This is a genomic window from Thalassospira sp. TSL5-1, from assembly GCF_001907695.1.
GTDB lineage: Bacteria > Pseudomonadota > Alphaproteobacteria > Rhodospirillales > Thalassospiraceae > Thalassospira.
In genome coordinates this window covers 57,672-115,342 of sequence record NZ_KV880640.1, presented here as the reverse complement: position 1 = coordinate 115,342, position 57,671 = coordinate 57,672, and the positions used below count along the sequence as shown (strand labels likewise).

Below are 57,671 nucleotides of genomic sequence, written 5' to 3'. Positions count from 1 at the left end.
CAACATGGCACTGGAACAACGCTCCATCCGCGACTTTGCCCGCGAGGTCGCCTATTTACCACAAAACCCCACAGTACCGCCGCACCTTACCGTGCGCGAACTTGTTGGGTTTGGCCGCTATCCCTGGCGCGGGGCGTTCGGGCGTTACCGCACTGCCGATTATGAAAAAATCGAACAGGCAATGACGCTCACCCATGTCGATGATATTGCAAACCGCCTTGTCGCCAGCCTTTCGGGTGGCGAACGCCAGCGCGTCTGGCTTGCCATGCTGCTGGCACAGGATGCGCCCATTTTGCTGCTTGATGAACCAACAAGCGCGCTTGATGTCGGCCATCAGCGCGACATTCTGCATCTTGTCTCAGACCTGAAAAACACCATTGGCCTGACCGTTATTGCAGTTTTGCACGATATCGACATGGTGGGGCGATTTGCCGACCATATTCTCGCCCTGCGAAACGGCAAAACCTGCTGGCAGGGAACGGCGCAACATTTCATGCAGGCCGAGACCCTGCAAAAAATTTACGATGCCGAAATCGGCGTTATAACCCTGCCGCAATCCAACATTTCCGTAAGTTACATCGCATAGAGGCAACAAATGCGCCGTTTGTTCTTTATCGCCATTTCTGCCATTTGCATTATTACGGCACCGGCCATTCCGGCCCTAGCCCAAAGCAAAACCTATCAACATGAAATGGGCAGCGTCAGTTTCGTAACCCCACCCACCCGCATCGCCGTAACCAACTGGTCACTGACAGAAACAGTTATTGCGCTGGGCATCGACCCGGTCGCCGTTGCCGACCCTGACGATTATTACAAATGGGTCGTCACACCCGATTTACCCCAGGATTTTGTCGATATCGGGCAGCGCCAATCCCCCAATATGGAAGCCCTGCGCAAGGCAAAACCGGACCTGATCCTGATCAGCGGGCAATTATCCATGGCCTATGATGCCTTTTCGGAAATTGCCCCGACAATGGTCATATCGACCTACAATAATGACCTGCCCGCCCTTGAAAGCCTGCGCAAAGCCACCCTGCAAATTGCAGACGTCACCGGGCGACAGAAACGTGCAAAGCAAATCCTGCAACAGGCAGATGATACCTTTGCCAGGGATGGTGCGCGTATTCGGGCGGTTTTGGGGGATGAGCGAAAAATTGCTGTCATTCGCATCAATTCGGATGCCCAAATCAATGTTTTTGGTCCGCCATCCCTGCCCAATACCGTATTGGCGGCGATGAATATTCCCACCGCCTATAACGGGGATACCAATGGCTGGGGTTTTGCGCGCGGCGGGCTGGAGCTTCTTGCCCCCTTTGCCAATGATTTGGTGGCCTTTATCGAACCAACACCCGACCCGGTACGACAGCGCATCATTCATTCGCCGCTTTGGAAAATGCAGGGCTTTGCCCGGCAAAACAGGGTTTATCAGGTTCCGCCGGTCTGGACCTATGGCGGGCTTTATTCGGCCATGCGCTTTGCCGACCTGCTGGCGACACAAATTGAAAACGGCCCCTATAAATGACCCTGCGTCCGGCAAGTGCCGCCACCCTGATACCGGCGTTTTTCATCCTTCTGGCAATCATCAGCCTGTTGGTCGATTTGGTGCCCTTTGCCCAAAATGGCACCACCTGGCAGGCGCTGTTTGCGCCCGATGAAACCCGCTTTGACCAAATATTTTATCATTTCAGCACCCTGCCCCGCACTGTAATGGCATTTATGTGCGGTGCCGGGCTTGCCGTTGCCGGTGCCGCCATTCAAACCATTTTTCGGAACCCGTTGGCATCCCCGGTAACGCTGGGTGTGGGGGCGGGCGTCGAACTGGCCCTGACGATGTTTCTGGTTCTGGCCCCGGCATCCTATGCAGCCTGGCAAGATATGTTCACGCTGGCCGGAGGCATGGGAGCCCTTGGCATTGTTTACCTGATCGCATCAGGGCGCAGCAACGCATCCCTTTGGCTGATCCTTGCTGGCATGATTGTGAACCTGCTTTTGCATTCTGCAACGCAGATTTTCATTCTGTTTAACCAGCAATTTCTTGATTCCGTTTTTATGTGGGGCGCTGGCGACCTTGCCCAAAATGGCTGGGACAGTACCCTTTATCTTGCACCACGGCTGGTGATCGCCATTCTGGCCGTCCTTGCCCTGGTTCGCCCGCTCGATATTCTGGCACTGGGCGATGACACGGCCAATTCCCTGGGCGCACCGGTCAAATGGTTGCGGCTGGGTATCCTGACCATTGCGGTTTTCATCACCGCCAGCATCATTTCCACCGTCGGCATGATCGGCTTTATCGGCCTTGCCGTGCCCGCAACCCTGCGGTTTGTTGGTTATAACCGTTCACGTCCACTATTGGCGATGTCGTTTCTGGTCGGTGGCTGCGGACTGATGATTATCGATTATGTCATGCGCCAATTTGCCGGCACAGGCGGCGATATTTTCCCGACCGGCGCGGCCACAGCACTTATTGGCGCGCCCTTTGTCATCCTCATTTTGCGCAAGGCGCGCATCATGCCCGATGGCAATGCCAACCGGCAGGACCACCCGGTCGATTATAAAATCACCTCGCGTCACATCCTGCTTACGGTATTGTTTGCGGTCTTGGTAGTCGGCCTCTTCACATCGCTTTTGTTCTCGCTTGATAGCAACAGTCACCCGGTTTTAGCGCCGCTTAACGATCTGTTCGCCTTTACCAGCACCATTAATGACCGCGCCCAGCGCACCCTTGCCGCCATTGTTTGTGGCGCGGCCCTTGCGGTATCGGGAACCCTGATCCAACGCGTCGGCCATAACCCGATGGCAAGCCCGGAAATCACCGGAGTTAGTTCGGCAACCGCGCTTACCATGATTGTCGCAATGGTATATTTTGGTTTTGAGGGACGCACCGAACTGATGCTGATCGGCTCGCTCGGCGGGATCATTGCTTTGTTTGTATTGCTGGCCCTGTGCCGCAATTTCAACCATGCCCCCCATTATCTGTTGTTAAACGGCCTCGCCCTGACGGCTATTCTGGGATCGGTCGTGCGCATTGCGCTCACCCATAGCGGCACCAAGGCCACCATGCTGATTTCCTGGCTGGCCGGAACGACGTATTTCACCCGGCTTGATGAAGTCATTACGGTTGCCATCATTACCGCCATCCTATCCGCCCTTATCTTACTGGCACGCCGCCCGCTGGAACTGGCATCAATGGGGGCAGATCAAGCGGTTTCGCTGGGTCTTGGTATTTCGGCCTTCCGCCTTGCCATGATGACGGGGGCCGCCATTTTGGCCGCCGTTTCCACCCTGCTTGTCGGGCCGCTCAGTTTTGTCGGTTTGATGGCACCGCATCTGGCGCGGATTGCCGGGTTTCGGCTTGCCGGGGCGCATTTTCTGGGGGCTATCCTGATCGGGGCCAATGTGATGATGGTCGCCGAATGGCTGGCACGCAACATCCTTTATCCGCAACAATTGCCCACCGGGCTGATCGCAGCTCTCATCGGCACCGCCTACTTTCTGATCCTGTCTGCAAGGCGGTCCTGACCCTCAGGATCGCCAACCGATGGCAAATCAGGCGTGATGCTGCCCCAAAACCACCAACCCGGCAGCATCGCTGACCACAATATGTTTGCGGCGGCTCTTCACCAGCCCCTTCTTTTCCCACGCACTTAACAGGCGGCTGATCGTGTGCAGGGTGGTTGCCGTCATTTCTGAAAGATCCTGCCGGGTGATGGAAAAATCCACCTCGATCCCGTCCTTGACCTTGCGCCCGGTTTGCTCCACCAGGCGCAACAGGGTGTTGGCAACGCGCTGTTCAACCTGCTGGGTGGCCATTTCCACCACCCGCATATTGATTTCGCCCATCCGCTGACCCACGACCTTATAGGTCTCCGATGAAAACCCGTCGTAATCCTGCACAAAATGGTCCCACAAGGTGGTCGGCCAGCTTAGAATGATCGCTTCCGATGCTGTAACGGCCGTCGCCGGGTAGGTATCACGGCCAAGTGCCCTGGCAATGCCAAATAACTGCCCGCTTGGAATATGCAGGGATATGACCTGTTCGCCTGCCGGGGTAATGCGCAACACCCGAATATACCCATCCAGCAGCATATAAAACCGTTCTGCAGGGTCACCCTCGGTAAACACGGTCACACCTTCAGCACAGCGCCGGGTAGTTGCATGATCCAGTATTTCCCGGATCTGAAAATCCTTTAACCGTGAAAAAGGCGGAATATGCGTTAACAGGCTTTCATCAAGCCTTGCCAGTGACTTGTGTTCGCTCTGGTTTTCCATCCCCGTCTTCGTCCCCTTGCCCTTTTGTACACATTCCCATGCACACCGTCGCACGAATAATAATCAACCTCATTCCCGGATTCATCGAGAAGGTTGCGCTATCGCAAAGTTTACATCGGCCAGTCGCGTATTTTCACCCAGACAAATCAAAAATTGAAGGGGATTTGAAAATGTTCCGGACAATCGCATCGGCACTGGTTCTTGCCACCCTGTTTGGCACAACCGCAATGGCTGAAACATTTGAAGTCAAAATGCTCAATAAAAGCGGTGATCAGGTCATGGTTTTTGAACCGGACCACCTGCGCCTTGCACCAGGTGACAGCGTCAAATTTGTCCCCACAAGCAAGGGCCACAATGCCGAAACGGTCAAGGACCGCATTCCCGAGGGGGCCAAACCATTTGCTGGCAAAATCAGCAAGGAAATCGAAGTTACCTTCGATACCGAGGGCTTTTATGCCGTTGAATGCAAACCGCATTACGCAATGGGCATGGTCATGACCATTGTGGTTGGCGACAGTGCCAAAGCCCCGGAAAGTTTCCTTGAAGGCCGCATCCCGCCCAAGGCCAAGGCCCGTTTTGAAGAACAGCTTTCAAAGCTTTGATCCTTCCGCAATTCCCGAACTGAACCGACCTTCAGAACAAATCCAAAAACGCGAAACGCGAGGCGAAAATGCGTAACAAGTTCGATATCGACGGCCTGAAACTCAACCGGCGCAACATCCTGCGCGGCAGTTTTCTTGCCGGTGCTGCCGCAGCAACCCTGGGTGTTGCCACCGCACAAGCCCAGCCCATTGCCGCCCGTCCCAAGGTCGTTACTCCCCGCAAACTGCCAATCACGCATGCCAGCGCACAGGCCAGTGACAAACCCAAGGCCAAACCAGCAGACCTGACCGGCTATACCCGTGTCAAACAGGAACTGGTTATGCCACCCTTTGTGCCCAAACACGACCAGGTTGCCAAAGGCGGGCCAAAAATCATCGAAGTCACGATGGAAATTGAAGAAAAACTTCTGACCGTCGATGAAGATACCGGTGCCAGTATCTGGGCGCTAACCTATAACGGGTCTGTCCCCGGCCCGATGATTATTGCCCATGAAGGCGACTATATTGAACTGACCCTGCGGAATCCGGCCAGCAATGCGATGGAACATAATATTGACTTCCACGCATCAACCGGTGCCCTGGGTGGTGGCGGCCTGACCCATATTTACCCGGGTGAAGAAACCGTTCTGCGCTTCAAGGCGATCAAACCGGGTGTCTTTACCTATCACTGTGCGCCGGGTGGCGCGATGATCCCCTATCATGTCACGCATGGCATGAATGGTGCTGTCATGATCCTGCCGCGTGACGGCCTGAAGGACCGCGACGGCAAGGCCTTGCGATATGACAGTGTTGCCTATATCGGCGAACAGGATTTCTATCTGCCGCGCGATGAAAAGGGCGATTACAAGACCTATGATGCCGCTGGCGACGACTATGCCGACAGCGTGGATGCCATGCGCACCCTGATCCCGACCCATTCGGTGTTTAACGGTTCGGTCGGCGCACTTACCGGCGACCATGCGCTGAAGGCCAAAGTTGGTGAAACCGTCCTGATGATCCATAACCAGGCCAATCGCGACACCCGCCCGCACCTGATTGGCGGTCATGGCGACTTTGTCTGGGAAACCGGATCGTTTGGGGATGCCCCGCAAACCGGCCTGGAAACCTGGTTCATTCGTGGCGGCAGTGCCGGTGCGGCCATGTATACCTTCAAACAACCCGGCGTTTACGCCTATGTGAACCACAATCTGATCGAGGCCGCGCTTTTGGGTGCAACCGCCCATTTTGTGGTGGAAGGTGAATGGAATAACAGCCTGATGGAACAGGTTGCCGCCCCGCGCCCGATTGCAAAATAACGGGAGAACGATGATGATCGCCGCCTGTCAGACTGGTTATCGCACGAAGACTTTCGTCATTGCCGGGCTGCTGGCGGCGTCATTATGGGGCCTTGGGGCCTGCAACAAACCGCATGCCGATTTTGCCTATATCCCCGAACTGGCAGAACATGCCATAACGCTACCTGATGGCCATCAAATTTACGTCCAGAAATTTGAAGTCACCATCGCCCAATGGAATGCCTGCCATAATGATGGCGCCTGCACCGAAGAATTGCGCCCACCCGCAGGCCACGATGCTGCACGCACCCCGGCAACCGGGCTTAATTTTTCTGACGTGTCGCAATATCTGGCCTGGATCAACCATAAATCCCGCCATAGCTTTCGCCTGCCGACATCGCAGGAATGGACCTTCATGGCAAAACCGGTACTCCCGGAAAAAGCCGATCCCATCTTTACCGATCCGGATTTACGCTGGGCATCAGCCTATCTGACCAAGGGGCTTGCGCCCCGCGCATTAAAGGACCAGGGCGCATTTTCCACCAGCCCCGAGGGTATTGCCGACCTGGATGGCAGTGTCTGGGAATGGACAGGCGACTGTTATGCCGGAAGTGGCGTCTCCTCCAACCCTGAAAAATGCCCGGCCTATTATGTCGGCGGTGAACATATCGCCGTTATTCCCTTTCTGGTTCGCGACCCGGCACGCGGCGGCTGTGCGGTGGGTACACCGCCTGCCCATCTTGGTTTTCGTCTGGTGACAGACGAAAAACCGGCATAAATGCACACGGTCCGGCGAAAAAAATCGCCGCAATTCCGCCTGACACACAGCCGCGTCCGTAAAAAACAAACCTCCTTCCAAGCTTTTGCATGGCAATCTGGTCCATATATCGGTACACGCAGCAGACCAAAGCTGACCATCCAAACATGACGCACACACGTCTGACCAGAAAAGCCCATGACCAACACTGTCCCGCACAAGACCGAGCGCAAAATATCCCTGACCGAAAAGGTCATTTCCAGCCTGCGAACGGAAATTGAAAGCGGCAATTTGATGCCGGGGGCAAAACTGCCCACCGAACCCGTCCTGACAAAACATTTTGGTGTCAGCCGCACTGTGCTGCGCGAGGCTATTGCCGTGCTGAAAGCCGATGGTTTATTGGAACCCCGTCAGGGGGCGGGTGTGTTTGTTCTGGCTCCGGTTCCCCCTGAAAATGACGGATCGGTCTTTGATGTGAATGCCACACAAATGTCCGATGTGCTCGAAATCCTTGAACTGCGCATGGCAGTCGAAATCGAGGCTGCGGGCCTGGCGTGCAGCCGCAGCTCTGCCGCCCAGCAGGCAAAAATTTACGAAGCCGTACGCGACATGGAAAGACAGGTGCAATCGGGCAAGCAGGCGGCACAGGCGGATTATGAATTTCACCGCGCCATTGCCGATGCCACAAACAACCGCCGCTATGTCACGTTTATGGACTATCTGGGCGACAAAACCATTCCCCGTGCCCAGGCCCAACCGCACCAGCGCCCCATTGCGATTGAACAACAGCTTGCACACACCGATCGCATTCTCGCCGAACATCACCGCATATATGAGGCGATCACGCTGCGGGATGCCGACGGTGCCCGCATCGCCATGCGTGATCATCTTCTTAAAAGTCAAGCACGATATCAAAGCCTGCTGCGCAATCGCTGATCACTCGTCATTCACCACGCAAAAGACCCGCCATGTCCGCATCCCCTGCCCTTCATGAAAGCCAGTTAAACCTGCCAGACGCAACACTGGTGTGGACACGCGAAGGCACTGCCACGGGCCCAACACTTGTCTGGGCACATGGTCTGATGTCCAACAGCTATTCGCTGGAAGATAAAGGAATTTACGACTTCGCCCCGCTCAGTGCGGCCGGAACGCTCATTCGTTACGACGCGCGCGGGCATGGACGCTCAAACGCCCGGGCTGTTGCAGAACGCTTTACCTGGCCCGCGCTGGCAGATGATTTTCTGGCTATTGCCAAGGCCGCCGCGCCGGATCAGAAAATTGTCGGCATGGGATGTTCAATGGGCACGGCAACTTTGCTACATGCGGCCTTAAAGGCCCCGGAGACCTTCGCAAAGCTGGTCTTGACCGCCCCGCCAACCGCGTGGGAAACGCGCCGGGCACACAAATCGGTTTATCAAAATTCAGCCCGTACCCTCGAACGGGACGGCCAACCTGCGCTTGATGCGTTGGCTGCCAATATGGCCCCGCCACCGATTTTTACCGACCTTCCCGCCTTTCCGGTTGAAACCAGCCTGGATCTTTTACCATCGATTTTACGTGGTGCCAGCATGTCCGACCTGCCATCGCAAGATGATCTAAGATCAATATCTGTGCCGGTACTGGTCCTGGCCTGGGAAAACGATTCCAGCCATCCCATAACAACGGCACAAACACTGGTCAGTTTACTCCCCAATGCCGAATTGCACGTCGCAAAATCGATTAATGACGTCCGGAACTGGGGCCACCGCATCGCGAATTTTATGCAGCAACCGGCATAAGCCGCTATTAACTCAAACGGAAATTGCCGTTTTCATATCTGCCATTGAAGTGAAAACCTGATTCGCACCGGCCTCAATTAGGCGCTGGCGGGCAGTCTCGCGCGATCCGTCATAATGGCCGCCGCCAACAAAGCCCCAGCAGGTCATACCAGCGGCAATCGCGGCCTGTGCACCAGCAACGGAATCCTCCACCACCAGGCAGTTTTCTGGCGCAAATCCCATATCCTGTGCCGCATATAAAAACAGGTCAGGGGCCGGTTTACCGTTGGCAACAAAATCCGCGCTATAAATGCGACCTTCAAACCAGGGCCCCAGTCCCGTCAGGCGCATGGTTGTTTCAAGGCGCTGGACCGAGCTGCTTGACGAAATGCAAAACGGAATGCCACGGGCTTTTAGGGCCGCCAGAACACCATCAATACCGTCAATTTTACGCAGTTCGGTCTCATAACGTGCAAACAGCTTTTCATAAAAATACGGTTTGAATTCCGCATTCACATCGCGGCCGGTTTGATCAAAAATATACTGAATCGGTGCGGCACTGGAACGCCCGGTAAACAGGCGCGCCACATCCTCGACCGATAACGGTGCGCCAAAATGCACCAGAACATCCACCAGTGTTGACAGCGAAATCGGCTCGCTATTCACAAGAACACCATCACAATCAAAAAGGACGGCCGTGATCGCCGCTGGCAGTTCGGTGTAGGACCCGATGGAAGCGGATGTGGGTTGCATTTGTTTCTCGGACCTTGTTTTTTTGCAATTTCCAACCCTAGACAATCAAGAATATGCACGTCAACACAAATGAACATTTGACCAACCGCTGGTCTTTTGTTCAATTTAGGCCGAAACGGCAAAAATAACAGTCTGACCTTCTTCCAAAACGCAGGATCTATTATAAGACTGCCCGGAAAAGATAACGTCAAGAGGCGGGAGGAACCATCGCCATGACCCTGAAAGACAAGGCAATTATCGGTGTTGATGTGGGAACCGGCAGCGCGCGCGCTGGCGTGTTTGACAGCACCGGCAAACTTCTGGGCAGTGCATCCCACCCAATCGCAATGAACCGCCCGCGCCCCGATTTTGTCGAACAGGATTCCGCAAATATTTGGGAATCGGTTTGTAAATCGGTCAAGGACGCGTTGATCAGGGCGGATGTGAATGGCAATGATGTGGCCGCGATTGGCTTTGATGCCACCTGTTCGCTGGTTATTCGCGGCGCAAATGACAGCCCACTGCCGGTATCGCCCGATGGCCCGGCCAATTGGGACGTCATCGTCTGGATGGATCACCGCGCCACCCGCGAGGCCGAAGAATGTACCGCCACCGGGTCCAAGGTGCTGGACTATATCGGTGGCACCATGTCGCCGGAAATGGAAATTCCCAAACTGATGTGGCTGAAACGGCATAGTCCCGAAGTCTGGAACAAAATGACGGCTGCCTATGATCTGGCCGATTTTCTGGCTTATCGTGCCACCGGGGACAATGCCCGTTCCTGCTGCACCGTCACCTGCAAATGGACACACCTTGCCCACGAGGAAAACCCCTGGAACCAGGAATTCCTGTCCTCCGTCGGGCTGGATGATTTTATTGAAAAAGTCGGTATCGATGGCCCCGCCGTTGCTGTGGGAACCCCAGTGGGCAATCTGTCAGCGACTGCCGCCCGTGAACTGGGCCTGAATACCAACTGCATGGTTGGGGCCGGGTTGATTGATGCCCATGCCGGAGCACTGGGCACCCTTGGCGCGCATCTTGGCGGCAATCTCGATCAACGCTTTGCCATGATCGCAGGAACCTCCACCTGCCATATGGCGCTGTCACCCGAAGCGCGCTTTATTAAAGGTGTGTGGGGGCCATATTTTGGCGCGGTGGCACCGGGTCTTTGGCTTAATGAAGGCGGGCAATCCGCCACCGGGGCGCTTTTGGATCATATCTGTGCCCTGCACCCGTTTGCCCGTGACATGGGCCGCGATGCCCACCGCCTTGCCGGTGAAAAACTGCTACCGCGCATGATGGAACAGGCCGATCTGGCGCCACGCCTGCATATGCTGCCCGATTTTCACGGTAATCGTTCTCCGCTGGCGGACCCCGAGGCCCTGGGGGTTATCAGTGGCCTTACACTCGATCAAAGCGAAGAAAGCTTCCTTGACCTGTATTGGGCGACCGCCTGCGCCATTGCCTATGGCACCCGCCATATCATCGATGCGCTGAATGCCACGGGCTATGACATCCGCCATATTCACCTTAGCGGCGGGCACACCGCCAGCCCGGTTCTGGTCAAGCTGTATGCCGATGTTACAGGCTGTGATGTTGTTATGTCGGAATGCCCGGAACCGGTCCTGCTCGGCTCTGCCATGCTCGCCGCCGCCGCACTGGATAGCGAAGGTGGGCTTGAAGCGGCATCACGCAGCATGGCTGCACCCGAAACCGTCAAAACCCCGGATGAAAGTGCCAGGGCAGACCACGACCGCCGCTATGCCATCTTCCACAAACTGCATGCCCATCGCCAGGAACTTGATGCCATGAGCAAGGCCTGACCCCAGACAGGCTATACAAAAATCCCCCGTCAGCTTTCGAACTGACGGGGGATTTTAATTTGTGGATTCTCACCCTCTCACCACCTTGTGCGGCGAGCGGACAAACCGGCTCAGGCGAGGTTCTGTTTCAAAAACTCTGCCGTGCGGGCATTGGCCGTGGCGGCGGCCTGTTCATCGTAATGGTTACCCCCCACGCGGCAAAAGGCATGGTTGCTGTCCGGATACTGATAAATCGTTACTTCGGCTTTGTCTTTCAAGGCAGCCTTGATTTTATCCTGTGCCTCGGTCGGGATGAATTCATCCTGCCCGGCCAGGTGCATGATCACTGGCTTGCTGATTTTATCGGCTTCCCCCAGATAATTATCAATGCCCGCACCATAGAAGGAGGCAAAGGCATCCGCATTGGTGCGGGTTGCCGCCAGATAGGTCATCATCCCGCCCATGCAATAGCCGACAACGGCGGCCTTGCCACTGGCATCGGGCAGGGCGCGCGCGGCATCCAAGGTTGCCTGAATATCCTCGGCCCCTTTATCGGGGTTAAATTTCTGCAAATAGCCAAAGGCCTTTTGCCATTCTTCATCTGTTTTATCGGTCAGCTCAATTCCCGGCTCCAGCCGCCAGAACAGATCCGGGCATACGGCAATATAGCCCTGACGGGCATAATCATCGGCCACACCGCGCATCACGGCATTCACACCAAATATTTCCTGAATCACCACCACAACCGGGGCGGGCAGCTTTTCCGGCATGGCGACATAGGCATTAAACGTCCCGTCGGCAGTTTTAATGGAAAGATTCTGGCTCATGGGGCCTCCGTGTTTTTGATCGGTTATCATAATTGGGCACGCCCGTCAGACCAGGCCAGTCACCCAACCCGTCCTCAACGCACCGCGATGCCCGTGAGATAATCCAAAATCCGACCAATGCCAGTGCACCAGCCAACACCAACAGCGAAATTACAAACAATTTGCAAAACGGATTTTCAAGCGCAATCATAGCTTATCATCCAAGCCTGACCGGCAATCATCCTGCCCGGAATTCCCCAATGTTATTCAATGATAACGAAATTTTTCATCCCGTTCAGGGCCTGTTTTATCGCGCAATTGACCCGCACTATCGTGCCAACAGCCTTGCAGGGTCGCGCAATGCGGGCCGGTATTCGCAGGCGGATCAGCCAACGCTTTACCTCAGCTCCTCGCCCGAGGGTGTCACGGCCGCCATGATTGCACATCGCACAGAGCGCCCAACGAACCTTGAAATGATCACAGTGTCCGTCGATGCGCGGCGCATTTTTGATCTGCGCGATGAAAAAGCATGTGAAATGGCAGGTATCACCCTGCAGGATGCCACCACCCCCTGGCAGGACCTTGTTGCACAGGGCAAAACGCCGCCTTCCTGGCGGGTGCGTGACAAGCTGGCGGCGCTAGGCGCGCAAGGCCTGATTGACCCGTCGCGCAAGGCCCCGGGCCTGTGGCATCTTGTGCTGTTTCACTGGAATACAGGCCCGCAGCAGCCGACGGTTAAGGTCGTATCACGTTAACGCGCCAGCACGCCTTCCGGGTCAGCCTTGACCGCTTTGGCATCCCAAATCACCAAATGATCGTTTTTATAGTCAAACCGCGCCAGCGGCTGATCGGGACCAGGAATCGGGTTGTCGCGCCGGGCAATCACCTCGCCATTCGGATGTGCATCAACCCACTGCTGCACTTCATCCAGTGTCAGCAACATGGGAATAGGTTGTTCCAAACGGCCCAGAAACTGGAACTGCGCGTGATATTTGCCCCAATAGGCCACATTACGCCCGGCATCCTGCTGAGTTTTGAGATATTGCGCCATTGGCTGCATGTTGTAATCGGTATGCAGGCGCGGGGCGGCGATCATGAAGACCATTGATACCAACAGCAAATTCACCCCGGCCAAGATGCCAACCGCCACCGAGCGACGGGTTTCAATGACCAAAAGCGCCCCACCTGCCAACAGTAAAAACGCGCCCCACCAGCCATCGAGCAAGCCCACCCAGGCCGGAATTTTGGCAAAAAACGATGGTAAAAACGGCGCGACCAGCCCGGCCAGACCCAGAATAATCAAAAACACCGCCACCGGGATTTGATCAATTCTGCGGGTGGGCAAATCACTTATGATCCGGGCAAAAATCAGCGAGAGAAGCGGCAATACCGGCAAAATATAATGCACCCGCTTGCCCGAAATCAGGCTAAAGGCCACCAGCAGGAACACCGCCACCACAAGGCAAAACCGCAAGCCCGCATCCATATCCCGGCGCCAGCCAAACCCGAACAGCGACCGCCATAAACCACCCCAAAAAACCCACGGCAACAACATCGCGGGCAAGGCAACCAGATAATAATAAAACGGTTCGACATGGGCGAAACTGTCCACCATGCGCCCCGCCGTCTGGCCCCAGAAAATGGCATTGCGATAGGCTTCACCGCCAAAAATCGCCGCAGGAATGGCCCAACACAACGCAATAACAGCACCAAGCAAAACCGCAAGCCCCATACCCGCATACCAGCGACCAAGGCCTTTATTTTGCGCCGACCCGACCTTGGCAGAACCGTTAGCAACCGGACGGCGGGCGCCGCCCATCAATCCCGCCCAGTCACGCCGCCACAGCGGAGCAAACACCGCTGCGGGCAACACATAAAGCAAAATCACCGGCCCCTTGGACAGCACCCCCAAACCAATGGCAATGCCGGTAATGATCCAGCCTTTGCGGGCATTGTGCTGGTCGCCCTCATTGGCAACAAAAACGCCATACCAGCCCAGCAACGCAAAAAAGCACTGCAACATATCAAAATAGGTCAGCGTGCCATAACCGGCATAATAAGTGCCACCAATCAGAAACAGCGGGGCAAGCTGCGCGATGGCCGGTTTATCCGGCCAAATGCGACGTGCCAGCAATGCCAGCATCACCAGGTTTAATCCGGCAAATAACGGCGCAATCAAACGTGCGGTAAAATCATTAACCCCAAAAATCGCCCAACTGGCATTAATCAGCCAAAACAGCATCGGCGGCTTGTGGGCATAGGGTTCACCATTCAGGTGCGGCACCAGCCAGTTGTGATGCAGCCACATATCCCACGCCACCGAAAGATAGCGCGTTTCATCAACCGGCAATAACGGGCGGGCCAATACCCCCACAACCGCAACCAGTGCCCATAAACCCAGGATCACGCCAAACGATGCCGTGCTTGCGCCGGTGCGGTTATGAATGCTCATCTGTTTTCCGTATGATTAAAAGCCGACTTATTCCGCCACCACCGACGGAATGGTTTCTGTTTTGGCATCGCGCTTTTCACGATGAATGAAATACAGGTTCCGCGCATACACAATCAGGCCAAAGGACTGACCCAGAATGATAATCGGTTCGGCCCGTTGCAGGCCATACACCATAAGACAAATCCCGCCCGCAATGCTGAGATACCAGAACGCGACGGGGACAATGCTTTTGGCATGTTTTTCACTGACCAGCCACTGAACCAGAAAACGGCCGGAAAACATCACCTGTCCTACAATACCCAGCACAAACCAGGCATCGAGATTAGAGAACAACCGTGCAAGCCAATCGTGCATCGCCGCCCTCCTATTCTTTTGATTTCACAACGGGCGTTTTTGCACGGGCCTGAAGCCACATCACACCCATAATATCAACAATACCAACCCAAAGCCGGTTCATCATGCTGTAATTTGACTGTCCCCGCAACCGTGGACGGTGATTTACCGCCACTGAAAAAACCCGGCCGCCATCGCGCAACATCAAAGCCGGCAAAAAGCGGTGCATATGGTTAAATCGCGGAAAGGCCAAAAAATCCACCCGGCGAAACAACTTGATGCCACAACCGGTATCAGGCGTTTGATCCTTCAAAAGCCCGCCACGCACCTTGTTGGCAATGCGGGACTGTATGCGCTTCATCGCCGTATCATGCCGGTTGGCCCGCCAACCCGCGATCAAAACCTGCGCATCCTGCCCCTCGGCCTTGTAACGTTCCAGCAATTGCGGAATGTCGGCCGGGTCATTCTGCCCGTCGCCATCAAGCGTCACTATCAACTTGCCACGTGCATGTTTCACCCCGGTTAAAACTGCAATCGACTGACCACAGCTTTTTTCGTGGCAAATCAAATGCAGTTCTTCAACGCGCTGGCGCACATCGCGAATGATGGTTGTGGTTTCATCCGTACTGCCATCATCAACATAAATAATTTCAAACGGCACCTGGCCGCGCAGGGCGGCAACAATTTCGGTTACAAGTGGTTCGATATTTTCGGCTTCGTTCTTCACCGGCACAACCACCGATAATTCCGGAGCAGTATTTTGCCAGTCATGGGGTGCGTTCGCATCCGCCGTGGTGGGGGCCAAATCCGGTTGTTCCGGCAGCGCGTTTTTCTCAATTGTCATACTTGTGAACCGTCGTGCCGATCAACACATCGCTTGCTCAATGGGGCCTGTGCGGGCAGGCCCTTTTGGCGCTGATGCGTCAATGTCCCTTATCTTGTTGAAACGTCAAATAATTTAACACACAGAAACGTCATAATGATACGACATGAAACCTGACAATTTCATGAATGATCTGTTACCTGACACGCCCTGTTATCTGACGTGCAATCTGTCATGAAAATGACGGCATGGCCCCGTTATGCCGCAAGCGGTGTTGATAATATTTTCCTCGCCCCTTCGCAAGAAAACTCTTGTAGCCACCTCGTTTGCCACCAACACGTCTGCCATGAATTTTTAACAACAAAACCGGCACAGGCAGGTGCGCAATAACAAACCAGGCACCATATGGTTGCCGTTTGGGCAGCATACACTGCCCACTTGCATATTTTTTTTCATCATATGCCCCCCAATGACGCAAAGGAATGTTATCTAGGAAGCTGCACCGTCACCTTTGTTCCTGCCCCTGTTTATGCGCCTCTATTTATGCTTTCTTTATGCCAAATGAAGCCCCACGGATTTTCATGAAAAAACTGTTTGCCCACCCCAAAACCATCATCATAGTCCTGATATTGCTTGCCGCAGGCGGATGGTTGGGCCGCAATTATTTCTTTCCGCCCGAAACCGCGCCAAACTTTGTCACCGCCAAAGTCACACGCGGCGATCTTGAAAGCACGGTTCTCGCCACGGGCGCGCTGGAGGCGTCCCAACTTGTATCCGTCGGCGCACAGGTTTCCGGGCAAATCAAAAAGCTTTATGTTTCCCTTGGCGATGTCATCAAGGAAGGGGACATGATTGCAGAGATTGACCCTTCCACCCAGCAAAACGCGCTAAGCGATGCCAAGGCCAGACTTGCCAATATCGAGGCCCAGCTTGCCTCCAAGCAGGCCACCCTGCGCCAGGCGCAAAAGGCCTATCAACGGCAAAAGGAAATGCGCCGCCTTGATGCCAGCCCCCAGGAAGACCTTGAAAGTGCCGAAGCCACCCTGGCCGTGACCAAGGCGGAAATCAACGCGCTCAATGCCCAGATCGATCAGGCCCGCATCGCGGTTGATACTGCCCAGATCGACCTGAACTACACCAGTATCCGCGCCCCGATGGACGGCACCGTGGTGTCCCTGCCCGTCAAGGTCGGGCAAACCGTCAATGCCGTGCAATCGACACCAACCATCCTGAAACTGGCACAGCTTTCCACCATGACGGTCAAGGCGGAAATTTCAGAGGCCGATGTTATCCGCATCAAACCGGGGCAGGAAGTTTATTTCACCATTCTGGGCGACCCTGATTCCCGCTATCACGCCACCTTACGCGCCATTGAACCGGCACCCGACGAAATCAAGGATAATGACAATGGCCTCGTTGATAACAAGGCCGTTTATTACAATGCCCTGTTTGATATTTCCAACCCGGACGGCATCCTGCGCATTGCCATGACCACCGAAGTCACCATCATCCTTAAATCGGTCAAGGACGCGCTGATTATTCCGTCATCCGCGCTGATGAAGGATGCGGACGGCACAACCTATGTGCAAATTCCCGATGCCAAGGGTACGATCACCAAACAACCCGTGACCGTCGGCCTGAATACCAATGTCAAAGCCCAGATCACAAAAGGCTTAAAAGAAGGCGATACCGTCATCATCGGGGAGGCCAGCAGCACCAGCGCCCATGCCAGTCCGTCCGAAGGGATGATGTTCTGACATGCAAACCCCGCTGATCGAAATTACCGACCTGTGGCGTGAATACCCGGCAGGCGACCAGAAAATCGCGGTTCTCAAGGGAGTTAACCTCACCATCGAGCGCGGTGAAATGGTGGCCATTATCGGGGCATCCGGCTCGGGCAAGTCCACGCTGATGAATATCCTTGGCTGTCTGGACCAGCCCACGCGCGGCACCTATCGGGTGAATGGCCGTATCACCGGCACCCTTGAGGCCGACGAACTGGCCGCGCTCCGCCGTGAATATTTCGGCTTTATCTTTCAACGCTACCATTTGCTGTCTGATCTGACAGCCCTTGGCAATGTTGAAGTCCCGGCCATTTATGCCGGTTATTCCGCCAGCCAGCGCCATGACCGGGCCAAAAGCCTGCTTGAAAAGGTCGGACTGGGGGATCGCACCCATCATCGCCCCAGCCAGCTTTCCGGCGGGCAGCAACAGCGTGTCAGTATCGCGCGGGCGTTGATGAATGGCGGTGACGTTATTCTGGCCGACGAACCCACCGGCGCACTCGATAGCAAAAGCGGCGAGCAAACCCTCGCCCTGCTGCGTGATCTTCATGCCGACGGGCACACCGTTATCCTTGTCACCCACGATGCCAATGTTGCCGCCCATGCCGAACGGGTGATCGAAATTCTGGATGGCGAAATCATCCGCGATGAACGCCAGACCGCGACCGGCAGCAGCGAAACCACGCCCCCGGCCCCGATTACCGAAAAACCCAAGGGCAACCGCCTGCTGGCCGAATTTGGCCGCTTTGGCGAAGCCTTCAAAATGGCACTGGTCGCCATGATGGCGCATCGCCTGCGCACCTTTTTGACCATGCTGGGCATTATCATCGGCATTGCCTCGGTGGTTTCCGTCGTAGCGCTGGGGACAGGCTCGCGCGAAAAGGTGCTGGCCGATATCAGCTCGATCGGGACAAACACCATCGATATTTTTCGCGGCAAGGATTTTGGCGACCCTGACGTTGATACCATTCGCACCCTGAATGCGGCGGATGCCAAAGCCCTTGGCACGCAATATTATGTCGATAGTGTCACGCCAACGGTTTCCACCAATGTCACCCTGCGCTACCGCAATATCGAGGCCAAGGCCTCCGTCTCGGGCGTAGGGGTGGAATATGGCCGTGTGCGGGGTTATGAAATGGCATCTGGTATCTGGTTTAACCAGCACGCAGTTGATAGCCGCAACCAGGATGCCATTATTGATCATAACACCCGCAACCGGCTGTTCCCCAAGGACACAGACCCGGTCGGCAAGGTTATTTTGCTCGGCTCCGTCCCCGTGCGGATCATTGGTGTGACCAAACCATATGAAAGTGCGTTTGACCGTGACAACAGCCTCAATGTCTGGCTGCCTTACAGCACGGTCATGACGCGCATGACCGGGCAGAATTATTTAACCAACATCACCGTGCGCGTTGCCGATGCGGTGGACACCAAACTGGCCGATCAGAAAATTACCGAATTTCTGCAACGCCGCCACGGTAAGCGGGATTTTTTCACCATCAATACCGACACCATCCGCAAAACCATTGAAACCACCACCGCCATCCTCACCCTGCTGGTATCCTCGATTGCGGTGATTTCACTGATTGTCGGGGGCATTGGCGTTATGAATATCATGCTGGTTTCCGTGACCGAACGTACCGGCGAAATTGGCGTGCGCATGGCTGTTGGCGCACGGCAGGGCGATATTTTACGCCAGTTCCTGATCGAGGCGGTTTTGGTCTGCCTGATTGGCGGGGGGCTTGGCATCGGGTTTGCCCTTTTGATCGGGGTTTTGTTTGGCATGCTCGGCACGCCCTTCCAGATGATCTATTCCACCGCCTCGATTATTGCGGCCTTTGCCTGCTCGTCGATGATCGGGGTTCTGTTTGGCTTCCTGCCCGCGCGTAATGCCGCCCGCCTTAACCCTGTCGATGCCTTGAACCGGGACTGAAGGATCAAAAATGCTGAAATCAACCCTCCAAACCGGCACCATCCTGGGTCTGCTTTTACTGGCGGGCTGCTCCAGTCTGGAAAAAACCACCTACAGCGCGCCCGATGTCACCCTGCCTGCAGGCTGGTACAGTGATGGCGGCAACAGCATCACAACAGGCACCGGCGACAAAACAGCCCATAACGACCTTGCCCTGGCCCCGTCCAACTGGTGGCACAATTTCAACGACCCGGCGCTGGACCGCCTGGTGGCCGACGCGCTGGCACAAAATAACGACCTTGCAGCCGCCACCATCAAGGTGCGCCAGGCACAGCTTCAGGCAGGTATTGCAAAAACCGACCTGTTCCCCGACCTGTCGGCCGGAGCCAATGCCTCCTCCGCGCGCAACCTTGATACCGGGCGCATCACGCGCAGCTATGGCACCACCAGCCGCGTCAGTTACGAGGTTGATTTGTGGGGAAAACTTGGCAGCACTTATGACGCCAAAAAATGGGAAGCCCTGGCGACCGAAAAGGACCGCGCCAGCACCGCCCTGACGCTAACCGCCACCACGGCCAATTTATATTGGCAAAGTGTGTATGACCAGCAACGCCTTGCCATTGCCCGGGCCAGCATTGAATATGCCCGCAAAACGCTGGAGCTGGTCAATGTGCAATACCAGTCCGGCGCGTCAAGCTCACTGGAACTTTATGAATCGCGCCGCAGCCTGGAAAGCCAGCTTGCCAATGCCACCCAAATCGAACAAAGCCTGAAAGCCAATAAAAACGCGCTGTCGATCCTGTTTAACCAGCCGCCACAACAAATCGCCATCGCCCGCAAAACCCTGCCCGATGGCACCCTGCCGGTGGTTAAATCCGGCCTGCCCGCCGACCTTCTGGCCCGCCGCCCGGATGTAAAGGCCGCCGAATTGCGCCTGCGCGCCGATGTCGCCAATATCAATTCCGTCAAAACCAGCCTGCTGCCAACCCTGAACCTGACGGGCGAGCTGGGCACCAGCAGCGATCAGTTGCGCAATCTTCTGGAAAACCCGATTGGCACTTTGGGGGCCAGCATCGCCCTGCCCTTCCTCAACTGGAACGAAAAACAGCTGAATATCCGCATTTCCGAAGCCCAGTATAAACAGGATGTGATCAATTATCGCCAAACCCTTTATCAGGCCTTTAGCGATGTTGAAACCGCCCTGTCGGCGCGCGACCACTATATCGCACAGGCCCAAAACCTGCGTGCCGCCCTTGATGATGCGCGTAACGCCGAACGCATCTACGAAACCCGCTTCCGTGCCGGTGCCGTGCCCATGCAACGGTGGTTGGATGCCCAGGAAACCCGCCGCACCGCCGAAGAATCCCTCCTGCAAAACCAGCTCAACCAGATTTTAAATCTGGTCACGCTGTATCAGGCGTTGGGTGGGGATAGCCATCAACAAAGCTATAAAAATTAATTCAACCGAGTAAATTTAAGACCGAACTTATCATCATTGCACTCAGATTGATAAATCTGAACATGAGAAAACTCACTGCTACTTAATATCTCTCTCAAACGACTCTTATCTTCTTCTTTCATTCTCAAACCGAACGCAACCGATCTAATCATTTTTCCATCAATTTCAACTCCTTTCCCCCCTAAATTTCTTCCAATCAGCCTCCACTCTCTCTCATATCTCCAATAAGAATATTTATATTTCAAAAATTCCAAATCAATATTTTCCGCAGCACCTGCCTCAAGCTTTTTAGAGATTTCTGAGATTGGATAAGTTGACTGATACCTAACGTCAACTGATGTAACGTCTTTTAAGTGGCCCTCCAACTTCAAACGATCAAAACCAATGCAAAACCCACGATGCTCGTCGGCATAATGCGACCACATTAGTTGATTTTTCCTAGTTCTAGATGTTGAAAAAACTCCTATTTGCGAAAAATCCAATAAACTTATTTCAGAACTATAATTTTCACAAATATTTTTTACTTGTTCAAGCGAAGCCTTCAACAACTTTGAATCAAAATCGAAGGGATCATTAAATGAATCAACCCCAGCAAACCAAATTTTTAGTTCTTTAAATATGGATAACGATTTATCTTCAAATTTTTTATATTTAAAAATACTACTACTCAAACTTACACTCTCACAAACACCGTTTCATTAAGACAAAAATTCACCGCATCAAAATTCAAAGGATAAGATTAACTCACACGCCTCACACTTGTCATTGCGCAATCCAGTCCAAGAGTAAAAATTATGCATTGACAAATATTTCAAAAATGATTTTTTAATTTTACTTTCTTATACGAATCTAAATTTATGGTGAAATCTGCTAAAATGAAATGCCTCCGAATCTACGCCACCCCGGACGGGGAATCCCATTTTGATGAAGTCGAATTGCCGACGACAAAGCGCACGGTGCATCCTGAAGCTGTGCCGTTTGATGTGACGGCGAGTTATCCGGCGTCGCGGGTTCGCATCACGCATATTCCCGCAGGCATGCGCGAGGTCTCGTGGCATACGGTGCCGGAGCCGGTTTTAACGGTTCGGCTGGATGGGGCTGTGGATTACGAAACAAGTGATGGCGAGGTGCGCCATGTCGCGGCGGGCAGTTTTGTGCTGGTGGAAGACACACATGGCAAAGGCCATCTTTCGCGCCATTCGCCCGAGGCGCAAACCGTGATCTGGGTGTCGCTGCCCAACAGTTTTGATCTGCCGCCGGAATAAAAAAGCCGCCATCCGTGGTTAAACAGATGGCGGCCTTCTAAAATACGGTTTTAAGCAGCGTGTGGGCGATTAAGCCTGAACGGTTTTCTGTTTCTGGCTGCCCAGGCCTTCAATGCCGAGTTCCATCACATCACCAGCCTTGAGGTAAACCTGCGGGTTCTGGCCCATGCCAACGCCCGGAGGGGTGCCGGTCGAGATGATGTCGCCCGGTTGCAGGCTCATGAATTGCGACAGGTAATGAATGAGGAACTGCACACCGTAAACCATCGTTTGCGTGCTGCCATCCTGGTATTTATGACCATTGACCGTCAGCCACATTGGCAGGTTCTGCGGGTCTTTGACTTCGTCACGGGTGACGAGGTAGGGGCCAATCGGGCCGAAGGTATCGGCACTTTTGCCCTTTACCCACTGGCCGGAACGTTCGATCTGAAAGGCGCGTTCGGACAGGTCATTGACCACGCAATAACCGGCCACATGATCCATCGCATTGGCTTCATCAACATATTTGGCTTCTTTGCCGATGATGACGCCAAGTTCAACTTCCCAGTCGGATTTTTCCGAGCCGCGCGGGATTTCAACATTGTCATTCGGGCCGCAAACGGCCGAGGTGGCCTTAAAGAAAATTACCGGCTCCGGCGGCACCTGCATGCCGGTTTCCGCCGCATGGTCGGAATAATTCAGGCCGATGCAAATAAATTTGCCCGGGCGGCCCACACATGCACCAATGCGCACATCACCCGACACTTCCGGCAGGCTGGCGGCATCAAGGGCGGCAATTTTATCGAACGTTTCCTGCGAGATGGTCGAAGGATCAAGATCGGCAATCACGCCGGAAAGATCGCGAATGGTGCCATTGGCATCCAAAAGACCGGGCTTTTCCGAACCGACCGGACCATAACGTAACAGTTTCATTGGACTTTATCCCTTTGGTTTTTTGCAAATCGGGGCCAGGCCCCTAACCGGACAGATCCTGAATGGATCAGTTTACCCAGCCGCCGTCAATGATGTGAATGGCGCCCGTGGTGTAGCTTGCTTCATCTGACGCCAGATAGGTGGCAAGGGCGGCAATTTCGCCGGGCTGGCCAATACGGCCAATCGGCTGGCGGGCGACAAAGGCCTTGCGGACTTCATCAAAATCCCCGCCCTGGGAAGCCATGCGCTGCTGAAGCGACGGGCTTTCAACCGTGCCAGGGCAAATTGCATTACAGCGAATGTTTTGACCGACAAAGTCCGCCGCAACCGATTTGGTCATGCCAATGACGGCGGCCTTGGTTGCCCCGTAAATAAAGCGCACCGGAACCCCTTTCACCGAGGATGCCACCGACGACATATTAACGATAGACCCGCCGCCATTTTCCAGCATGGCCGGCAGCAAGGCGCGCATCATGCGATATTGCGAGCGCACATTCAGGTTAAAGCTGAAATCATAGGCATCTTCATCACAATCAAGAATGCTGCCATGATGAACAAAACCGGCACAGTTAAACAGCACATCCACCGCACCGACCTTTTTGCCAAAATCGGCAATCGCGGCCCCGTCGGTCACGTCCAGCTTGTGGGTTTCCATGCCCGACAGGCTTGACAGTGCCTCTTCATTAATGTCGGTAGCAATCACCGTTGCCCCTTCGGCGAGAAACATTTCCGCCGTCGCCCGGCCAATGCCCTGCCCTGCGGCGGTTACAACGGCCTTTTTGCCTGCCAGTCTTCCTGCCATTTCATTCTCCTGCATCAATTGCATCTGTGGCGCACCCGGTTTCGGTCAAAGCAATCAAACCGGCGGGCATCATGCCATGTAAAAAACTTCTTCCATTTCCGCCCACCATTCGCCGTCCTTGCGCGTTGCAAGGGGAGACTGGCACGGGTCGGTCAGTTTCCACCATTCCTGTGTCACCGGGTCCTTGGCGATTTCGGCCATATCGGCCGCAAAATCATCGCCGTCATATTCCAGATGGCCAAATAACAGGTCGGCATGCTGATAAATCACGTAATTATGCACGTGATGTTTGCGTAAAGTTTCCAGCACACCCGGCCAGGGTTCGGCATGCAGCTTTTTGTATTCGGCCAGTTTTTCCGGCTTTACATGAATGACCATACCAACACGTTTCATTGTGGCCTCGTTTGTGTGACGGTTATGAAATTGCCAAAAGGAAAAAGGGGCGGTTGAGTGTGGATCAACCGCCCAAAACCCCGGTGGCGAAGGGTGTGGCGCACCACCGGGAGGGAGCCTGTTAATCCGGGTCGTTCGCGAGTTGATAAAAATGCGTTGCGGTTTTTACGGCAATTTTCTCGACATCCGCCGGGGCAAAAGTGCCCAGCCATTGCTGCGTCATTTTCACCCAGTCGGGATAATCCGATGCCATTTTCAAAACCGGCCAGTCACTACCCCACATCAGGCGGTCTGCGCCAAAAACACGCGGCAAATGGTCCAGATAGGGTTTTAAATCATGCAGGCCCGCGCCCGATGCGGCCTCGGTCAGAAGCCCCGACACCTTGCAATAGACATTTTTAAGCGGGGTGAATTCGCCCATCATTCGCGCCCATTCAACATAGCCATCCGGGCCATGAATACCATTGCGGATTTTGGGCTTGGCGGCATGGTCAATCACGATACGCAAGGCCGGATAGCGCCGGGCGAGAATATGCAAATTCGCCAGATGACGGGGCAATACCAGCGCATCAAACGCCAGATTGCGGGCAATCAATGCCTCGAAAATCGGCGAAAATTCGGCATGCAGCATCCAGTCGGCATCTTCGATGTCCTGGATCATGGGCCGCACGCCGACAAATTTGTCATGCCGGGCAAAACGGGCAATATCGTCAATCGCGGTTGCCGGGTCCTCGAAATCCACCCAGCCAACCACACCGGCGATAAAGTCATGCTCGGTTGCCAGCGACAGCATAAATTCGGTTTCGGCAACACTGGGGGCGGCCTGCACCAGCACCGTGCGGGCAATGCCCTGGTCGCTTAATATCGGGGCCAGATCATCGGGCAGGAAATCCCGGTACAACACCGAAATATCCGGCGTGATCCAGCCATAATCGCCGCGATCAATTTTCCAGAAATGCTGATGGGCATCTATCAGCGTTACGTCGCGGGCCATCAGGACGCATCCCCAACCGTATCCCCACCTGCCAGCAAATCTTCGCCCGGGACCGGCACATCGGCGCGCAAAAGGCCCTGTTCGCGCAAATCATGCCACAGGGCAGCCGGTATTTTCAGTTCCGCCCATTCCACCGCCTGGGTCACATGGCGGGCCGAACTGGCACCGGGAATAACCGATGCGACAGCGGGATGCGTTAACGGGAACTGAAGGGCGGCTGCAGGCAATGGCACGCCATGATCGGTGCAAATCCGCTCGATCTTTTGCGCGCGTTCGAGAATATGCTGGGGGGCATCCTCGTAATCATATTTTGCGCCCGGTTTGGGGCCTGTTACCAGAATGCCGGAATTAAACGCCCCGCCGACAACCACAGAGGCATTGCGGCGCAAACATTCCGGCAAAAAGCTTTCCTGGGCTTCCTGTTCGAGCAATGTATAGCGCCCGGCCAGCAGGAACACATCCATATCGGTGGATTTCAGGGCTTCCAGGCAAACTTCCCATTCATTGACCCCCAGGCCATAGGCCCCGATCAGCCCGGCCTTTTTAAGCTCGTCCAGCGCCTTTGCCCCGCCTTCCATCGCATCGCGCATCAGGCGCGGATGAGCATCAACGCCATGTGTCAGGCTGCCAATGTCATGGATATAGGCAATATCAATACGCCGCAGGCCCAAACGCTGCCAGCTATCCTCGATGGAACGCATCACCGCGTCATAGCTGTAATCGTAAACTTCAACAAAGGGCAGCGCATCGACAAAGGGCCGGTCCTGGGGAATATCCCCCTCGATCCGGTGCAACAAACGGCCCACCTTGGTGGACAGCACATAAGGCTCGCTCTGCTCGCGCAAAAAATCGCCCATACGCCGTTCGCTCAGGCCATAGCCATAACGCGGCGCGGTATCAAAATAACGAAACCCGGCATCCCAGGCGGTTTGCAGGGTGTCGTGGGCCTGTGCCGTATCGAGCGGACGATACATATTGCCCAGCGGCGCACCACCGAACCCAAGAACACTGACATTTAAACCGGTATTACCAATTTGGCGCTTCTGACGGGCCATAAACTTCATCCTCCCAATGGGCGCATTTCGCAGCGGCAGGATCGTTTCATATTTAAACCATCATTTCAATTGTATTTTGTAACAAATGATGTCTGGCGCGGGCGACCCACGCAAAAATCGGCCAAACATCGTGAAAAACCGGCAAGGGCCAGGTTTATAAAACGCCGTGCGATCCGGTCAGGCGGGTAATTTCCTGCGCGGTTTCCACCACAAAGGGCACGGTATCGGCCACCTTATAAGGGGTGCTGGGGCCACCCAGATAAGGCACCGTCAGGCTGGCCAGGATCTCGCCACTTTCACCCTGCAATATTGGGGCACCCACATCAATGATACCCACCGTCGCTGTACTTTGCACTTCGGCATAGCCGCGCGCCCGAATGGCACGCAATTCATATTCCCACACCTCGGCATTGAATGATGCGCCAAGGCGTTCAGAAAAATACTCCATCAACGGGGTGCGACGTTCCGGCGACATCCAGGCCAGCAACACCTTGCCAGACCCGGAATCGGCCAAACTGCGCCGATAGCCCACCCGCACCGAAAAGCCAATATCCTCCGGGCTTTCCACCCGGGCGATCACCACCATCTGATCACGCGATGGCACCGCCAAATGGCACGACTGCCCCACCCGTGCTGCCAACCGGCGCATTTGCGGCAAGGCGGCCTCCAACAGGGTGGAAACCGGCGAAACCTGCATACCCAATTCAAACAGATGGTTGGTAATATGAAATAGCTCCGACCCGTCCCGGCGCTCCAGATAACCCTTTTGCTCCAGCACCGAAAGCATGCGAAAAATCTCGCTTTTGGAGCGACCAAGGGCCGTGGCAATGGCGCCCATGCTCATCGGGCGACGTTCGGCAGCCAGAATTTCCAAAATCTCCAGCCCCTTTTCCAGGGCCGGGGCCTTGTATGTGCGTTTGGTTTCGTCGGTCATCTGTTACCCTTGTTCGTCAACTGCCGCAGCTTTTCGCAAAAAACGCCCCTTGCCAAGTCTCAATATACATCATATTTAAAACATTATTCCATTTATAAAACAAACACAGGGAGGGGCCAGAATGTCTCCGGTTATCACAGGGCTTCGGGCCATTGACATCCGTTTTCCAACATCGCGCCAGCTTGACGGGTCGGATGCGATGAACAAGGACCCGGATTATTCTGCCGCCTATGTCATTATCGACACGGACAATGCAGACCTTTCCGGCCACGGCCTGACCTTTACCATCGGACGGGGCAACGATATTTGTGTTGCCGCCATCAAGGCCATGTCGCACCTGCTGGTCGGCAAAACCCTTGAGAGTTTGACCGCCAATATGGGCCAAACCTGGCGCGATTTAACCGGCGACAGCCAACTTCGCTGGCTGGGCCCGGACAAGGGTGTGATGCACCTGGCAACCGGGGCGGTCGTTAATGCCATTTGGGATATGTGGGGCAAGGCGGCGGGCAAGCCTGTGTGGCAGCTTGTCGCCGAGATGACACCGGAACAATTTGTTGATTGTGTTGATTTCCGCTATCTGACCAATGCCCTGACCCGTGACGAGGCCCTGGACATTCTGCGGGCCGCCGAACCGGGCAAACAGGCGCGTATTGATGAAATGCGCAGCCAGGGCTACCCGGCCTATACCACATCGGCAGGCTGGCTGGGCTACAGCGATGAAAAACTGCGCCGCCTGTGCGAGGAGGCCATTGATGCCGGCTGGGATTACATCAAGCTCAAGGTCGGGCTGGATGTGGAAGATGACCGCCGCCGCCTTGCCATTGCCCGAGACGTAATTGGCCCGGACCGCAAATTGATGGTCGATGCCAACCAGAACTGGGAAGTTTCGCAGGCCATTTTCTGGATGCAGCAACTGGCCGAATTTGACCCCTGGTTCATCGAGGAACCCACCAGCCCCGATGATATTCTGGGCCACAAACAAATCCGCGAGGGTATTTCCCCCATCCGGGTTGCCACCGGCGAGCATTGCCAGAACCGCATCATCTTTAAGCAGTTCCTGCAGGCCGATGCGATTGACGTGGTGCAAATCGATAGCTGCCGGGTAGGCGGGGTCAATGAAATCATGGCGATTTTGCTGATGGCCAAAAAATTCAACAAGCCCGTCTGCCCCCATGCGGGGGGTGTCGGCCTGTGCGAATATGTCCAGCATCTGTCGATGATCGACTATATTTGCGTTTCCGCCTCGCTCACAGACCGGGTGTTGGAATATGTCGATCATCTGCACGAACATTTTGAAGACCCGTGTGTCATCCGCAATGGTCGCTATATCGCGCCCATCAGCCCTGGTTTCTCGATTACCATGAAACCACAAAGCATTGTCGATCACACCTTCCCCACCGGCCGTGTCTGGCAGGAAGGCTAGTTATTTCACTTTTCGTTAGATGTTCAGGGCACCACACGGGCGATGCCTTGCGACTGCACAAAAGACGATAGCGGTGTACAGTAAGATAAAGCTCTCGGGTTGCTCATCGCACAGCACCGAGAGCTTTTATCTAAGCCAGCGTTGCAAATGCCAGGAAACATCGTTCGTTAGAGCTATTCAAGCTCGAACGAGGTCACAAAGATTCTTTTCTTCAGCCTGTCTTTCGACACCCTGCCCTCGGTAACTGTGCTTTCCCCATCAATTGTCGTGGTGACGGTAAAGTCAGTTGGATCAATATCTGCGTCAATTGCATAACTGCTGAAATACACGACATAAACTTTATAGACACCGCGCGGCGCCGCATCCAGGTCGTTCCACTTAATATTTTCAATCGGCGTAGCGGTTTGAGCCCGACCAGCATTCATATCGACATCCAGGTAACCACCACTTATCGATTGTTTATTCTGAAAATAAATCAGTTCGCCGTTTGGATCTTCTACGACAAGATCAAGGTCATGCCGGTTGTTCCAAACCAATGAAACATTAACGGCCCCAACAAATGACCCCTCTCGTGTCAGCCGTTCCTCTGCGCTGGGTTCGGTCTGAGGTTCTGCTACTGGAATGTCTTCAACAGGTGAAACAAGCCCAGCTTGGGGTTCTTCAATCGTACACGCTTGCAAATCATTCGCCAGGCGGGCTTTTAATGCGGCAATCTCGGTGCGCAAAGACTGTTCTGTTTCTGCTGCATCCCCTCCAGTCAAAGGCATGCCAATGGATGGGGCCCCTACCGAGGGCAAACCGAAACCACCCCCCAACATGGGCGGAAGACCTATTGCGCCGCATCCCCGCATAAGCAGCAGCAATAACAACAACAATAAAAGCATCAATAAAAAAGGCACCAAACGACGCCAGTTCCATGTCCGGCGTTCTGGTTGCGGCGCTCTTTCATTTCTGGAAGACATTACCTCAGGCGCTGTCACATCTGGCTGCAACAGGTCGGGTTCGGCGTCCGGCACTGGCGCTTCATGCCGGGCATCTTTTTTCAGCTCCGTATCATCGGTCAAAACAAGGGACGGTTTCCCCGAAGCGCTCATCTCGTGAAACTTTTCCTGTTCCACGCTTTCCGAGCACCCCCAACAACACAATAAAACCGCTTTATCCGCACCCGTTGCTGTCTCTGCAAAATAGGTATGATCGACGCCAATACCCGAAACACTGCCCCGTAGCAGTTGAACTTCATTGTGTTCTGTATTTCCAGTTTCAGCTTCAAGTCGCCCGGCAAGAGCCAACACCGCCTCAATGAACTGCGCGACCTGAATATTCACCGCTTGCCTTTTGGCCTCATCCAGGGATGCAAACGGCTTATATTCAAGTCTGGAATGGCTAAACCATTGAATTTCACCGCGTGTATGGCTGATTTTTGGCGTCGCCAGTTCGATGTCGGCCATATCGACATTATTGCGTTTTAGCAAAGCCAGTAGTTGCGGTGAGAGCTGATGCAAGTTCTGGCCATGCACCCGTAAGGGCGCAAACTCAGAGAGTTTGGTTTTCAGGATCAAATCCATTTTATCACTCCCCGGCCATCACAGCACACTGACTAACAGCAGACTGAAAGCTCGCCCCATTCTCTCGAAGAAATTCCTGCAAATCCGCGCCGGAAATTGAAAATAGCCCTCTCCTGCCTGATTGCGCATCCTGGCCAACAAATGTGTTAACACCCACAACGTCGCCACACGTATTCATTAAGGGACCACCGCTATTGCCCTGAGAAATATCGGCCGAATGAATTACGATATCTGGCTTGTTCGGGTGTTTTTGGACAACACTGACTTCTCCAGTGGTGAACACCATCTCCGGAGCGCTATTCCGATCCCCACCAATCAACCTTTCCAACGCCGGATCACCCTGAGTCAAAAACGCAGGATATCCTGCCGCAACAACCCGCATTAATTTATCGACCCTATTGCTAACCGCTAATGGTACACCGGCTGAAGGGGCATCCAGTTTCAACAAGGCAAAATCAGGATTACCAATTTCGGCATCTGGTGACATGGCGACAATTTTTGCCTTCTTCACATCTCCTAGCCATTCACTTGTTACAAAGGCCGACGAATCACGGCTTTGTTCCACAACATGCCGATTGGTAACAATGAATTGCGGACCGATAAAAAATCCAGTCCCCATCGCCGCCCCACCATTTCGCGAGGCACTGAGAATTAAAACAACTGATTTCTCGGCAGCCCTGGCGAGTTCCGTCATATCTTTTGGCTGGTTAGACGAAGCACCCTGGCTTTCGGTTTCGCTTTGGTCTTCTTCTGTAACCACCTGCTGTTCTTCGGCATTCGTGTTCGTATCAACATTAGCTTCAGTAGACGCTACATTAGGCGCGTCATTTTGCGCCCCACCCGCGTCGGCCGCCGAACCAGACACGACACCACTCGGCGCAGGCATCACTCCAACAGGATGAACTGGCCCATTTTGTTCAATATAGCCCTGTGCTTCAGGCGCACACGGGTCTTCAAGCAGTTCCAGGAGCCTGTTGCGTTCTGCCCGTAATTCATCCAGAACGGAAGAACTTGATGCCTGCTCACCTTGGGACTGCCCCCAGAAATACCACCACAGCAGAAAGAGCAAAAGAATCAGCAAAATGGCTGAAATGATCCAACCGCCCCAGAATAATAAACGATCCTGCCAAGATCGATCCGGCTGCTGTGCGGCAGAATCAATTGTTGCTTCGCCCCGGTTCAGAACCCCTGTACCAGACGGCTCCTCAAATGAATGGTTGTTCGTTAGATCGAGATCGGATTCATTTGGTTCACCTGATCCTGACGCATCGTTCGACGATTGCTCGTCAATCGTCTCATCAGGGACAATATTGTCGATTACAACAGGTACTGAAGCCTTCTCCAGAGAAGCTCCCCCTGCTTCCACAAATTGAGCATCACTATTGTCGGTCTCAACCTCAGAATATATAACGAAGTCTGATTGCCCTAATAAGTCCTGCCACAGCGCGTTGACACTGTGATGAAAATGATCCGCATCAACAAGGTTGGGGTCATGTAGCGCCCAATTGATCAGCACGGGTTTACGCCCAACCACCATAACGGAATCTTTGGCACCCAGCTGAAGCATTGCCGCCAGAGGCTGACCAATATCCATATGATTAAGAAGAGCAACGCATTTGCTGATTTGTGCGCTCAAATCTGCAAGAACATTTTCGCGAAAATCCGCATCAAGATGATTTAGTTTTTTAATGGCCCCCTGTGCCTGGCTATACCAGGTGACACTTTCTATCTTGCCCGATGGCTGACGCCGATAGACCGGTTCGGCAAAAAGATCCGCGAGGTCAGGCGCAATATCGAGTAAAACACCCCGGACAAAAGCGTGTTGTGCCAAAAATGCACCATCAGACCCCATAACTGGAGTCCAGTTGGAGGTATCTGTTACGGTCAGAAAATTCAGGCGGGCCATTAAAATTATCCGCTGTTATAAAGTTCGAGCAATCATCAGACCTGAACAAACAGTCGGGCATCAATCCCGAAAGTCAGCAAATCAAGCCCGCCAACCAACCCGATATCGTCAATTTCCGCAGCCAGCTGTTTGTATCGGGTTTCGCTTACTGCCTCGACCTCTGCCTGTGCAACTGCGGCTTGTTCGTGCGAATTCATGCCCGCCGTGGTTCCCGCCAATACCGGATCCTGAAGGCCAGGTGCTTGTTCTAACGGCCGTTCTGCAACCGTTACCGGATCATTCGTACCCTTAACCTTATTGCGGGTCAGACGAGATCCATGAACAAAGGCCTTCTTGCCTTTAAACGATATTTCATACCATTCCGGAGCATCTTTCGCAGGACCAACAACATCTACTTTCTCATTGGTACTCAATGAGCCCACGACGCTGTTGCCGGTCGATGCACCAGACCGGACATTGGTGTTACCCAGTGCATAAAGTGTATCCGTTACAGTGCTTGTTGCACCTGGGACCCTTTCTTCAGGCGGGATCCAGGCCGGAACTGCACTGGCATTGACAACCATCGATTTTTCAACTCTGCGCGTTTCCGCCTCGGCAGAAGCATAAGCATCCAATCGCTTTCCGGAATCATCAAGAATTCCCTGAATCAGCTTCTGGTCAGTTGCCATTTGCTCACGAATTTTCTTAAGTTCGTTCGTCGCCTGCTGTTTGGTCAGATAGTTGGCCGCCAGGCCATTTCGCACCCGTTGAAGCTGGGCAAACCGGCAATTCGTTAGCCTCTTTACAACGCCGGTAGTCTGCGACAAACGCATCTTGTCTGTCGAGGTATCGCTGTTGATTTCCTGAAGAATTTGCCGCTGGCTCAGACCCTTTTGCTGTTTGCCCTGCAAATACCCGGCAGCAAGCCCCGTCAACGCGCCTACCCCAACACCAATCAAAGCTCCCCCAGCCCTGTTTTTTTTACCACCCAAAAGGGCACCCGCGATCCCCCCGACAATCGCCCCGACAACAGCACCGGTCACAAGCGACTCATTGAACTTTTTTTCAATCGAAACCAGTGGCTGACGCTCGGCATAACAGGTATCGGCTTTATCATCGTATTTCCCCATCGTGCCAGGTGTGACGCAGCCCGAAAGCAACGACGTTGACACCAACAGCACGAGAATACGTTTCGAAACAATATTCATAACCAACCCCCTTGGTTTACTATAGGTACTGCTCCAGATGATGGAGCCTCTCAAGACGCTTTTCCCTTACAGAATCAATATCGTTAAGCCACCCATCAACGACCGGCGGAGATAAAGATCCCCCCGACTTGCGCAAGCTCGCAATATGGTTCTCCGCCAATTCGACAAACTGTTTAAATACGGCAATCTGGGCTTGCTCCAATTCGGAGCGAACACTACTGACCGCGTCTTCAACCCCGTCTTCTGGTTCCTGAGCAAACTTGCGTATGTTGGAAACGTAAAAGTTGAATGCGTTATCGAGAGCCCCATTCATGACTTCATACTTGCCAAACTGTTCAGTCAGCTTTTCCGAAACCTTGGCCCGAAGTGCAGCATCCATCTCGTCAACTTTATATTTATCAACAAACTCATTTAGCTGACGCACGGATGAGTAAAGGTTACGCCCCATCAAAAAGACATTGTAAGCGGTCAATACGGATGCCTTGAAACGTTCACGACGTTCCAATCGGGCTTTTTCGTTAAGTTCGACGTTACTTTTTTCCAGCGCCACCTTGATCTCGGCAAGGCTGCTGGCAAGGTCCTGTTGTTCGACCTGCCCTTTTTCCAAAGCTTCGCGCAATTGTGCAAGCCTGTTGTCGGCGGCTTGCCGGTTTTCATCAACACTGTTCGAGATCGCGGCTTTGGCTGAAATCAGTGCTTCGGTCAGCGGCTGATTCAATACACCAGTGCCCCAGCGATCACGATTATTTGCACCATAGGTAAATACAGGAACAGCAAGAACAAGGCGAAACCCGGTTGTTTTAGGCTTCAGTTCACCGCCAGCCTGAAAAAATGGAACTTCGCGCCGTTGCCCTACACGAATTTGCCCTTCGCGGCTTAGATAATTGCCACCCTTGACAATATAACCCCCGGCTTGTCCATGAATTCTGTCGGGACGTATCAAACGGAAAAGGTCATAAACAATTTCATCGACATTGCCGACAGTGTCGTAGATGCCCAAAAGGTTTGGCGCCCGCAATCCCGCAGCCTTGGGTTTTTGCAAGATTTGCGTTCCCTGACCGGAATAAATGGCAACCTCCCGTGCCGCCCCAGACCGCACATTATTGGTGCGTGGATCACGCACTGCATAAACGCCAGAATTGGTCCCTTCTTCAAGAACAGCACCACGCGCCGCAAATTCCCATTCCGCTTCGGTCGGCAGGCGCAAATAGGATGTCGAGCCCAATTCCCACGGCAATTCGGGCTTTAATCCCTTCCCTACCTTCTCTTTGTCACGTAAAAGCAACCAATTCGTGTAATCTCGCGAGAAAGCAACAGCATCAAACCAGCTAATGCCCTGCGCAGGCAAAACCTTGTTAACCTTCAGCTTCGCTATGGTTTTGTCATAAGCATCACAACTGGTGGAGTCAGCTCGCGCATCCTCAGCCATAAGGCCATTGCGCCACAAATCAACCTGATGTTCCAGCACCTCATATTTGCCGATATAATATGACCGGCCATCCACACGACTATAAGCATCTTCCTGATCCGACGGGTGCTTGCCGTGACTGGTTGACAGGCCGCCTGCCAAAAAACCTTTCCGTTGCTGGCTAATCAACTCTTCCGTACTGGCAGCACCTGTATCATGGAACAGATTACCAAGTGAAATTTCAGCATGGTCAAGCACACTGTTAACAGGCACGGTAACCCGTCTAAACACCATTTTACGGTCACAGGGCATGTCTAAAACCAGCTGTTCAGGCAAGTCCTGATTTTCCGGAATCTCTCCACAGATTGATGCAGCGTCGCCTTCACTTTTTTTGTGTATCCGATACACCGCAGGATCATCATACAAACACCACGGCGTATCAGTTGCTGTTGCAGCCTGTGAAATACAGAGACTACTTCCCAGCACTGCACATAAAATCACAATGCGATCCGCCAATAGCACGTCCTTGATGCTAATCATTGCGCACTCCCTCTGCAGGCATTACGGATGCAGCCCTAAACCCGCCAACGACCGAAACCAGCCCTCCAAGGCAAACAGACGCGACAACGGCAATCAGGTAATGTTGTGGCAATAGCAGGCACAACACCTCGCCAGACCGCAAACCCGCAGCGAAATTGCGATTAATAATTTCTGAGGTCAGCATATAAAGCAGGATTGCCAACACACTTCCGCCTGCTGTCGTCAAAACAGACTGCAAAATCGGCAACATCGCCACATCAAGATCAGAGAATCCCAACAGCTTTAAGATACTGATATCCTTTTGTTTTCTTGCAACAGACGCAATAACGCTTACGATCATCGCCAGGGCATAGCCAATCAACGCCAGAGAACTGATGATCAAAAACAATGCCGTCAGGTTACGGTCAAAGGTACGAACCATTTCGATGCGATCAAGCTGGGTTTTGGTCTCGATCCCGCGCGCTTCCATTTCGGCCCGCAAACCTTCGACATCATCAAGCGTTGCGGCAAACAGGCGAAAACTGGCGAAAGAACGCACAAATCCATCCCTTGCCAAACCCTCCCAGTTCCGGGCAGGAACAGCAAAACCCTCGCGATAATCCTCGGCAGCCAACAACAAATCCAGCGGCACCAGCAGGAGCTTCCGCTGAGTACTTGTCAGCGGCAATATGCCCTGAACAACAAGATCGAGACGAACGGCCTCCCGGGTTTTGTTTACAACCCTTACAATCTTGCCTGTCACATGGTCGCCGGGCTGAACACCAAGCTGCTCAGCCAGTGGCGCAGAAATATAAACATTATTTCCTACCGGCCCGTCGCTATACAATTCAGGCAATAACGGGTCGCCCTGGGCAGAAGGAACCATTTCAGCACGAACAGCAAACTGGTTGGCCTTTTGGGCCGAAACAAGATCCATCGTCGCTGAAAGAAACCTCGTATTCGCGATCAGAAAAGATGCACCAGGAAGGCGAGAATAGGTTTCCAAGTCCTTTTCCGAATATTCTCCCTGCCCCAGAATTTTTATTTCGCGGATCAGCGGGTCCCGGTTCAGGTTCTCAACCATCGTTGAAACGATCCCGAACTTAAGTCCATAAAGCACCAGCACCGGCGCCAACACCGCAGCCAAACCAAGGATCGCACAGCATGAAAGTCGCGCCTCGTGTATATAGTCCCGAACCGCCACACCGGAAATCTGTCTCAAACCGTAAAAAGAAAAGCTAAACAAGGTTTTCCTCCCGGTACGAATGCCCGATTGTACTGACCACCTGTCCCGAACGGGCATGAGGCTGCAATTCTATTTCCCGCATAGCCAGATCCCGGATCCCCTCGCGATCATGGGAAACCATAACAAGTGTCTTTCCCTGTGACCGAACGAGGTCAACAAACAGACGCATAACATTCGCCGCATTAAGCGGATCAAGCGCGGCCGTAGGTTCATCCGCAATAATAACGGCTGGCCTATGAGCAACCGCACGGGCAATGGCAACACGCTGGCGTTCGCCAACCGAAAGCTGTCCTGGCTTTTTGCCGCAACACCCACCGATTTTCAGGGTAGACACGATTTCAGCGATATAACTGCGGTCATATCGTCGCGTCAGTCGACTTGGCAGTTCAATATTCTGCAAAGCCGTCAAAGATGGGATCAATCCGCCGATCTGCGGGACATAACCAATATAATCACGCCTTAACTGCGCCAGAAAATCGGATTTCTGACTAAGCCCCGGTGAAAGGTCGGCAACCGTGCCCCTGCCTTCCGGTGAGAAACGGAATTGATCCGCATGGTGATGCCCAAGCAAAAATGCCAGAATGTCAACCAGGGTGCTTTTGCCGCAGCCACTCGCCCCGACAAATGCAACCAGTTCCCCCCGACCAACATCAAGTTGGTCAATGTTCAGCAGAAACTCACTTTCGACACTCTTTCGACGAAATATCAGGTTTCTGATTTGATAAACACTCTCCATCGTTCCGTCCTACGGCAATGCGTATAACGGAACAGGATATGCAGCCTGCCCTGAATCCTCGCTCCCGAAATTCACCCAGCGATCTGTATCGTCGTTCATTTGCTGATACATCGTCAGCTTCAGTTCCAATTCGTCGATAAATTCCAATTGGCCCGTCATGCCCCAATTCAACCAGTCTTCCTGTGTCAATTGCAGCACTTTGCTTCGATAGGGAAGCTGGCTTAGATAGCTTGGCAACAAGCCGCTTTCAGCAATATTGTCGAACGTGCCGCCATTCCGGCCCGGATCATTCGATGTTGTTGCCGAGAGGCTTTGCAACAAACCAAAAAAATTCCCGGGGTCCAATTCGGCGGCACGGGCCTGATCAACAATTTCCCGCAGACTTTGTGCCAGACTATTCAGTTGATTACGGCTCAGGAAAACATTCACACTAAGTGCCGCCAGTTGCGGATTTGGCAAATTGCGATCCGATGTCCAAGCCCGGTAAAATGGAGGCAACTGTTCGCCATCACGCGCGCCGATATATTCAATCTGCGCACGGAAAATTTCGTTCACCGCCATACGCCCCATGTCGGTCTGCGGGGCGTCTTCTGGCTGTTCCGCTGGCTGATCTGCCTGTTCAGGTGGTTCCGGGGCATCGCCAAAGGCATCCATGAACGGATCCTGCTGATCCAACAGATCGTCAAGTTGATCGGGTGTAACTGTTTGGCCACGGTTCGCCTGCCGAAGACTAACCCGGACCTGATTAGCAAAATCGCCAACAAAACTGGAAAAAGTATTTAATGCACCGCGGTCAACACCGACATATTTATTCACATTAATATCGCCCGTCGTCCCGAGATTACGGTATTGGCTTTCAGCCAACGGCAAATTTCCAGCACTTTCCGCCTTATCGGTGCGCAAATGCATCGGAAAGATCGCGATGCTTTTTGCCGCGGCCATTTCACGAATATTATCCATCGCCATATTACGATGTGCCGCATGCGGATCAGTACCAACGCGCGCGCCAGCGTCACTAATAAGCACAATCAGCCGACCGGCATATGGTTCCCAATCCATATTGTTGATTGCATCATAAAGCCCGGCTACCGCATCCTCATTCCATCCCTCGGTGGACACCTTGGCGGCCTTGACCTTGCGAATATTTTCCAAAACCGCTTCGCGCGGTGCCTGTGGATCAAGTTTCTGAAAGACTTTGGTCACGTATCCAATTTTATTGTCATAGGAAACGTCATCACGATAACCGATGATCCCGAACGAAGCCTTTTCAATCGTCCCGTCCTGGGCAAGCTGATCGTAAACAGCATTGACGGCATCGTAAGTGCGCTCAATGTAAGGGCCCATAGACTGGGTGGTATCAATGACAAAAACGATCCCCATCTTAAAATCACTAAGATCACCTGAAGGCCCATCGTCGGCCCCCGGCAGGGGAGGCGCATCTGCACCAACAGCAGGTTCTCCTGTGCTACCATTTCCCGCGTCATTCCCGACTGCGCCTTCTGCGGCCTGTGCATTCAGGCCGGCAACCTGAACCATCGTAATTTCACTGCCATTATCATATTCGCCCGGTGCCCAATCCAGGATCGGCATCAAATATGGCTGTGAAGATGCATCAATTGCTGCTTGCGGTTCCATTGCCGCCAGCAATTCGCGATCAGGGCGGCCATCTGCAATATCTGCGTAAAGTGCATCAAACCGCTCCTGCGGGGTCTCAGCGGCAATGCTTTGCTCCAGACCTTCTTTATCATTAAAAAACAACACCCGCTTACGCTGGCCCCGAGGGGCAAATTGCATCACCAGCATGCTTTTCCAAGCCTCGGTAAAACGGGACTTAAGCCAGCCATCTCCGCCGCCAACAGGTTCCTTGCCGATTTGGATCCAGCCTTCGCCGTCAATCTGTTTCTCGCCATAAATATAACGCACAGAAAACACAGGCAGCGTGCTGAAATCTTCCGCATGCTCATCGCCCGGCTGCTCCTGAATTTTTGCCTCTGGCAAAATCAGGACCCGACGATAAAGCTCTGGCGCTTCAGGAACCTTCAGGGCCTCTATCGCTTTCGCTGCACCAACATACCCCCCTGCAATCAGGAACCCAAGGATTGTCACACAGCAAAATGTGCGAGCAGCCCTGGAAAAATGCGATGTAAACAACCGGCTTTTCATACCCATTCCCCGTTCAGTTCCCAATTGCCATCATCTGGCTTAACTGCTGTGCTTTTTCGTCGCCTGACGCGGCCTTTTCATGAGCCCAGGTTTTCAGGCGTTCAACTGCTACGGCAGTATCTTGCGGTTCAAATTGCTTGGCCTTGACGTAGTAGGAATAAGCCTTTCCCCCATCCTTGCTGAGCGCGGGATAGGTTGTTTCGACCGTCGGGTCATAAATTCCTGCAAGCGACAAATAGGCTTTTCCGATCCCCTGCTCTCCCGCACGGCGAAACAGGCTCATGGCCGCACCGGTTTCACCATCACCAAGGTAATCCAGGCCTTTCGCATAGACCGTCTCGGGCGATGGATTGGTCGCCAAAAATGCAGCGATCTGGCTGTTAATGTCCTGGTGGCCCGGCGCATCACCGCCCGTCAGGAAATACCATCCCGCACCAGCTCCCCCCGCAAGAACCAGCAGCATAATCAGGCTCAGAATTAAAATTCTGGCAGTACGCGGTTTTTGAATGTCTAAAGGCGGAGAAGCAGTCTCGGAGATGGAATCTTCGCCAGCACTTTTGCCACCAACAGAATCAGTTCCCTTGTCTTTGCCAGTCGTATCGATGATTGGCGGCTTTGCTAATTCCTTTTTGTCCCTCGTGCTCTTGTCCAATGCGCCCGCCACATCATTCTTCGGGCGATAAATCGGGATCCGTTGCCACGCGAGAACACCAACACAGCTTTCCGAGGAAGAAACCGATGACAATCTGAGACGATATCCACCCGTAGACATATGCTGTACTATCTGTGGTCCCAATTCAAAGACCAAGCCGGTATCGTCCTGTTTGACATTATCGATATCGTGAATTGCTTCAACTGTCTGCCAACCTCCTGCCCCCAGGAAGGGTTCAGCATGTCCGGGATGCTCAAGGGCCATTTTCAGACCACCCCGGGCATCAAGCGAACAGTTACGGACTGTCACAACAACAACACCCTGAACCCCTTTCTTCGGGACAGCGGAAAGTTTCATATCTGCCATGATTTATACCGCCATACCTTTGCTGCAGGATTTCATTTGCACGATGACACGCCCCAGACGCTCATTATCTTCGCTGTCTCCCGCTATGCCGGCGTCAATTCTGGCGTTGTCGCGAATAGTCGCTTGCACAGCCTGGCTCCAGTCGACAAAACGTGTCCGATAGGAATCCGTGAATTTTTCAGGCAGTATCTCGGCACCAATCCGCTGCATCGGCTTGAAAATATGAACTTCCCGATCTCCCAAATCGCGAATGACACTGCCCTCGCCCGCAAACACACCGCCATAGCCAAGGGTCGCAATATATTCATTAAACATCCCGCATACCGGTGCGACCTGTTTCCAGCGATAGCTTTCCTGCTGTTCCGTTTTATGTTGCTGGGCGTCACGAACCAGTTCCGCCAGTTCGACGAAAAGTCCGCGGCCGTGGGCCGCCTTCATAAATTCGCGCGCAATCGTCCGTACTGTTTCCGCGTCCAGGCCAAAATAATGCAAGGCATTCGCATTGTCGGCCAACTCAAACATTTTGTTGGTCCAGGCTGCTTCCAAATCAACCACAAACTTCGCGGCAAGATCCTGCGGCTGCTTTAAACTGGTCTGCCTGGCATCACCTTCATCTGCGGCCGCCTCGGTATCGTCATCGTTAAAATTCCCCAAACCAAGCATTTCATCAATGTCATCGCCGCCGGTAAAAACATGGACGTTGGCTGTTGCCTCATCCTGCTGTTTTGCTGTCCCGGTAATCACACTTGTCGCCATGTGTTCGCTCCCGAGAAAAACCTCATAGGATTCTTCCTCGGAAAACCGGATCGCATTAAGAAACTCGCCCATTTTCTGCCGTTTCAGCACAACCGCCAATGACCGCAGGACCTGTACTGCTTCTGCCGTTTTTTTCTTGGCTAAAACCGCAAGATCACTATCAACATAATAGGGCCCCAGAATATTAAGCAGTTGCGATATGGCATGTTCAATATTTTGCCGGATCTGGTTACGTTTAAGGTCCGGATTACAGATGGGGCGGATATGTTCAATCAAATAGGACACACCACCATCATTCGGCTCCATCGCAGCATTAAAGGCACGGGCCGGGTCCCTGAAATATTTTTTGACTTCTTCACATTTGAGATATCCATCAAAAATATCAGCAACAAATGTCTTTTCGTCGTCTCTCACACCTCTTTCAACAATGGGATCGGTCGAGATATAGTCAAACAACCCCTGCTGAAGAAAATACGGGTTCCGGACCCAGAAAATATTGTTAAACGGCTGACCTGGTGTCCATTCATTAACCCAGCGGGTATTGGGCGATTTTTCGGCAAATGCCTTGATCAACGAATAATCCATGCGTGTTTTCCAACGCGAATTATCGGTCCCTTTTCCCGCTGCCTTGACAAATCCGGTGTCAAATTTTGTCATAATGAAAAAAAGTGACGTCTGCTGACCAGCACGCATGTCAGGGCTTTTGCCGTGGGCTTTGGAAATCCAATCTTCAACGGTAATCGGAACTTCGGCAACTTCCTGATTGGAATCCCCCACACATAGCAGCATGCTTGTCAGTTCTTGTTCATCGCAATAACGATCAAAAAGATAAGCAACCTTGCCCCGCAAATAGATCCCCGCAACTTTTTCGGGTTTCTCAAGTTCCTCGGGGTTATTCTTATTCGGACTACGTGTTCTAGCCCCAGGGAAATCCAGCAAATCGGTATAGTCAAAGAAATCATGGGGCTGATATTCCATGAAAATAACCAGTTCCGCGATCAACGCTCCAAGCTGCGCGCGCGAAACCTCGACTGTTTGGCCTGATGCTGTGCGAACACGAATGCCGTCAGGAGCTCCAGTATTGACCAATCCTTCAAGAGCCGAAACATTTATGATGCTTTTTGCCGTATCCCGGGACCATTCCTCCCCTTCGGTGAGAAACAGGGCCTCAGGGGCACAGAAAATTTCTGTTGCGTGACCAATGCGATCCAATGCGTCGGTCAACACCGCGTAAATACGATCAAAAATCGGCATATTCTGCCATAATAGTGCAAACAGGATCGCCCGATGAGTTTTGCCCAAACGCAGCACCAATCCCGCCATGCGATCCCAAAAACCAATCCGCTTAAGCGCCTGGAAATACGGACTTCTAATCAATTTTTGATTACAATATTCCTCAAGATCATAAACATCCTCGATCTTTAACGGCGATTGACCCGCAGGAGCGCCATCAAGTTCCGAAAGGGTATTCAAAACGGTTTCTTCAAAATCACGCGTGTCGATTTCATCTTCATGACGAATGTCGAGCACAAATGAATTCGACAAGATTTTTACGATATCGAGCTCGCTCAGCAGAGCAGCTTTGATCGGAAAATCATCACTTGCCTGCGGTGCCCGATCCATCGTGAAACGCGTCACCAGGCCCGTAGATTCACCTCCGCCTTCAGGGTTGATATGTTTAATAAAATCAACCGTATGGCTTCCATATCGTGCCAACAACGGATTATCGGCATTCCGCGCCAATGTTGAAATCAGATAGGACTTCCCTGCCTGGCTCGCACCATATACCCCAACGCACATTTTGCGGTCTGCAGCTTTGGCCAACTTGCTGACATGGACGATCGACTTGCGTAATTCCTTGATCAACCCTGCATTATTGGCAGCACTTTCGTTCGTCGTATTTTCGACCCATGAAAGCGCATGCGATACAGCGTCTCGAACGATCTCGCAATCATGCTTAAGTTGCTTGTTTTCGGTCTGCATACTCGGATCGCTCTTTGCTTAGTTGATGTTCGGAATGTTGAGAATACCGGTATCAAGCCAGTAGCCATTCTCGTCGAGCATGGTCCTCAACTGCAAATTGAGAGCTGAAGGATGAACCATATCGCCAGCGCTGGTCTCGATACTTTCGACCCGAAAAACGCCTTCATCGGGTAACTCGTGTTGAAGGCCACCGTCATTGTCTTCGGGTTCCCGCGTGTAAGAAATCTCCACGCGGAACGGTAATTTGTCGGCCAGGTCTTCCGAGGACGTCTGATCAGAATAACTCAGCGCGAAAAACGGCGTCGCCGTCCATCGTTCCAACGGCAACTGACGAAAACCAATGCGCGTCGGCCCGAGATAATCAATCATCGCCGACTTTTCTTCGTCCCTGTCTTTCTCAAGATCCATGCCTTCAAACAGCAATGTATCGTTGGCAATTTTACCATTCTGATCAAGCAGGCCAATAAACCGCGCCGTTGATCGCGGTTTAAGGTTACTGGTACGCATATTGAAATTGCTAAGATGACCATTCGAGAGCAAACACAACATCGCCCCCACAGAAACAGCCGTTTTAGGGTCACGAATACGCCCGCCGCTGCTCCAGTAAGGATACCATTTTCCGATACGGTATTGACTTAGCGGATAAATCCGATCCGGGGCAACTGGCGCGAAATTAAGGACTGTGGCCTGGACAGCCGGAAGCGCAGATGGCCGTCCCGAAAGGACCAATAAATCGCAATCAAAACAGCCAATGATCTCGCAAAGATCCATGATCACAGGACTGATCGCCGAAGTGATTGTGGCAAATACATCTGCCAGGTCCACGTCAAAACTGAAATCGCGAATAGTGAAACCTTTTGCCCCAGCGCGTCGCGCATTTTCGTCAATAAATTCGACTGCATCCGCCCCAGGCACCTGCTGTTCACGGAAAACCTCAGCGTAAGACACTGTTTTTATTGCGTCGCCCTGTCTGAGATCACAGTCTTCACTCAACTTCAAAATGTGCAACCCAAAGGAAACTGCAACCTGATTAACGAACTGACGTCTTTTCCGGCGATAGCTTTCGGACTGGTCGGCCACATCACGGCCTACCGCAATTGTCAAAAAATCCGCCGGATGGGAAATTCCAGCTTCACGCAAACGCTGTCCCAACGGCACGATGAAATGGCGTTCGATTACCTTTTTAAGGACATCATCGCCCGCGATATTGAACCCTTCGCGAAAATCAATATGTGGTTCCAGGCGATGGATCGGCCCCCGATGATCTTTGCACTCATATGTCGTGATAATCAGATCGCTTGTGCCACCACCAATATCGATGCTAGCCACACGAAGTGTTTTTTCGCCCTGGTAACCTTGGCGCATTTTCCCGCGAAGGTTAAAATACTGGGTAACATCGCCAGTAAACTTTTCAGCCAGTTCGTTATACAAAAACACGATCTGGGTACTGGTTGCCTCGTCCCAATCAACAACTACTGTTGGTGGCTCGCGAAAATCAATTGCCCCATTTGATGTTGCGGCTAGTTCCTCAAGCTTGTCACTCCACCCAAGAGCCTTCCAGAGCGTCGACACCGCATACGTTGCCCAACGCTTGAAAATATTGCGCTCTGCAATGGGCATCGCGGCTGGCACAGTAATAATCAGACGGCGCAAACGGCGCGGTATGTCAGGATTGAGCCGTGATGCCCGCTGCGCAGGGGAATTAATATTCACCAGCGCCTGCAACAGCACCTCGGACAGCATGAACATCATAAGAGAACTGCGCGAGAAATGCGGACTGGTCACTGGAAATTCCGATTGTCCGCGCGTAATTGGCTTGCGCTGCAGCACCCTGTCTTCGACACGATCAATCGGCGTGCCACGATCATTAATACAAAGCGCAAACGCGCCGGTATTAACCGGTTCCTCGATGTTATCCGGATGTTCGGGATCAGGACAAAACCGCCATTGCTGACGCCAGGATTGTTCGTCCCACAAATAACGTTTGGGGCTGGACATTGATGTCAGCCCCTCTTCCTGCCGCGATGAAGCGGCCAAACGCTCCGCCTCAGGCCCAACCCGGACAAGGGACGGCCATTCGAACGGATCCGTTTCACGCTGGCTACCGTAGGAAAGATCTTCAGGATCACCAAATTTGCATTTGGCGAAACAGACATTGGAACTAAATGGCTCCGTGTAACGCTGCTCTGGCTGAGTCAGATCGCGCAATTCAAGCACATAAGAATTACCTAGAGACGGCCCCCCCTGTTCATTGCGCTCAATCAACATGCCACATGTGCGCGAATTGCCAACATCAAGCACCAGGTCCACTTCTACCGGGCTGGTTCCCTGGGCGGTATTGATCAACCGAACACGAGGGACAGCCTCCGTTGCGGCCAAAACATCAATTAGCGTGATGTATCTGGCAATGTACTCAACCTTATAATCACGATGATCCAGGCAAACTTTCCGGTTTGGATTTTTACTCTTGAGAAAAGAAACAAAAAGTTCCTGAAGCCACTGATCAATCCATTCCTCGCCAACAAACCACGCATATTGCGCGACTTCACTTGCCAAGGCCATTTCCGCACAATCAATTACATCCGCGCGAGTGATTGCCGGCGTAATCCCGTCATCACGCGGATTTTCCAGCTTCGGATCAAAAGCAATCGTCAGAACGTGGGTATTGCCATCAACATCGCTCTCAGGCAACGCAACCAGCCGCATCCGAGACCAGTTTGACAACCCCTTAAGCATGGGTTGAACAACATCATTACCTGAAGGCTCAGTACGCAAAAAAGGTGCTGGAACCCATTTGTCAAGAAATGGCTCCAGAGCTTTTTCAACATTCACGGAATATATCGGTACGATTTTTTTGCCGTTGCGCGGATCAGTCGCCTGCTCATGGATCTGCCGATCCAGATAATCACCCGTCTCTTTATCCTGAAGCAGCGCCTTTAAAATGTATCTCTGGCTGTCATCATTGAAATATTCCCAAAACTCGCTCTGCACCTTGCGAGGAAGCACATTAAGGTTCAGGGGAATATCAAGAAACTGCAAAGGCCCATCAGGAACGATGGAAACAGTATTTTTAAACTTTGTATACAAAACCATCACTTAAACCGCTGCAAGATGTCATTTCAGGCGCAATGAGTCTTACATCGGGAAAAGCGTGGCATTCTCGCGGAATATACGAGCCCATGAAAATCCCCCAAACCGAATCAATAACGTCTGTCCCACAATACAAATCGCGTCTTTTTTCTATGCGCAGCCCGGATTGGAAATCCCCAAACACCCAACCTCATCAGCCATGAAGTTATTCTATTCTCCACATCCTTTGCATAAATAATTTAAAGACACGATCTCGTATACTAAACTCTCAAACAACGAAGTTACAACCAGATTCACCCGCTCTCGGTGACAAAAAACAGTTCCTCCGAGATGAACGAATGACTTGAAAATTTCACAATGATTTCAATTGTTTTCGGCTAAGACCCATACCTAGACTTTTGGAAGCTAACTATACTAAGGAAACAAAAACTATCCAAATGGGCACTAATTTTTTCTAAAGACAATGCTCAATACTGAATAATCTTAATGCCACAGGAAACGCTGAATTCTATAGTGACTAGCAGAGAAATTTCTGTGCAGATCCGCCAAATATACAAACACATTCATCACTCAAAAGTTCGCACACATCGGAAAACCTAAGAGCACCCGGAATGGTATTTTTACTGCGAGTATAGACTGTAATCTGGTTCAGCCCCTGTCCAAAAATAGATCGTCAATCAGCAGCTAAAAAACTTCTCAAATGCTCACAATTCGTTGTGATTCAGATGATTTAGCCAAGGCCGTTTTCACCCAGAACATTACGCAAAAGCCTGATGCGCAATCTTTGCGCATTGCGAATGTGCAAGCGCGCGGCAGCATCGGCACCATCGCCATTACCGGCACGGATATTTTCGACTATATCGCGATGTTCGTCATAGGCACTTTGGGGCCTGCCGTCATATTGCAGGGTCGTCCCGCCCAAAAGCGCCATCGCATTCGATAGCGAATTAAGCGCATCAATCAGATAGCGATTATTGCCCATGCGATAAAGCGCCTGATGAAACAACCGGTTAATTTCGGCAACCTTGATCTGGTCATCTCCGCTTTTCAGCATCAGCTCGTTTAAATCTTCCAGCTCGGCAATTTCCAGCTCCGAGGCATGGCGCGCGGCATAACGTGCCGCCGTTCCCTCCAGAACCTCGCGAATCTCGTAAAGCTCGATCACTTCGCGATGGTCCAATTCCTTAACCACGGCCCCCTGGCGCGGCACATGGATCAAAAGCCCGTCGCTTTCCAAGCGCCGGATGGCATCACGCACCGGGGTACGGCTGATGTCAAATTTTTCCGCGACTTCCACCTCGCGAAGGCGGGTTCCAGGCTTGAGTTCTCCATGCTGGATCGCCGCCAAAAGCTTTCGATAGGCGACCTCGCCACGGGGTTGCCGGTCATCGGAATCAGAACTCATAAAACATACCTTGCGTGTTTTTATTGGATTTGAACTTGACACATTCCGCTGTTGGTTACAACCTTGCACACTCTTGTATACAATAGTATCCAATAAAATACCGGGAAGGTAATGTCCTCGTGAACACTCTTGATACCCATTACGACATTCTTGTCGCGGGCGGCGGGCAGGCCGGGCTGGTTGCCGCCATCGTCGCGGCAGAAAAAGGCGCCAGGGTTTGCCTGCTGGAAGGGGCGCCCAAAACCCATCGCGGTGGCAATACGCGCCACACCCGCAATTTGCGCCCCCTGCATGTCGGCCCGCTATCGGTGCTTAGCGGCACCTATGACGAAGCCGAATATTGGGACGATTTAATGCGCGTCACCAAAGGCAAAACCAACGAACATCTTGCCCGTATGACACTGCGCCAATCATCCGCGGCGGTTGAATGGCTCGAATCCCGGGGGGTGCAATTTCAGCCTCCACTCGGCGGCACCCTGCATCTGGGGCGTACCAATGCGTTTTTCATGGGCGGAGGCAAACAGCTTTTGAACGCGCTATATCGTCATGCGCAAAAACTCGGCATTGAAATTCATTACGATGCAATGGTCTCGGCTGTTGAAATGGAAAACGGCACCTTCAAAAGCCTGCATGTCGGAAATCACCGCCTGAGTGCCAAGGCATTCGTCGCCGCTGCGGGCGGGTTCGAGGCCAATATCGAATGGTTAAAAGAAGGCTGGGGCGACATTGCCGAAAACTTCCTGATCCGTGGCACACCGTATAACCGGGGCGATCTTTTGCGCATCTTGCTGGATCAGGGGGCACAGCAAATTGGTGAAGCCAACCAGTGCCACGCTGTTGCCATCGATGGCCGCGCGCCCAAATTTGATGGCGGCATTTGCACCCGTGTTGACTGCGTGTCGCTGGGCATTGTCGTGAACGAAAATGCCGAACGTTTTTATGACGAAGGCGAGGATTTCTGGCCCAAACGCTATGCCATCTGGGGCCGCCTGGTTGCCGACCAGCCCAACCAGGTCGCCCATGTCATTATTGACCAAAAGGCCAAAGGTGGCTTTATGCCCCCCGTCTTCCCCGCTACCACGGCCGACACAATCGAGGAACTGGCCGACAAAATCGGGCTGGCCCCCGAAACGCTGCAAAAAACCGTTTCGGATTTTAATGCCGCCGTGCAGCCGGGCAATTTTGACCATACCAGCCTGGATGGCCTGCATACCGATGGCCTGGATGTAAACAAAACCAACTGGGCCCGCCCCATCGACCAGCCGCCCTATAGTGCCTATTCGTTACGGCCGGGCATCACATTTACCTATCTTGGTGTCGAAGTGACCGACAAGGCCGCCATGAAAATGGCCGATGGCACCGTCAGCCCCAACATTTTTGCTGCAGGCGAAATCATGGCTGGCAATGTGCTGGGCCAGGGCTATCTCGCCGGGATCGGCATGACGATTGGCAATGTATTTGGACGAATTGCAGGAAACGAGGCCGCCGATTATGCGCTCAACCGATAAAACAGCCGAAGTCGCACGGGTTATGTCGATTTGTAACGCCTGCCGTTACTGCGAAGGCCATTGTGCCGTGTTTCAGGCAATGGAATTGCGGCTGGAATTCAATGCCGACACCGTCGATTACCTTGCCAATCTTTGCCATAATTGTGGGGCGTGTTATCATAATTGCCAATATGCCCCGCCCCATGAATTCAATTTGAATGTGCCCGCCGCAATGGCCGAATTGCGCCAGGAAAATTATGGCGTTTATGCCTGGCCGGGCTTTATGGGCAAACTGTTCGTCCGTAACGGCCTGTGGGTCAGCCTGCTCTCCATTGCCGTCATTAGTCTGTTTACCATCATAACAGCCAGCCTGACGGGCGAGAACTTTTTTGCCCGCCATGACAATGCGTTTTACGGCGTCATTCCGCACAATGTCCTGGCCGGTTTATTTGGTGCTGTCGGACTTTTTGTTGCCCTGGCCCTTGTGCTGTCCTGTGTTAAATTCTGGCGCACGATGCAGCTTCCGGCCCCGCACCGGCTCAATTTCCGGCAGGTCATTCAGGGCATAAAAGATGCCCTGTCGCTCAAATATCTCGATGGTGGGAATGGTCAGGGCTGTTCCTATCCCGATGAAACACCCTCAATGGCGCGGCGCTGGTTTCATCAGTTCACATTTTGGGGTTTCATGCTGTGTTTTGCCGCAACATCATCGGGCACAATCCTGCATTACGGCTTTGATCTCCCCGCCCCTTATGGCTTTCTCAGCCTGCCCAAACTGTTTGGCATCACAGGCGGTCTTGGCCTGATAATCGGCCCGCTGGGTTTGCTTTTCCTCAAGGCCAAGGCAGACCCGATGCCCAAGGGAAAAACCAATAAAGGCATGGATGTCGGCTTTCTGGTTCTATTACTTCTCAGCGGCCTGACCGGTCTTGCCCTGATGCTGGTCCGCGACACCCCCTATGTCGGCCTTACCCTTTGCCTGCATCTTAGCGTCGTCTTGACGCTGTTCCTGTCCATGCCCTATGGAAAGTTCGTGCATGGTTTTTACCGGCTGATTGCCCTTGTGGTATTTGCCGTTGAAAAGAACGCGCACAAACCCGTGGTCGGCATCTGTAAAACCAAACCGGTCTAACCGCTGCCTTTCCATGTGGTTCTATGCTGCGGGATCGCATTGTGACTGCCCTGAACTAAAAATCAGGGAAAGGCAATGCGAACCCGCAATCCTTTGCCGTTGGGCCCGGTTTCCAGGCTTAATTGCGCCTCGTGGGCGTCAGCGACCTCCTTGACAATGGCAAGGCCAAGCCCACAACCCTGTTTATTGTCGTTATCAAGACGGACAAACCGCCCCAAAACACGGCCCCGGTCTTCCGGTGCAATACCCGGTCCGTTATCTTCCACCTCGATAATCGGTCCGGTAACGGCACCACTGCCAATCACGCGCACCGTTATGCTTGATCCCGGCGGACTATAAATCATGGCATTGTCAATCAGATTGCACAGGGCTTCGTGCAGCAACACCTCGTTGCCAGTTGCGATCTCACAACTCATCCCCTCGCTTTGGTCATCAAATCCCAAATCAACCTGATGATGCAGGGCGGCGCGCACTTTTTCCGCCGTAACGCCCGATGCAAAATTCAACAGATTGATTTTTACCAAAGACCCCGCCTTACGACCCTCGGGCGACACGCGGGCAAGGTTCAAAAGCTGTGAGGTCAGCCGTGATGTTTCGCGCGTTTGCTGAACAATGCGTTCCAGGGCCAGCCTGTCTTCGTCGCTATGAATATTCCGCAAGGCCCATTCCGCCTCGGCCTGTACGGTTGCCAGAGGGGTTCGCAACTGATGCGAGGCATCGGCGATAAAACGCTGATTGGCGGTAATCGAACTTTCAAGACGCGCCAATAGCCCATTGATCGACAAGACAACTTCGGTGACTTCCTTAGGCATGACATGGCGGATGGGGCGCAAATCATCTGTCGAGCGCCGGCGAATGGCCTGCTGCAAACGCTGCAAAGGTGCCAGACCATGTGTCACGCCAATCCAGGCAAAAATACCACTTAGAAACATCAACACCAGATAATCAGTCAGCGAGCCCATAAGCTCGTCATAAATCAGGCTGTCGCGTTGGCGGCGTGTCTGGCTCACATCAATCGTGACCCAACCATGAATATTCGATGATGGGTCGGACACCAGATATTTCATGGTGACGGCGCGCACATCTTCGTTGCGATAATGGGCATTATAAAAATGCGGCACACCCGGCTTTAAAACCAAATCGGCAGGCGCACGCGGTAAACCGGTATCCCCTGTCACAAAGGCTCCATTCGGCCCCTGCACACGATAATAGGTATTTTCGCGGGTAAATTCTTCCAGCAGCAATTCAATATCGCGCGATAGCAAATCACCCCGCGACTTAATGGCATGTTCGGAAATTGTCACCGCAAGAGCAACCAAAAGCCGATCCTGAATACGGTTTGCAACTTCGCTAACCGAAAGATAATTCTTGGCCAAAAGGCCAGAGCCCATAATCAAGCCGGGCAATAACAGCCACAATAAAAGCCTGGCCCGAAGCGAGGGAGTTTTAGGATTTTCCGTCATTCGTCAATCATATAACCGAGCCCGCGAATTGTCCGCACTTCAACACCGCTATTGGCGATCTTTTTGCGCAGCCGACTGATGTAAAGCTCTATTGATTTCACACTGGCCTCGTCATCGAAGCCAAACAAATGCAGCGCGATTTTTTCCTTGCTGATCACCTGACTGATATTAAGCAACAACACCTCCAGCACCCCGCGTTCGCGTGGGGTCAGGGCGACAGGCTGCCCAGCCACCGTTACCGACCGGTCAATTGAATTAAACACCAGTTTCCCAACCGAAATATCTGGATTGCGCACACCAACATTACGCCGCAACAGGGCGCGCGCACGGGCTTCCAGCTCGGACAGCTCAAACGGCTTGACCATATAATCATCCGCCCCGGCATCCAGACCCGCCACCCGTTCATCCAGATTGCCCCGCGCTGTCAAGATCATCACCGGCAGGTTGATTTTACGAATGCGCACGGCTTTCAGAATCTCCAGCCCGTCCATGCCCGGCAGCGACAAATCCAGGATCAAAAGATCAAATGTTTCCTGAAGAACAAGGCGCAAAGCGTCTTCGCCGTCGTGAACCAGATCGACAGCATGTTCCATCTGGCGCATCGCAGCCGCAATTTTGCCCGCCAAAACAAGGTTATCTTCAACGATCAGTATACGCATATATCTCCAGTAACATTGAAAAATGACCCGTGAACTACAAAATTAAAAAACAGACAGCAAACTGACAGCTTTCATCAACTACAATGACCTTACAGGCGAACGGCACCCCGGCAATGACCGGAACAAAAACAACAGCCGAATGCCTGATCGGGAGGAAATCGTTTGTTTGTATATCGTACCGATTTACATATGGCACTCGCATCCTTCCGATTGAGAGACAACAACATTATCGGAGGGAATACAAGATGTCGTGGGGACGCTCCTTTAAACACTCATTGACAGCCGTATGCGCAGCCGCAGCCCTTACCTGTGGTTTTGCAGCAACTGCAAGCGCCCAGGAACCTGATTTCGCAGGCGAGCGGGTCGAACTGATTATTCCATTTAGCGAAGGTGGCGGGACAGATACGTGGGGACGTTTCTGGGCGCCTTATTTCAGCGTTTTTCTGCCAGGAAAACCGACAGTCGTTGTCAAAAACGTTCCTGGTGGGGGCTCCACCTCTGGTGCGAACCAGTTTGAAGCCCGTGCGAAACCGGATGGCCTGACCGCGATTGGCACATCGGGTTCGACACAGTTCCCATATCTTCTGCAAGACAAACGGGTTCAGTACGAAATGCGCGACTGGCGTGTTGTTCTGGCCTCGCCTACCGGGGGTGTCGTTTATGTCAATTCCGATCTTGGCGTTAAATCAGCCGCCGATTTGAACGCACTCAAGGAAATTCGTCTGCGTTATGGCAGCCAGGGCGCAACCTCGCTCGATCTGGTGCCGTTGCTTGCATTTGAATTGCTGGGTCTGGATGTTGACGCTGTTTTCGGCATGAAAGGTCGTGGTGCCGGTCGTCTTGCCTTTGAACGTGGTGAAGTCAATATCGACTATCAAACCTCGTCAGCTTTCATCAATAACGTGACCCCCCTGGTCAATATCGGCAGCGCCGTACCGCTGTTTTCGTGGGGCGCACTTGATGACGACGGCAACATTATCCGCGATCCGTCCTTCCCTGATCTGCCGAGCTTCCCCGAAGCCTATGAAATGATGAAGGGCGAAAAGCCGTCCGGTCCGGCTTGGGAAGCCTATAAGGCATTCTTTATTGCCGGTTTCCCGGCACAGAAGATGGTCTTCCTGCCCAAGGATACGCCTGAAAACATCGTCGAAGCCTATCGCGCTGCGGCTGTTTCGGCGACCAAAGAAGAAAGCTTCATTGCAGATCGCGAAGCGACCCTTGGTGCCTATAAACAGATTGTCGGCGAACCGGCTGAACGCATCTTCCGTCAGGCTGTGAATGTGCCCGAAGATGCCCGCACCTGGGTGCAAAAATGGCTGACCGAAAAATACTCGGTCCAGTTCTAAACCTTAAAATCTGAAGTCTCCCTTTTCCTGATCCGGGGTGGGCCTTGTCCACCCCCTCTTTTTCTTACCCTGCGATCTTTGAGTCGTTTTCAGGGAATGGGTGAACTTTGCCTTTTGCCGGAGTTTTTAAATGCTAGATGCAATGATGACAGCTTTGTCTCATTTCACACAGCCCCAACATCTGATGTATCTGGTGTTGGGCGTGGGAATGGGAATGATTGTCGGTATTTTGCCGGGACTTGGCGGCATTGTGGGGCTGTCCCTGCTGTTGCCGTTCATCTATGGCATGGACCAGATTTCCGCCCTGGCAATGCTGATCGGCCTTGTCGCCGTGATCCCGACATCCGACACATTTACCTCCGTCCTGATGGGCATCCCCGGGTCAAGTGCCTCGCAGGCGACAGTGCTTGATGGCTTCCCGCTGGCCAAAAAGGGTCACGGCGCACGTGCGCTGGGGGCGGCCTTTTCGGCATCCCTGGTGGGAGGCCTGGTCGGCGCGATTATTCTGACCGGGTTTGTCGTCATTGCCCGACCTCTTATTCTGGCATTCGGGTCCGCCGAACTGTTCATGCTGGCGGTTCTCGGGCTTTCAATGGTTGGCGTTCTCGCCGGTAAAAGCCTGCCCAAAGGCATTGTGGCCTCCGGTCTTGGCCTGTTGCTTGGCGCACTGGGCGCGGCACCAGCCACCGGCGAACTACGCATGAGCTTTGATTCGGTTTATCTGATGGATGGCCTGCCGCTGGTGATTGTTGGCCTTGGCATGTTTGCCTTCCCCGAAATCATCGATCTGTGTCGTCAGAACCGTTCCATCGCCGATAACGGCACCCTTGGTTCGGGCTGGAAAGACGGCGTTCGCGACATGATCCGCCATAAATGGCTGTGCCTGCGCTGTGCGGGTCTTGGCAGCATCGTTGGTGCCCTGCCCGGCCTTGGTGGCAGCGTGGTGGACTGGATCGCCTATGGCCATGTCGTGCAAACGGCAAAGGACAAATCCCAGTTCGGCAAAGGCGACATTCGGGGTGTTCTGGCCCCGGAAAGTGCCAATAACGCCAAAGAAGGCGGCGGGCTTGTCCCGACCCTGTTATTTGGTATTCCCGGTTCAGGCAGCATGGCCGTTTTTCTTGGCGGCATGGTTCTGATCGGCCTTGAAGCTGGCCCGGCAATGGTTGGTCGCGATCTTGATATCACCTATACCATCATCTGGTCGCTGGCGATTGCCAATGTCGTCGGTGCCGGTGGTGCGCTGCTGCTGTCCCCGTTTGTTTCAAAACTGACCACGATCAAATACGGCTATCTTGCGCCGTTCATGATCACCATCATCTGCTTTGCCGCTTTTCAGGCAACGCGTTCGCTTTCAGATATGATTGCCCTGCTTGCACTGGGTGTCCTGGGCGTTTTGATGAAACGTTTCGGCTGGCCGCGCCCGGCCTTCCTGATCGGGTTTGTTCTGGCATCCAATACCGAAACCTACCTTTATCAGGCGCTGCAATTCTATGACTGGGGCTTTCTGACCCGTCCGGGTGTGATGATCATCCTGGCCCTGACCATCATTTCCATTATCATGGGCATGCGCAAACATCCGGTAAACCCGGTTGAGGAAGAAGAAAGCAGCCATTCCCATTCGCCCAACCGCACACCGCAAATTCTGTTTGCCGGTCTGATCCTGGCGATCTTCGCGCTTGGTATCTGGGATGCGACCCAGCATACCTTCCTCGGCAGTGTTTTCACTGGCGCAGTATCGGTGGTCATGTTTGTCGTTACGGCTGTTCTGATCTGGCAATTGGTCGTTAGCCCGCCTTCGCACGGGGCCAATTTTGACCACGAATTTGATCTTGCCCACGGCGAAGACAAACCGAATGCCGGCCTGTGGCATTACGTCCTCTGGGTTGGCGGGATGGTTGCCGGCACCGCGCTTTTCGGGTTCCTGATCGCCATTACTGCCTTCTTCATCGCCTTCTTGCGCCTCAAGGCTGGCGCATCATGGCTGCGGACTTTGCTTCTCACCGCACTAGCAATGGGGGGTTTGTGCTTCCTGGCCTGGGCCCTGGTGCTCGATTTCCCGGGTGGCCTGCTTCAGGACCTTGTCGATCTGCCCTGGCCGTTGGGATAAGTTGGGAGAAACATCATGAAAAACACATTGATACATAACGACCAACACGCCGTGCCCTGTGTCATGATGCGGGGCGGCACCTCCAAGGGTCCGATTTTCCTGGCAAGCGACCTTCCCGAAGATGTTTCCTTGCGTGATCGTATCCTGCTTGCGGCAATGGGATCGCCCGATAAACGCCAGATCGACGGTATTGGCGGGGCAGATACCCTGACGAGCAAAAGCTGCATTGTCTCCCCGTCAGACCGGCCCGATGCGGATGTAGAATTTCTGTTTGCCCAGGTCGCCATTGACCGGGCGGAAGTCGATACCAACCCCAACTGCGGCAATATGACTGCCGCAGTGGCCCCCTTTGCCATCGAGGCCGGGCTGGTGCCGATCACCGGAGATCAGACACTGGTGCGCATTTATAACCGCAATGTCGGTGCCCTGGTAGATGCCGTGGTGCCTACACCGGGCGGGACCGTCACCTATAGCGGCGATGCCGCGATTGATGGCGTTCCCGGTACAGCCGCCCCGCTGATCCTGCGGTTCAAGGAAATCATGGGCAGCAAAACCGGGCGGTTGCTGCCCACCGGCAAAGCAATCAACTATATCGACGGGCTGGAAGTCACCTGTATTGATGTTGCCGTACCGATGGTAATGTTTCGTGCCCGCGATCTTGGCCTGACCGGCCAGGAAAGCAAGGCAGAGCTGGATGCCAACACGGCCCTGCTGAACCGTATGGAAGCAATCCGCCGCAAGGCATCGGAACTGATGGGGCTGGGCGATTGCACCGGCAAGGTCGTACCAAAAATGGCCATTCTTTCCGAACCGGCAAAGGGGGGGCATCTGACGTCACGTTATTTTGTCCCGCATAACTGTCACGCAACCCATGCCGTCACCGGGGCCATTTGTGTTGCCAGTTGTGCATCCCTTTCCGGCAGCATCGCCGATGGCATGATCGACCTTCCTGCTGTGCCGCAACAATGGATTAAAATCGAACATCCCAGCGGCATGATTGATGTAGAACTGACCATCGAGGGATCGGGCCCCAACCTTTCTATCGTCTCGGGCGGAGTTGTTCGCACAGCACGACGTTTGTTTGAAGGCCAGGTTCTGGTTCCAAACCAAATTCTGGTTGAAGGTAGCGCGTAATGGATGTTCTATTTTTGCCCGGCGATGGCATTGGCCCGGAAATCACCAATGTCACCCGTTCGGTCCTTCAAGAACTTAACGGCGTATTTTCCCTTGGCCTCGAATTTTCCGAGGATGATGTTGGTTTTTCAGCCTTGGAAAAACATGGCAAAACCATTACGCCTGCGCTGATCGAACGGGTTCGCCAGGCTGGTATGACCATCCTTGGCCCGGTTGATACCGCCCATTATCCTCCTGCCGATCAGGGTGGCATCAATCCATCGGCCGCATTGCGCATTAATCTGGATCTTTATGCCAATGTCCGCCCTTCGCGGGCCATTGCCGGGCTACCGGCACTGACACCGGCGATGGACCTTGTCATTGTGCGCGAAAATACCGAAGGCTTTTATGCTGACCGCACCATGTTTGCCGGCACCGGCGAAGTTATGCCCACACCGGACCTTGCCCTTGCCATGCGCAAAGTCACACGTCAGGGCAGCTATCGTGTTGCCGCCTATGCCGCAAACCTGGCAGCACAGCGCCGCAAACACCTGACAATCGTCCACAAGGCCAATGTCCTGAAACTCAGCGACGGCCTTTTCCTGGCCGAGGCGGAAAAAGCCTGTGCAAACCAGGACGACCTGACCGTTCGTGATGAACATGTTGATGCAATGGCATCCCTTCTTGTCAGAACACCCAATGCCTTTGACGTGATTGTCACCACAAATATGTTTGGCGATATTCTGTCAAACCAGGCGGCCGAACTTTCGGGCGGACTGGGTTTGTCCGGCTCGATCAATGTGGGTGACAACATTGCAGTTGCCCAGGCCTCGCATGGG

Annotated in this window: 47 protein-coding genes (2 of these 47 cut by a window edge); 21 read left to right on the top strand and 26 right to left on the bottom strand. The window is 53.3% G+C overall.

Annotated elements, in window-relative coordinates; all coding sequences use genetic code 11:
* The 3 genes in view from LF95_RS19120 to fhuB are tightly spaced (at most 9 nt apart) and all read left to right on the top strand, a layout consistent with a single transcriptional unit that may run on beyond the window.
* Nucleotides 1–586, top strand: partial view of an ABC transporter ATP-binding protein gene (locus LF95_RS19120; protein WP_083607822.1) — the 3' portion only. The gene continues 191 nt to the left of window position 1, outside the view; only the last 586 of its 777 coding nucleotides appear in the window; its start codon lies off the left edge, out of view; it ends in the stop codon at nt 584–586.
* Between the two features lie 9 nt (nt 587–595).
* Nucleotides 596–1,522: an ABC transporter substrate-binding protein gene (locus LF95_RS19115; RefSeq protein ID WP_073956795.1), complete on the top strand. Its 927-nt coding sequence runs from the start codon at nt 596–598 to the stop codon at nt 1,520–1,522.
* Nucleotides 1,519–3,519 (top strand): Fe(3+)-hydroxamate ABC transporter permease FhuB, encoded by a 2,001-nt coding sequence (gene fhuB / locus LF95_RS19110; RefSeq protein ID WP_073956794.1) that lies wholly within the window; start codon nt 1,519–1,521, stop codon nt 3,517–3,519. Before LF95_RS19115 ends, fhuB begins: the two co-directional genes overlap by 4 nt.
* Before the next feature lie 27 nt (nt 3,520–3,546).
* On the opposite strand, the gene LF95_RS19105 is transcribed toward fhuB, so the two are convergent.
* Complete coding sequence (locus tag LF95_RS19105; RefSeq protein ID WP_143182109.1) at nt 3,547–4,269, bottom strand: Crp/Fnr family transcriptional regulator; 723 nt, start codon at nt 4,267–4,269, stop codon at nt 3,547–3,549.
* Nucleotides 4,270–4,439: 170 nt separating this feature from the next.
* On the opposite strand from LF95_RS19105, the gene LF95_RS19100 reads away from it, so the two are divergent.
* The 5 genes from LF95_RS19100 (at nt 4,440) to LF95_RS19080 (ending at nt 8,680) form a co-directional block, all read left to right on the top strand.
* Nucleotides 4,440–4,871, top strand: a complete 432-nt coding sequence (locus LF95_RS19100) for a pseudoazurin (RefSeq protein WP_073956793.1) — start codon at nt 4,440–4,442, stop codon at nt 4,869–4,871.
* Nucleotides 4,872–4,939: 68 nt separating this feature from the next.
* Nucleotides 4,940–6,166, top strand: coding sequence for a copper-containing nitrite reductase (gene nirK, locus LF95_RS19095; RefSeq protein WP_073956792.1), 1,227 nt, complete (start codon nt 4,940–4,942; stop codon nt 6,164–6,166).
* 10 nt (nt 6,167–6,176) lie between these two features.
* Nucleotides 6,177–6,923, top strand: a complete 747-nt coding sequence (locus LF95_RS19090) for a formylglycine-generating enzyme family protein (RefSeq protein ID WP_073956791.1) — start codon at nt 6,177–6,179, stop codon at nt 6,921–6,923.
* Nucleotides 6,924–7,100: 177 nt separating this feature from the next.
* Entirely contained in the window at nt 7,101–7,838 is a 738-nt protein-coding gene (locus LF95_RS19085; protein WP_073956790.1) for a FadR/GntR family transcriptional regulator, read from the top strand.
* Between the two features lie 32 nt (nt 7,839–7,870).
* Nucleotides 7,871–8,680 (top strand): alpha/beta fold hydrolase, encoded by an 810-nt coding sequence (locus LF95_RS19080; protein WP_073956789.1) that lies wholly within the window; start codon nt 7,871–7,873, stop codon nt 8,678–8,680.
* 12 nt (nt 8,681–8,692) lie between these two features.
* On the opposite strand, the gene LF95_RS19075 is transcribed toward LF95_RS19080, so the two are convergent.
* Nucleotides 8,693–9,412 carry an HAD family hydrolase gene (locus LF95_RS19075; RefSeq protein WP_073956788.1) on the bottom strand — a complete coding sequence of 240 codons (720 nt, stop codon included), beginning with the start codon at nt 9,410–9,412 and terminating at the stop codon, nt 8,693–8,695.
* Nucleotides 9,413–9,624: 212 nt separating this feature from the next.
* On the opposite strand from LF95_RS19075, the gene LF95_RS19070 reads away from it, so the two are divergent.
* Nucleotides 9,625–11,214: an FGGY-family carbohydrate kinase gene (locus LF95_RS19070; RefSeq protein WP_073956787.1), complete on the top strand. Its 1,590-nt coding sequence runs from the start codon at nt 9,625–9,627 to the stop codon at nt 11,212–11,214.
* 110 nt (nt 11,215–11,324) lie between these two features.
* Here LF95_RS19070 and LF95_RS19065 read toward each other — a convergent pair whose 3' ends face one another.
* Nucleotides 11,325–12,020: a dienelactone hydrolase family protein gene (locus LF95_RS19065; protein WP_073956786.1), complete on the bottom strand. Its 696-nt coding sequence runs from the start codon at nt 12,018–12,020 to the stop codon at nt 11,325–11,327.
* A 239-nt stretch (nt 12,021–12,259) separates the two neighbouring features.
* Here LF95_RS19065 and LF95_RS19055 point away from each other — a divergent pair, with 239 nt between their 5' ends.
* Entirely contained in the window at nt 12,260–12,754 is a 495-nt protein-coding gene (locus LF95_RS19055; protein WP_073956784.1) for an RES family NAD+ phosphorylase, read from the top strand.
* Here LF95_RS19055 and LF95_RS19050 read toward each other — a convergent pair.
* The 3 genes from LF95_RS19050 to LF95_RS19040 are packed head-to-tail and all read right to left on the bottom strand — an operon-like array spanning nt 12,751 to nt 15,628.
* Nucleotides 12,751–14,451, bottom strand: a complete 1,701-nt coding sequence (locus LF95_RS19050) for an ArnT family glycosyltransferase (protein WP_073956783.1) — start codon at nt 14,449–14,451, stop codon at nt 12,751–12,753. The two genes, LF95_RS19055 and LF95_RS19050, sit on opposite strands and share 4 nt — an antisense overlap.
* A gap of 27 nt (nt 14,452–14,478) precedes the next feature.
* Nucleotides 14,479–14,805, bottom strand: coding sequence for a lipid-A-disaccharide synthase N-terminal domain-containing protein (locus LF95_RS19045; protein ID WP_073956782.1), 327 nt, complete (start codon nt 14,803–14,805; stop codon nt 14,479–14,481).
* Nucleotides 14,806–14,815: 10 nt separating this feature from the next.
* Nucleotides 14,816–15,628 (bottom strand): glycosyltransferase family 2 protein, encoded by an 813-nt coding sequence (locus tag LF95_RS19040; protein WP_083607821.1) that lies wholly within the window; start codon nt 15,626–15,628, stop codon nt 14,816–14,818.
* A 560-nt stretch (nt 15,629–16,188) separates the two neighbouring features.
* Here LF95_RS19040 and macA point away from each other — a divergent pair.
* From macA to LF95_RS19020, 3 genes are read left to right on the top strand one after another with little or no spacing between them, the layout of a single operon-like run.
* On the top strand, nt 16,189–17,364 hold the full coding sequence (gene macA, locus LF95_RS19030) for a macrolide transporter subunit MacA (RefSeq protein WP_073956780.1): 1,176 nt from the start codon (nt 16,189–16,191) through the stop codon (nt 17,362–17,364).
* 1 nt (nt 17,365) lies between these two features.
* A complete protein-coding gene (locus tag LF95_RS19025) occupies nt 17,366–19,324 on the top strand; it encodes a MacB family efflux pump subunit (RefSeq protein ID WP_073956779.1) in 1,959 nt (652 codons plus the stop codon).
* 10 nt (nt 19,325–19,334) lie between these two features.
* Nucleotides 19,335–20,762 carry an efflux transporter outer membrane subunit gene (locus LF95_RS19020; protein ID WP_073956778.1) on the top strand — a complete coding sequence of 476 codons (1,428 nt, stop codon included), beginning with the start codon at nt 19,335–19,337 and terminating at the stop codon, nt 20,760–20,762.
* On the opposite strand, the gene LF95_RS22860 is transcribed toward LF95_RS19020, so the two are convergent.
* Entirely contained in the window at nt 20,759–21,433 is a 675-nt protein-coding gene (locus LF95_RS22860; RefSeq protein WP_143182108.1) for a DUF2971 domain-containing protein, read from the bottom strand. The genes LF95_RS19020 and LF95_RS22860 overlap by 4 nt on opposite strands.
* A gap of 204 nt (nt 21,434–21,637) precedes the next feature.
* Here LF95_RS22860 and LF95_RS19010 point away from each other — a divergent pair, with 204 nt between their 5' ends.
* Nucleotides 21,638–22,027, top strand: a complete 390-nt coding sequence (locus tag LF95_RS19010; RefSeq protein WP_073956947.1) for a cupin domain-containing protein — start codon at nt 21,638–21,640, stop codon at nt 22,025–22,027.
* Nucleotides 22,028–22,096: 69 nt separating this feature from the next.
* Here the strand turns inward: LF95_RS19010 and LF95_RS19005 are convergent, their stop codons facing one another.
* The 6 genes from LF95_RS19005 to LF95_RS18980 all read right to left on the bottom strand — a co-directional run bounded on the left by LF95_RS19005 (nt 22,097) and on the right by LF95_RS18980 (nt 27,117).
* Nucleotides 22,097–22,939, bottom strand: coding sequence for a fumarylacetoacetate hydrolase family protein (locus LF95_RS19005; RefSeq protein WP_073956776.1), 843 nt, complete (start codon nt 22,937–22,939; stop codon nt 22,097–22,099).
* 67 nt (nt 22,940–23,006) lie between these two features.
* A complete protein-coding gene (locus LF95_RS19000) occupies nt 23,007–23,741 on the bottom strand; it encodes an SDR family oxidoreductase (protein ID WP_073956946.1) in 735 nt (244 codons plus the stop codon).
* 69 nt (nt 23,742–23,810) lie between these two features.
* Nucleotides 23,811–24,134 carry an L-rhamnose mutarotase gene (locus LF95_RS18995; protein ID WP_073956775.1) on the bottom strand — a complete coding sequence of 108 codons (324 nt, stop codon included), beginning with the start codon at nt 24,132–24,134 and terminating at the stop codon, nt 23,811–23,813.
* A gap of 121 nt (nt 24,135–24,255) precedes the next feature.
* On the bottom strand, nt 24,256–25,128 hold the full coding sequence (locus tag LF95_RS18990; protein ID WP_073956774.1) for an amidohydrolase family protein: 873 nt from the start codon (nt 25,126–25,128) through the stop codon (nt 24,256–24,258).
* The gene (locus LF95_RS18985) at nt 25,128–26,183 is read right to left on the bottom strand and encodes an aldo/keto reductase (RefSeq protein ID WP_073956773.1); all 1,056 of its coding nucleotides are present in this window, start codon (nt 26,181–26,183) and stop codon (nt 25,128–25,130) included. The genes LF95_RS18990 and LF95_RS18985 overlap by 1 nt, the downstream gene beginning before the upstream one ends.
* A 154-nt stretch (nt 26,184–26,337) precedes the next feature.
* Nucleotides 26,338–27,117: an IclR family transcriptional regulator gene (locus LF95_RS18980; protein ID WP_073956772.1), complete on the bottom strand. Its 780-nt coding sequence runs from the start codon at nt 27,115–27,117 to the stop codon at nt 26,338–26,340.
* A gap of 121 nt (nt 27,118–27,238) precedes the next feature.
* Between LF95_RS18980 and LF95_RS18975 the strand changes: the two genes are divergently transcribed.
* Nucleotides 27,239–28,540, top strand: coding sequence for an L-fuconate dehydratase (locus tag LF95_RS18975; RefSeq protein ID WP_073956771.1), 1,302 nt, complete (start codon nt 27,239–27,241; stop codon nt 28,538–28,540).
* A gap of 173 nt (nt 28,541–28,713) precedes the next feature.
* Here LF95_RS18975 and LF95_RS18970 read toward each other — a convergent pair whose 3' ends face one another.
* The 11 genes from LF95_RS18970 to LF95_RS18920 all read right to left on the bottom strand — a co-directional run bounded on the left by LF95_RS18970 (nt 28,714) and on the right by LF95_RS18920 (nt 47,522).
* Nucleotides 28,714–30,105 carry a hypothetical protein gene (locus tag LF95_RS18970; RefSeq protein WP_073956770.1) on the bottom strand — a complete coding sequence of 464 codons (1,392 nt, stop codon included), beginning with the start codon at nt 30,103–30,105 and terminating at the stop codon, nt 28,714–28,716.
* A 4-nt stretch (nt 30,106–30,109) separates the two neighbouring features.
* Complete coding sequence (locus tag LF95_RS18965) at nt 30,110–32,011, bottom strand: S1 family peptidase (protein WP_073956769.1); 1,902 nt, start codon at nt 32,009–32,011, stop codon at nt 30,110–30,112.
* Between the two features lie 35 nt (nt 32,012–32,046).
* Nucleotides 32,047–33,198 (bottom strand): SH3 domain-containing protein, encoded by a 1,152-nt coding sequence (locus LF95_RS18960; protein ID WP_073956768.1) that lies wholly within the window; start codon nt 33,196–33,198, stop codon nt 32,047–32,049.
* A gap of 19 nt (nt 33,199–33,217) precedes the next feature.
* A complete protein-coding gene (locus tag LF95_RS18955) occupies nt 33,218–35,146 on the bottom strand; it encodes an SUMF1/EgtB/PvdO family nonheme iron enzyme (RefSeq protein WP_073956767.1) in 1,929 nt (642 codons plus the stop codon).
* Entirely contained in the window at nt 35,139–36,371 is a 1,233-nt protein-coding gene (locus tag LF95_RS18950) for an ABC transporter permease (protein ID WP_168173730.1), read from the bottom strand. Before LF95_RS18950 ends, LF95_RS18955 begins: the two co-directional genes overlap by 8 nt.
* A complete protein-coding gene (locus LF95_RS18945; protein WP_073956766.1) occupies nt 36,364–37,107 on the bottom strand; it encodes an ABC transporter ATP-binding protein in 744 nt (247 codons plus the stop codon). The genes LF95_RS18950 and LF95_RS18945 overlap by 8 nt, the downstream gene beginning before the upstream one ends.
* 9 nt (nt 37,108–37,116) lie before the next feature.
* On the bottom strand, nt 37,117–39,270 hold the full coding sequence (locus LF95_RS18940; RefSeq protein ID WP_073956765.1) for a vWA domain-containing protein: 2,154 nt from the start codon (nt 39,268–39,270) through the stop codon (nt 37,117–37,119).
* Nucleotides 39,271–39,283: 13 nt separating this feature from the next.
* Nucleotides 39,284–40,288 carry a hypothetical protein gene (locus LF95_RS18935; protein WP_073956764.1) on the bottom strand — a complete coding sequence of 335 codons (1,005 nt, stop codon included), beginning with the start codon at nt 40,286–40,288 and terminating at the stop codon, nt 39,284–39,286.
* A gap of 3 nt (nt 40,289–40,291) precedes the next feature.
* A complete protein-coding gene (locus LF95_RS18930) occupies nt 40,292–43,027 on the bottom strand; it encodes a virulence factor SrfC family protein (protein WP_073956763.1) in 2,736 nt (911 codons plus the stop codon).
* An 18-nt stretch (nt 43,028–43,045) separates the two neighbouring features.
* Nucleotides 43,046–46,120, bottom strand: coding sequence for a virulence factor SrfB (locus tag LF95_RS18925; RefSeq protein ID WP_073956762.1), 3,075 nt, complete (start codon nt 46,118–46,120; stop codon nt 43,046–43,048).
* A gap of 727 nt (nt 46,121–46,847) precedes the next feature.
* Complete coding sequence (locus tag LF95_RS18920) at nt 46,848–47,522, bottom strand: GntR family transcriptional regulator (RefSeq protein WP_073956761.1); 675 nt, start codon at nt 47,520–47,522, stop codon at nt 46,848–46,850.
* Nucleotides 47,523–47,641: 119 nt separating this feature from the next.
* Between LF95_RS18920 and tcuA the strand changes: the two genes are divergently transcribed.
* Complete coding sequence (tcuA, locus tag LF95_RS18915) at nt 47,642–49,030, top strand: FAD-dependent tricarballylate dehydrogenase TcuA (RefSeq protein WP_073956760.1); 1,389 nt, start codon at nt 47,642–47,644, stop codon at nt 49,028–49,030.
* Nucleotides 49,014–50,141, top strand: a complete 1,128-nt coding sequence (gene tcuB, locus LF95_RS18910; protein WP_073956759.1) for a tricarballylate utilization 4Fe-4S protein TcuB — start codon at nt 49,014–49,016, stop codon at nt 50,139–50,141. Before tcuA ends, tcuB begins: the two co-directional genes overlap by 17 nt.
* Nucleotides 50,142–50,203: 62 nt before the next feature.
* On the opposite strand, the gene LF95_RS18905 is transcribed toward tcuB, so the two are convergent.
* Both LF95_RS18905 and LF95_RS18900 read right to left on the bottom strand, forming a co-directional pair.
* The gene (locus LF95_RS18905; protein ID WP_073956758.1) at nt 50,204–51,604 is read right to left on the bottom strand and encodes a sensor histidine kinase; all 1,401 of its coding nucleotides are present in this window, start codon (nt 51,602–51,604) and stop codon (nt 50,204–50,206) included.
* Entirely contained in the window at nt 51,601–52,263 is a 663-nt protein-coding gene (locus LF95_RS18900; RefSeq protein ID WP_073956757.1) for a response regulator, read from the bottom strand. Before LF95_RS18900 ends, LF95_RS18905 begins: the two co-directional genes overlap by 4 nt.
* Before the next feature lie 245 nt (nt 52,264–52,508).
* On the opposite strand from LF95_RS18900, the gene LF95_RS18895 reads away from it, so the two are divergent.
* The 4 genes from LF95_RS18895 to LF95_RS18880 form a co-directional block, all read left to right on the top strand.
* On the top strand, nt 52,509–53,609 hold the full coding sequence (locus LF95_RS18895) for a Bug family tripartite tricarboxylate transporter substrate binding protein (protein WP_143182107.1): 1,101 nt from the start codon (nt 52,509–52,511) through the stop codon (nt 53,607–53,609).
* A 130-nt stretch (nt 53,610–53,739) separates the two neighbouring features.
* The gene (locus tag LF95_RS18890) at nt 53,740–55,719 is read left to right on the top strand and encodes a tripartite tricarboxylate transporter permease (protein WP_073956756.1); all 1,980 of its coding nucleotides are present in this window, start codon (nt 53,740–53,742) and stop codon (nt 55,717–55,719) included.
* Nucleotides 55,720–55,734: 15 nt separating this feature from the next.
* On the top strand, nt 55,735–56,853 hold the full coding sequence (locus LF95_RS18885; protein ID WP_073956755.1) for a 4-oxalomesaconate tautomerase: 1,119 nt from the start codon (nt 55,735–55,737) through the stop codon (nt 56,851–56,853).
* On the top strand, nt 56,853–57,671 hold the 5' portion of the coding sequence (locus tag LF95_RS18880) for an isocitrate/isopropylmalate dehydrogenase family protein (RefSeq protein WP_073956754.1). The gene runs 246 nt beyond the window's last position; the window shows 819 of its 1,065 coding nt (coding positions 1–819); its start codon is at nt 56,853–56,855; its stop codon lies off the right edge, out of view. The genes LF95_RS18885 and LF95_RS18880 overlap by 1 nt, the downstream gene beginning before the upstream one ends.

Excerpts from the sequence above, each read along its gene's own strand:
- LF95_RS18975 (WP_073956771.1), top strand. The coding sequence starts at position 27,239 with ATGTCTCCGGTTATCACAGGGCTTCGGGCCATTGACATCCGTTTTCCA.
- LF95_RS18980 (WP_073956772.1), bottom strand. The coding sequence starts at position 27,117 with ATGACCGACGAAACCAAACGCACATACAAGGCCCCGGCCCTGGAAAAG.
- LF95_RS18945 (WP_073956766.1), bottom strand. The coding sequence starts at position 37,107 with ATGGAGAGTGTTTATCAAATCAGAAACCTGATATTTCGTCGAAAGAGT.
- LF95_RS18920 (WP_073956761.1), bottom strand. The coding sequence starts at position 47,522 with ATGAGTTCTGATTCCGATGACCGGCAACCCCGTGGCGAGGTCGCCTAT.
- LF95_RS18925 (WP_073956762.1), bottom strand. The coding sequence starts at position 46,120 with ATGGTTTTGTATACAAAGTTTAAAAATACTGTTTCCATCGTTCCTGAT.
- LF95_RS19100 (WP_073956793.1), top strand. The coding sequence starts at position 4,440 with ATGTTCCGGACAATCGCATCGGCACTGGTTCTTGCCACCCTGTTTGGC.
- LF95_RS19050 (WP_073956783.1), bottom strand. The coding sequence starts at position 14,451 with ATGAGCATTCATAACCGCACCGGCGCAAGCACGGCATCGTTTGGCGTG.
- LF95_RS19020 (WP_073956778.1), top strand. The coding sequence starts at position 19,335 with ATGCTGAAATCAACCCTCCAAACCGGCACCATCCTGGGTCTGCTTTTA.
- LF95_RS19070 (WP_073956787.1), top strand. The coding sequence starts at position 9,625 with ATGACCCTGAAAGACAAGGCAATTATCGGTGTTGATGTGGGAACCGGC.
- LF95_RS18905 (WP_073956758.1), bottom strand. The coding sequence starts at position 51,604 with ATGACGGAAAATCCTAAAACTCCCTCGCTTCGGGCCAGGCTTTTATTG.
- LF95_RS19085 (WP_073956790.1), top strand. The coding sequence starts at position 7,101 with ATGACCAACACTGTCCCGCACAAGACCGAGCGCAAAATATCCCTGACC.
- LF95_RS19040 (WP_083607821.1), bottom strand. The coding sequence starts at position 15,628 with ATGACAATTGAGAAAAACGCGCTGCCGGAACAACCGGATTTGGCCCCC.
- LF95_RS19045 (WP_073956782.1), bottom strand. The coding sequence starts at position 14,805 with ATGCACGATTGGCTTGCACGGTTGTTCTCTAATCTCGATGCCTGGTTT.
- LF95_RS18965 (WP_073956769.1), bottom strand. The coding sequence starts at position 32,011 with ATGGCCCGCCTGAATTTTCTGACCGTAACAGATACCTCCAACTGGACT.
- LF95_RS19075 (WP_073956788.1), bottom strand. The coding sequence starts at position 9,412 with ATGCAACCCACATCCGCTTCCATCGGGTCCTACACCGAACTGCCAGCG.
- LF95_RS18955 (WP_073956767.1), bottom strand. The coding sequence starts at position 35,146 with ATGATTAGCATCAAGGACGTGCTATTGGCGGATCGCATTGTGATTTTA.
- LF95_RS18970 (WP_073956770.1), bottom strand. The coding sequence starts at position 30,105 with ATGGATTTGATCCTGAAAACCAAACTCTCTGAGTTTGCGCCCTTACGG.
- LF95_RS19105 (WP_143182109.1), bottom strand. The coding sequence starts at position 4,269 with ATGGAAAACCAGAGCGAACACAAGTCACTGGCAAGGCTTGATGAAAGC.
- nirK (WP_073956792.1), top strand. The coding sequence starts at position 4,940 with ATGCGTAACAAGTTCGATATCGACGGCCTGAAACTCAACCGGCGCAAC.
- LF95_RS19000 (WP_073956946.1), bottom strand. The coding sequence starts at position 23,741 with ATGGCAGGAAGACTGGCAGGCAAAAAGGCCGTTGTAACCGCCGCAGGG.
- LF95_RS19090 (WP_073956791.1), top strand. The coding sequence starts at position 6,177 with ATGATGATCGCCGCCTGTCAGACTGGTTATCGCACGAAGACTTTCGTC.
- LF95_RS18960 (WP_073956768.1), bottom strand. The coding sequence starts at position 33,198 with ATGAATATTGTTTCGAAACGTATTCTCGTGCTGTTGGTGTCAACGTCG.
- fhuB (WP_073956794.1), top strand. The coding sequence starts at position 1,519 with ATGACCCTGCGTCCGGCAAGTGCCGCCACCCTGATACCGGCGTTTTTC.
- LF95_RS18895 (WP_143182107.1), top strand. The coding sequence starts at position 52,509 with ATGTCGTGGGGACGCTCCTTTAAACACTCATTGACAGCCGTATGCGCA.
- LF95_RS19025 (WP_073956779.1), top strand. The coding sequence starts at position 17,366 with ATGCAAACCCCGCTGATCGAAATTACCGACCTGTGGCGTGAATACCCG.
- LF95_RS19065 (WP_073956786.1), bottom strand. The coding sequence starts at position 12,020 with ATGAGCCAGAATCTTTCCATTAAAACTGCCGACGGGACGTTTAATGCC.
- LF95_RS19010 (WP_073956947.1), top strand. The coding sequence starts at position 21,638 with ATGAAATGCCTCCGAATCTACGCCACCCCGGACGGGGAATCCCATTTT.
- LF95_RS19080 (WP_073956789.1), top strand. The coding sequence starts at position 7,871 with ATGTCCGCATCCCCTGCCCTTCATGAAAGCCAGTTAAACCTGCCAGAC.
- LF95_RS18990 (WP_073956774.1), bottom strand. The coding sequence starts at position 25,128 with ATGGCCCGCGACGTAACGCTGATAGATGCCCATCAGCATTTCTGGAAA.
- LF95_RS18985 (WP_073956773.1), bottom strand. The coding sequence starts at position 26,183 with ATGGCCCGTCAGAAGCGCCAAATTGGTAATACCGGTTTAAATGTCAGT.
- LF95_RS18930 (WP_073956763.1), bottom strand. The coding sequence starts at position 43,027 with ATGCAGACCGAAAACAAGCAACTTAAGCATGATTGCGAGATCGTTCGA.
- LF95_RS18890 (WP_073956756.1), top strand. The coding sequence starts at position 53,740 with ATGCTAGATGCAATGATGACAGCTTTGTCTCATTTCACACAGCCCCAA.
- LF95_RS18885 (WP_073956755.1), top strand. The coding sequence starts at position 55,735 with ATGAAAAACACATTGATACATAACGACCAACACGCCGTGCCCTGTGTC.
- macA (WP_073956780.1), top strand. The coding sequence starts at position 16,189 with ATGAAAAAACTGTTTGCCCACCCCAAAACCATCATCATAGTCCTGATA.
- LF95_RS18940 (WP_073956765.1), bottom strand. The coding sequence starts at position 39,270 with ATGAAAAGCCGGTTGTTTACATCGCATTTTTCCAGGGCTGCTCGCACA.
- LF95_RS19115 (WP_073956795.1), top strand. The coding sequence starts at position 596 with ATGCGCCGTTTGTTCTTTATCGCCATTTCTGCCATTTGCATTATTACG.
- LF95_RS18995 (WP_073956775.1), bottom strand. The coding sequence starts at position 24,134 with ATGAAACGTGTTGGTATGGTCATTCATGTAAAGCCGGAAAAACTGGCC.
- LF95_RS19055 (WP_073956784.1), top strand. The coding sequence starts at position 12,260 with ATGTTATTCAATGATAACGAAATTTTTCATCCCGTTCAGGGCCTGTTT.
- LF95_RS18900 (WP_073956757.1), bottom strand. The coding sequence starts at position 52,263 with ATGCGTATACTGATCGTTGAAGATAACCTTGTTTTGGCGGGCAAAATT.
- LF95_RS18935 (WP_073956764.1), bottom strand. The coding sequence starts at position 40,288 with ATGGCAGATATGAAACTTTCCGCTGTCCCGAAGAAAGGGGTTCAGGGT.
- tcuB (WP_073956759.1), top strand. The coding sequence starts at position 49,014 with ATGCGCTCAACCGATAAAACAGCCGAAGTCGCACGGGTTATGTCGATT.
- LF95_RS19005 (WP_073956776.1), bottom strand. The coding sequence starts at position 22,939 with ATGAAACTGTTACGTTATGGTCCGGTCGGTTCGGAAAAGCCCGGTCTT.